Raw genomic sequence first — 57,671 nt, forward strand, 5'->3', positions numbered from 1 at the left:
CGCGGAGGCCATGCGCACGAGGCTGGTCTTGCCGGCGCCGTTGGGGCCGATGATGACCCATCGCTCGTCGAGTTCTACTTGCCAGTCAACTGGGCCCACCAGGGTATTGCCGCCACGTCGCAGTTCGACGCCGCGGAAGTCGATGAGCCAGTCTTCGTCAGTCTCTGGCTCGGGAGCTGGGTTCACTGGATTCACTGGGTTTGTTTGATTCACAGGTTCCATTGTGGCGGATATTTCTGTTGGCCGGTGAAAGTGACACAGCTGCATTAATCTTAAGGGCATGACTACACGCCTTGCTATCGATGACGTTCGCCCAAGCTTGTCCGGTTCTGTCCCCTCTAAAGCAGTGGTGGACGAGGTAATTCCAGTAACTGCGCTGGTGTGGCGGGAGGGCCACGACGCAGTCGCCGCAACGTTGTCGGTGTGGAACTCGGACTCCCCCGCGGTTTCTTCCGTGACGATGGACTTCGATTCCGTCAATCCCGACCGAGTGCATGGCGTGTTTACTCCGGCGACCCCCGGCCGCTGGTTCTTCCGTGTAGACGCGTGGTCAGATCCGATGGCGACGTGGCGTAACGCTATTACCAAGAAGATGGAGGCCGGCCAGTCAGCGCAGGAACTGTCCAATGACTTGCTCCACGGCACGGAGCTCTTCGAGCGTGCATCCCTTCAGTCCCCAACGGATAAGGCAGCGCTGCTTATCGACGCCGCCCGTGCGCTGAGCGACGAATCCTTGGACCCCGCCGAGCGAGTGCAACTGGCGCTGTCTGAAGAGACTACGAAGCTTTTGCACACCCACCCGCTGCGCGATCTCCTCGTAGAGGGCGAAATCCACGAGGTATTAGTTGAGCGTCGCGAAGCGTTATTCAACTCTTGGTACGAGCTGTTCCCTCGCTCCACGGGCGGTTGGGACGAGAACGGCCAGCCGGTGCATGGCACGTTCAAAACCACGCAGAAGGCTTTGGAACGCGTCGCGGATATGGGCTTCGATACCGTCTACTTCCCGCCGATTCACCCGATTGGCGAGGTACACCGCAAGGGTAAGAACAACTCCGTGGTAGCAGAGCCAGGCGACGTCGGCTCCCCGTGGGCTATTCAAGACCACTCCGCCACGCACCCGCAGCTGGGCACGATGGAAGACTTCAAGGAGCTGGTGGCCCGCGCAAAGGAGCTGGGTCTCGAGGTGGCCTTGGACTTGGCCCTTCAGGCTTCGCCGGATCACCCATGGGCGCAAACCAATCCGGAGTTTTTCACGGTGCTGCCGGACGGCACCATCGCCTACGCGGAAAACCCACCAAAGAAGTACCAGGACATCTACCCGCTCAACTTCGATAATGATCCTAACGGCATCTACAACGAAATTTTCCGCGTGGTCATGCTGTGGGTCGATGCGGGTGTGACCACCTTCCGCGTAGATAACCCGCACACGAAGCCAGCAAACTTCTGGAACTGGCTCATCTCCAAGGTCCACGTAACCCATCCTGAGGTCATCTTCTTGGCTGAGGCCTTCACCCGCGCACCGCGCCTGTTTGGGCTGGCCAAGGCAGGCTTTACTCAGTCTTATACCTACTTCACCTGGCAGACCTCCAAGTACGAGTTGACGGAGTTTGCCAAGATGCACGTCGAACAGGCTGATATCTGCCGCCCGAACTTGTTCGTGAATACCCCGGACATCCTGCACGAGTCCCTACAGACCGGCGGCCGCGCAATGTTCGCCATCCGCGCGGTTCTCGCGGCCACCTTGTCGCCGCTGTGGGGCGTCTACTCCGGCTATGAGCTCTACGAGCACGAGGCTGTTGCGCCGGGTAGTGAAGAGTACTTGGATTCCGAAAAGTACGAGCTGCGCCCGCGCGACTTCCAGGCAGCGCTGAAGAAGGGGGCGTCGCTTGAGGCTTACATCCGCCTGCTGAATCTGATTCGCCGCGAGAACCCGGCCCTGCAGCAGCTGCGCAACCTCAAGTTCCACAATGCGGATAACGAGAGCATCATCGCCTACTCAAAGGCGGACCCAGCCACCGGCAACGTAGTTCTCGCCGTGGTGAACCTAGACCCGCGCAATGCCCAGGAGGCCACCGTGACCGTGGACATGGAGGCCATCGGCCGCGCAGACGGCGACGTCTACACCGTGCACGATGCGATCACTGGCGCGGCTTATAACTGGTCCAACCGCAACTTCGTGCGCCTCGAACCGATGCGCGATGTGGCCCACGTGTTCGTCCTCCCACAGGCAGACTCCCATTCGTTGAACCGCCTTGCCTGGCGTGACGTTGACGATTACCGCGCATAACGCCTTTCATAACCAGCCCCGCACCCTCACACAGTTAGGTAACTTGGACACATGACCATTCCGGAACCAGACCTTTCCCGCCTTAATAATTGCCGTCACCACGCGCCGCATGCCTTTTATGGCTGGCATGAAGGTCTCGTCCGCACCCGCCGCCCTGGCGCTGAGGCAGTCCAGTTGGTTACCGCGGCCGGCGCTGTAGACATGTCCCCGGTGGGCCACGACTTGTGGGAAGCAACCCTGCCTCAGGAACAGGACTACCGCCTGCGCGTTACCTACCCGGGACAGACGCCTGTCGACGTCGCCGACGGCTATCACTTCCTGCCCACCTTGGGCACGCTGGACCTGCACCTGATTTCCGAGGGCCGCCACGAGCGCCTGTGGGATGTGTTGGGCGCGAACCTGAAGAGCTACGACACGGACCTGGGCACCGTCGACGGCGTGGCCTTTGCCGTGTGGGCGCCGAACGCTGAAGGCGTTGCGGTAATAGGCGACTTCTGTGGTTGGAATCCCACCCAGTACCCGATGCGCAGCTTGGGTTCAACTGGTGTTTGGGAGGTCTTCATCCCAGGCATTAGCGAGGGCGAGCACTACAAGTTCGCCATCCAGACCAGGGACGGCCGCCGTATCGATAAGGCGGACCCGCTAGCCAAGCGCACTATTGCCCCGCCGGAGACTGCCTCGGTGGTCTCCGCTAATCGCTACGAGTGGAACGACGCTGCGTGGTTAGAGCAGCGCAATGGTGACCTTAACGTGCCAATGAGCGTCTATGAGCTGCACGTGGGTTCCTGGAAGATTGGTTCCAATTACAACTCCCTGCGCGAAGAGCTCATCCCGTACCTGCAGGAGCATGGCTTCACTCATGTCGAGCTGCTCCCTGTTGCCGAGCACCCATTCGGCGGTTCCTGGGGCTACCAGGTGTCGGGCTACTATTCCCCTTCCGCGCGTTGGGGTACTCCGGACGACTTGCGCGCGCTTGTCGACGCCCTCCACGGCGCCGGCATCGGCGTCATCGTCGACTGGGTCCCGGCGCACTTCCCTAAGGATGACTTCGCCCTGGGACGTTTCGATGGCCAGGCTCTCTACGAGCACCCGGACCCGCGCCGCGGCGAGCAGTCCGACTGGGGCACCTACGTCTTCGACTTTGGCCGCAACGAGGTACGCAACTTCCTAGTGGCCAACGCTTTGTACTGGGCGGAGGAGTTCCACATTGACGGCCTGCGCGTCGACGCGGTGGCTTCTATGCTCTACCTGGACTACTCCCGCGACGAGTGGCTTCCCAACCAGTACGGTGGCCGCGAGTACCTGGAGGCGGTCCAGTTCCTGCAGGAGACCAACGCCACGCTGAATCGCGTCCATCCTGGTGTCTTGACCATCGCTGAGGAGTCCACCTCCTGGCCAGGCGTTACTGCACCGACGGATCAGGGCGGTCTGGGCTTCTCCCTGAAGTGGAACATGGGTTGGATGAATGACACCTTGGAGTACTTCAAGCACGAGCCCATCCACCGCCAGTACCACCATGGTGAGCTGACCTTCTCCATGATTTACGCCTACTCGGAGCGATACGTGCTGCCGTTTAGCCACGACGAAGTTGTCCACGGCAAGGGCTCGCTCTGGACCCGCATGCCGGGCGATGACTGGAACAAGGCCGCCGGCCTGCGCGCGCTCTATGGCTACATGTTCTCCCACCCTGGCAAGAACTTGCTTTTCATGGGCCAGGAGTTCGGCCAAACCACGGAGTGGAACGAGTCCAACTCGGTTGACTGGTCCAACCTGGAGGGCTGGGGCAACGAGTGGCACCACGGCATCAAGCGCTTGGTGCGCGATATCAATGCGGTGTACAAGGACACCCCGGCGCTGTGGTCGCAGGACTTTGCACCTGAAGGGTTCCAATGGGTCAAGTCTGACGACTCGAACAACAACATGTTGGGCTACGTCCGCTACGGCACGGATGGCTCCGCGCTGTTGGCGGTGTGCAACTTCTCAGGCAGCTCGGTGCCCAACTATAACCTGTGGCTGCCGCGCGACGGCGCGTGGGAGATGATCCTCAACACTGACGACGCCGTCTACCAAGGAGCAGGCAACGATCTGCCGCGCTGGATTCACTCGCAGGGCAACTACACGGAGCTCCACTTGCCGTCGAACTCCGTGCAGTGGTACCTGTTCAGGGGCTAAGCTCCCCCCCCCGAGGCAGGCCCGCGTTAAGCCTGCTTGTTGACTCTCGCGATGAGTTCCTGCACGCGGGAGTCGATGTCGTCGCGCAGCTCGTTCATGCGCTGGGTGCCCTCGACGCCGCGCAGGGACGGGTCTTCGATATCCCAGCGCTCAGCGGGACCGTCGTAGTCTGCGCCACCTACCACGATGACGTGCTCGACCTGTGAGGCGAGCTCAGGGTCCACAGGCTTCGGAGTGCCCTGCGCCATGTCGGCACCGACCGCGGCAAGCGATTCCGCTGCCTCGTGGTTAATGTCGCCGGCAATGCCTGGCTCTAACACCTGGACGCCTGCGGAATACACGTCCCACTCGGGCGCGTGCTGCTTGGCCAGAGCGGCAGCCATCTGGGACTTGCCGCGGTTGCTGTTGCAAAGAAAAAGTACGGAGGTCATGACTCCGTACTTTATCCGTGTTTTATGCCTCGCGTTGAGCTGTAGCGCTACTTCTTAGTAATGGCGTAGTAGACCGGCAGGGACTTCCAGCTAAACTCGACGTTATCGACGTTCTGCGACCAGCCACCAACAACATTCGGGTAGAACAGCGGGATGGCAGGCAGGTCGCGCAGCAGCAGCTCCTGGGCCTGGTTGTAGAGCTTGGCAGCCTCTTCAGAGCTCTTGGCGCCGTTGGCCTTCACGATGAGCTCGTCGAAATCTGGGTTGGAGTACTTAGCGTCGTTGGAGGCGACGTCGCTAGTGAAGTTCGGGCCGAGGAAGTTGCCCATGGATGGGTAGTCGGCCAGCCACGCAGTGCGGTAGGCGCCGTCCATGCGCTCCTTGCGATAAGCGTCGCGGAAGGACTTGAAGTCGGGGAACGGGCTTCCCACGGACTCGATGCCTAAGGTGTTGCTGATGTTGTTCGCTACGGCGTCGGCCCAATCCTTATTGTCGCCGTCGGTGTTGTAGTTGATCGGGAACTGACCTTCAAACTTGCCGTACTTCTCGTCGGCCTTCTTCCACAGCTGCTTCGCCTTTTCTGGGTTGTAGTCAAGGTTGGAGGAACCCGGCAAATCGTCGTCGTAGCCGTCCAAGACCGGCGAGGTGAAGTCGCGGGCCGGGGTGCGAGTGCCCTTGAAGATGGACTCGGCGATTTCAGCACGGTTGATGGACATGGAGATAGCCTGGCGGCGCAGAACACCCTCTTCACCCTTGAAGTGCGGGGTCTCTTCATTGATGGACATCTCGAGGTAGGTCGCCGCTGGCTTGGTCTCGCTGCGCTCAGCTAGGTCACTCGTAGTTGCCGAAGGCCGAGGAAGGAATCGCCTCGAGGACGTCCAGGTTGTTGGCCAACAGGTCCATGTACGCCGCATCGGTGTCGTTGTAGAAGGTGTATTGGATACCTTCGTTCTGCGGGGTGCGCTCGCCGCCGTACTCCGGGTTCGGCTCGACGATGAGGCTTTGGTTGTGGTCCCACGAGACAAACTTGTATGGGCCATTAGAGACGGGGTTCTCGCCGAAGCCTTCTGGGTCGTCGAGCCCGGCCTTGGGAAGCGGGAAGTAGGCGTTGTACCCCAGGCGAGTCGGGAAGTCGGACTCCGGCTGGGTCAGTTCGATGGTGAAGGTGCGATCGTCGATGACCTTGAGACCTTCCATCTCCTTGACGCCTGACTCATAGCCCTTAATGGAAGAAAAGAAGCTCTCGTTGAGTTGCTCGTTGGCCACGGCATAGTTCCAGGTGTCTACGAAGGTTGCGGAAGTAACCGGGGATCCGTCGGAGAACTTCAGGTCCGGCTTGAGGGTGACCTTGTAGGTCTTGTCCCCTTCTTGCTCGATGGACTCGGCCATCTCGTTGTGGACTTTGCCCTCTGCGTCGTAGTAGATAAGGCCGGAGTAAAGCATATCGACCACGCGGCCGCCGCCGTTCTCGTTGGTCATGGCCGGAATGAGTCCCTGCTGCGGCTCGGTGCCGAGCACGGTGACATAGTTGGCGTCGCTAGCCGCATCGCCTGCATCGCTGCCGCAGGCAACAAGACCAAAGGCGAGGGCGCCGGCAGCCAAAACGCCATAAAGCTTTCGCATATATTTCCTCCAGTGGAATATGAGATAGAACACTTGGAGAAAAACTAGCATGGCAGATCACTTTTAAAGCAAAAATGACCGGAAATATTCCGGTCATTTATTGAAGCTTAAGTGTTCGCACTACTGGAGCGCGCCAGAGCCCTTCTGGTAATTGTCGATATCGAGCTGCGGAGTTGGCTGCAGATGCGCGGTCGCCGGATTCTCCACGGTTGGGTTGGAGAGGTCAACATCAGCGTCGTCCGCGGTTTCCACGTAAGGAAGATTGCCATTGAGCACCTCGCGCACGCGTGGCATATCGATGGAGTTGGTCCAGCGGCCAACAAGAATGGTGGCGAGAGCGTTGCCCGCAAAGTTGGTCAGCGCACGAGCCTCAGACATGAAGCGGTCGATACCAACGATGACACCCACGCCGTCGAGAAGCTCAGAGCGGTGGGACTGCAGACCCGCAGCCAGCGTAGCCAGGCCAGCACCGGAGACTCCCGCGGCACCCTTGGAAGCGATGATCATGAAGACCAGCAGACCGATCTGCTCACCGAGCTGCATTGGCATATTCATGGCGTCAGAGATGAAGATGGACGCCATGGTCAGGTAGATAGCGGTGCCGTCCAGGTTGAAGGAGTAGCCCGTCGGAACGACGATGCCCACGGTTGGCTTGGCGACGCCCAGGTGCTCCATCTTGCGCATGAGGTTCGGCAGAGCAGACTCAGAGGACGAGGTCGCGACGATGAGAAGGAACTCACGCCCCAGGTACTTACACAGCTTCCACATGCTGATGCCACCGAGCAGGCGGGCAATTAGGCCGAGAACACCGAAAACGAAGAGGAAGCAGGTGATATAGAAGGCCAGCATGAGCACTGCCAGAGACTTGACTGCCTCGAAGCCCGTGGCGCCGACGACGCCAGCGATAGCGCCGAATGCACCAATCGGGGCAACCCAGAGGATCATGGTCAAGATCTTGAAGGTGACCTTCTGCAGGTTGGCCACGAAAGCCAGGATCGGCTCACCGGCCTTGCCCATTGACTGAACGGCGAAGCCGAAGAGCAGAGCAACAAAGAGAACCTGGAGGACGGAACCGGAGGTGAACGCCGAGAACAGGGTGTCCGGAACGATGGACTGCACGAAACCGGAAAGGCCGTGAGCGCCTTCCTCGGCCTGCTTGACGTACTTGTCAGCTTCGCCCGCGGTGGCCTGGATGTTTAGGCCCGCGCCTGGCTCGATGAAGTTGCCAACGATGAGGCCGATTGCGAGAGCAAACGTAGACATCGTGATGAAGTAGATGAGGGCAATGCCGCCGGCCTTGCCCACCGAGGCAGCAGCGCGAACGGATCCAATGCCAAGGACAATGGTGCAGAAAATGACCGGAGCGATGATCATCTTGACGAGGCTGACAAACATCGTGCCGACGATCTTCATGTTCGACGCAGAATCAGGCGCGATCAGGCCGAAGGCAATACCTCCGAGAACGGCAATGATAACCGCGATGTAGAGCCAGTGGGTGCGGTCCTTCTTCGGAGCCTTGGACTCCGCAATCTTTGGACCTTGTGGTGAGAGGGTGGACATGGACACTCCCTTCAGGGGGAACTAGAAACCTGCACTGAGAGTTGCTCGACAACTTTGCCCAACAAAGTGCTACGGCTCACTCAGCATTCTTAATGTAGGCGATATTAAACCGCACCTATTGGGATCTAGAAATTGGCCCTGCGCTGGGGGTATACGAAAAATGACCCCGGGCCATAGCCGGGGTTAATAGCCAGTCCCCCAAGTCCAGAAAAATGGGAGAATCGGACTTTTCAGAATGGGGGTAAGCAGGAGCGCTGTCTACCCCTTGCCCCTGCCTAGTACAGGGCGCTGGCGAGTTGGGTGCGCGCCTTAAGTACACGCGGGTCCGAAGACTCGAAGAGTCCAAACAGCTCCAGCAGACGGTCCTTGAGTGTTTGCTTCTCGTCACCCGCGGTACGTTTCATACCCTCAATCAGGCGGTCAAACGCCTTTTCGGGAGTGCCGGCGACTACCTCGGCGTCGGCTGCATCGAGCTGCTTGGCGACGTCCTGCGGTTCCGCGTCCGCTGCCGCCACTGGATCCTCACTGCGATTGGCAGGGTCGAGGCGCTTGAGCAGCACCGTGGTGTTGCGCGCCTGTTTGATCTCCACGTTGTCGGGTTCAGAAGCCAGGATTTCGTCATACTGGGCGATAGCGGCATCGAAGTCGCCGCGATTCAAGGCTTCCTCAGCGACGTGCAGGCGGGAATCCGGCGCCTCAGATTCCTCTTGTGCTTCCCCACCGCTTAAGCCGCGCAGCTGCGGGCCGAGCTTCTCAACGAGGGTGCCGGTCCACTGCTCAAGGGCATCCTTGGGCTGGGCTCCCTCGAAGTTGGTGACGGGCTGGCCCGCAGCGATGGCAACGGTGGTCGGCAGGTTCTGGATACCGAAGACCTGAGCCACCTGGGGCACCACGTCGGCGTTGATGTAGCCGACGATGAAGCTTAAGTTACCGGCCTCCGCCAGGGACTTGAGATCAGCTTTGAGCTGCTCGGAAGCAGGTGAGCGCGGGGAACCGATGAGTGCAATGACAGGCACCTCAGCGGAGCGGCGGATTAATTCTGCTTCGAAGTTCTCCTCGGTGACCTCGAAGAAAGCCGCGATGCCTGCGGGGGCATCGTTAGGCGCTTCTGCCTTCTGCTTCAAGGCACCCAGGTCGAGGGCACCGCCTACGTAAGGTCCGGTCACTTCTTTTCCTCCAGACGACGATTAACAGAGTCTACTTTTTGTGTGAGTTGCCCGGTCACGCCTTCGCGGATATCGGCCTTGATGACCAAGGACGTACGGGGAGAAACCTGGCGCACGGCGTCGGTTGCCTCCTTGATGACCGCGAAGACCTCGTCCCATTCTCCCTCCACGAGGGTGAACATGGCATTTGTTTCATTGGGGAGCCCGGAAGCGCGAACGACGCGCACTGCCTCGGCTACGGCCGCGGACATCTCTGCGGTTTCATCGCCAACGACGGTTGGCGCTACAGAAAATGCAACAATCATGCCCGCTATCCTACCTACGCTCCCAACAGTGCCGGTGCCAGTGCCTACGGTCCTCTTCCCTACCACCGGTATCGCGAGGCCAGGCCACGATATGAGCCACGCGTGGCGGGATGTTTTGATTACATCCCGGACAGATATAAAACTTCGTGGCGGCGGCGCTGCCAATGTGGCGCATAATGAAAGGTTCGCCGTGGGTCCATTTAGGGCCCTCGACTGTCTGGGAACCGAAGAAGGTGGATCCGTCCTTAGGAAGAGGACGCAGTTCAGGGCGATTACGGCGGTTGCGACGTGGCACTAGAACAACCGCAGTTCGTTCGATTCAATCCCGCGGAGGTCCTGGTAGTCCAGGATGACACAGCGGATACCGCGGTCTTCGGCGAGTGTGCGCGCCTGCGGCTTAATCTCTTGGGCGGCGAACACGCCCTGCACAGGAGCAAGAAGTTCATCGCGGTTGAGCAACTCAAGGTAGCGGGTGAGCTGTTCGACGCCGTCGATACCGCCGCGCCGCTTGACCTCGACGGCCACGAACTTGTTGTCTTGGTCCTTGGCCATGATGTCTACTGGGCCAATCGCGGTGGGATATTCGCGACGGACCAGCGAATAATTCTCACCGAGTGTGTCGATGTGCTCAGCAAGGAGCTCCTGCAGGTGAGCCTCGACTCCGTCTTTGACCAAGCCGGGGTCTTCGCCCAGCTCCACGGAGATGTCCTGATGAATCTCTGCGATTGTTATGCGCAGCTGCTCACCTTTGGGGTTTTCTACGAGCCACAGTTGCTCGCCGGTGTCCTCGCCGTCAATGTCGGTGATAGCGGACTCTTCGAGCGTGCAGGGTGGGGTCATCCAGTTGAGCGGCTTGTAGGCGCGGTCGTCGGCATGAATGGACACGGAGCCATCGGCCTTAACTAGCACAAGGCGGTCCGCCATGGGCAGGTGAGCATCCAAGCGGCCAACATAATCTACTGAGCAACGGGCGATGACTAAACGCATGCCCTCTACCCTATAGGTTGGCTACTGTTCTTTAGCAAAGCGGGTCGCCCGCTGCCGAAGCTGACGGTAATCCAGCCTCTCCTGACGCTTCGATGGGGCAGCCTCAATCCAAGCCGTAAGGCCCATTATGCCGTGCGAATCCGAGGCGATCTCATACTCCTGCCCGCCAAAGGAGAAATGCAGCACTGATTGCCCCTCAGACATGAAAGCGGCCTCGTCATCGTCCAATGGGCGCGTGCCAATTAGTTCGACGTCGAGGCGATTAAAGCGCAGGTCTGCTTGCAGTGAAACGGAGCGAAGCTTGAAGTATTCAACGTACTCGCCGTTGTAGCGCATCACACCATGGCGCCAAGTGTGGGAATCCTTAGCCGGCAAGGAACGCAGCAGTACTGAGGTCCCGCGCTCACGCAGCATAAAGAAACGGCGTGCGGCGAGAAACAAACAGGCCAGCACAATGAGCCCCACCGCAATAAGGAACAAACCAATTACTGATGAATTCATATTCAGGTGCTCCTTACTGCTAGGCAACCGTAGCTGATGAATGAATTCTAGCGCTTTAGTTGCATCAAATGCCACTAATCGAGCTAATGAATGGCGAGATCGAAAAAGCGCTCCGTCTCCTCGTGTGGAGGAAATGGAGCGCTTCGAGAGCGGAAGGGCTTTGCTGCCCGTTACTCTCCTAGCCCTTGTTGGCGCGGCGCACAGCACGCTGTGCGGCTGCACCGCGGTTGTGGACGAGAGCTTCGTCAGACTTCTGGTCTTCGGAAGCCTGTGCCTCATCAACTTCGGTGGACCAAGTGGCCCAGTTGGCGAGGACAGTGATCTTGTCCCTGGACACGGAGAGGAAGCCACCCTGGACAGCGGCGACGAGGCGCTCGCCGTCCACTGGGTGGATGGTCACGACGCCGTTCTCGGCCAGCTGGCCGACCAATGGCTCGTGACCAGGAAGCACGCCGATCTCACCCTCGGTGGTCTCAGCCGTAACCAGCGTGGCCTGTCCAGACCACAGCATGCGCTCGACGGATACCAATTCAGCGGTGATGTCAGCCATGTGCCACTCCCTACTTCTCGGTGAGCTTCTTGTACGCAGCCTCGACGTCGTCCAAGCCACCCAGGCCGTTGAAGGCCTGCTCTGGGTAGTGATCGAACTCGCCGTTGCAGATGCGCTCGAAAGCGTCGATGGTCTCGGTCAGCGGGACGTAGGAGCCTGGCAGGCCGGTGAACTTCTCTGCGACGAAGAAGTTCTGGCCCAGGAAGCGCTCAATACGACGTGCACGCTGAACGGTGACCTTGTCCTCCTCAGACAGCTCGTCCATACCAAGGATGGCGATGATGTCCTGGAGTTCCTTGTTCTTCTGCAGGATGTGAATAACACGCTGTGCAACTTCGTAGTGGTGCTCGCCCACGATGGACGGCTCCAGAATACGAGAGGTAGAAGTCAGCGGGTTCACAGCCGGGTAAATACCCTTGGAAGCAATACCACGGTCCAACTCGGTGGTTGCATCGAGGTGGGCGAAGGTGGTGGCCGGAGCCGGGTCGGTGTAGTCATCCGCAGGAACGTAAACGGCCTGCAGAGAGGTAATCGACTTGCCCTTCGTGGAGGTAATGCGCTCCTGCAGGACACCCATCTCGTCAGCCAGGGTTGGCTGGTAGCCAACGGCGGAAGGCATACGGCCCAGCAGGGTCGAAACCTCAGAACCTGCCTGGGTGAAACGGAAGATGTTGTCGATGAACAGCAGCACGTCCTGGTTCTGCACATCGCGGAAGTACTCCGCCATGGTCAGGCCGGACAGAGCCACGCGCATACGGACTCCTGGCGGCTCATCCATCTGGCCGAACACGAGGGCGGTGTCCTGGAGAACGCCCATCTCTTCCATTTCGAGGAAGAGGTCGGTGCCCTCACGGGTACGCTCGCCGACGCCGGCGAAGACGGAAGTACCGGAGAACTCGCGTGCGATACGAGTAATCATCTCCTGGATAAGAACGGTCTTACCAACACCTGCACCGCCGAAGAGGCCGATCTTGCCGCCCTTCACGTACGGGGTCAGGAGGTCGATAACCTTAATACCGGTCTCCAGGATTTCGGTCTTGCCCTCGAGCTGGTCGAATGCTGGCGGCTCGCGGTGGATGCCCCACTGCTCGCCGTCGCGGCCCAGACCAGGCTGGTCGAGGCAGTCGCCCAGTGCGTTGAAGACGTGGCCCTTGACCACATCGCCGACTGGAACGGAGATTGGCTTGCCAGTATCGGTCACGGTAGCGCCGCGGACGAGGCCGTCGGTCGGTGCCATGGAAACGGTACGGACGAGGTTGTCACCGAGGTGCTGAGCGACCTCGAGGGTGACGGTCTTTGCAACAGCCTCGAGAGTAATCTCGACGGTCAGTGCGTTGTACAGTGCCGGCAGTCCGCCACGCGGGAACTCCACGTCGACGACCGGACCGATGACGCGCACCACACGGCCGGCAACAGCCGACGACTGTGTGTTCTGCTCTTGCAGAGCTGAAGTCATAATCTAGTCACTTTCTGCGCTTTCGGCGAGCGCACCAGCGCCACCGACGATCTCTGTAATTTCCTGGGTAATCTGTGCCTGACGAGCCTGGTTGGCCACGCGCGAGAGGTTCTTGACCAGCTCGGTAGCGTTGTCAGTAGCAGACTTCATTGCGGTACGGCGAGCGGCGGACTCGGAAGCGGAAGCCTCCAAGAACATCGCGAAGAGGATGCGAGAGACATACTGCGGGAGCAGACTCTCCATCAACGTGTCCGCATCCGGCTCGAACTCGTAATCAGGGGTGACCTGATCAGCGGGCTCGGCGTCGGAAAGCGCGGACTCGCCGAGGTGGAATTCCTCGTCCTCGATGACCGGAACCACTGGCAGCAACTGCTGGGCACGCGCGGTCTGAGTCAGCATGGACTCAAACTCGGTATACACAACGTGGACCTGGTCGAAGCCACGGATGGCCTCGCCCTCGGTGTTGATGCCTTCGCGGTACTTAGCGGTCCCCTTCGAACCTGCAATGAATCCGTCAATCATGTGACGACGGACATCGTGGGTGGTTTCCCAGGACGGATCCTGGGAGAAACCAGCCCAGCTGCCTGCAACGTCAGCTTCACGGAACTTGTAGAAGCCAACGCCTTTATTACCCGTGACGTAGCGGACGGTCTCGTAGCCCTGCTTCTTGAGCAGTGCTTCAAGCTCGGCTGCCTTCTTGAAGATGTTGTTGTTGTAGCCACCGCACATACCGCGGTCAGAAGAGACCACGAGAATAGCGGCGACCTTGCCATCTTCACGTTCACGAAGCATGGGGTGATCCAGCGAGCTGGCCGCTGCGAGCCTGTTCATAACATTCGCAAGCTCGTGTGCGTAAGGCAGTGATGCCTCAACCCTTGCCTGTGCCTTGGTAATGCGCGAGGTAGCAATGAGCTCCTGTGCCTTGGTGATCTTCTTGGTGGAATTAACGGACCTGATGCGGTCACGCAGTTCACGAAGATTAGCCATGGTGTTCGCTCCTCCCTTCTTTTATCTAGACGGTTGATTCTTAGAGCTGTGCGGACTCTAGTTAGCCGTCTTGCGGGAGACGTTGAGCTCGGTCTTCTTCACCTCAGCCGCGTCGAGCGGCTCAACCGGTGCCTCGGAGCCAATGTTGTGGCCCTCGGAGGTACGGAAGGTTGGGGTGAATTCCTTTGCAGCCTTAACGAGCGCATCCTTGGACTCGTCGGACAGAGCCTGGCCACCAGCGATCTGCTCGAACACCTGTGGGGTGTTGGAGTGCAGGTACTCGTGAACTTCAGCTTCGAAGCGACGTACATCCTCGACGGGAACGACGTCGAAGATGCCCTGGTCTGCCAAGTAGATGGAAACCATCTGGAACTCGACAGGCTGCGGGGAGGACTCTGCCTGCTTGAGCAGCTCGACCAGACGCTCACCGCGCTCGAGCTGTGCCTTGGAGGCCGGGTCGAGGTCGGAAGCGAAGGCAGCGAATGCCTGCAGGTCACGGTAAGCAGCAAGCTCAAGACGCAGGTTACCGGCGACCTTCTTCATGCCCTTGGTCTGCGCAGCGCCACCCACACGGGAGACGGACACACCGACGTTAATTGCCGGACGGACGCCCTGGTTGAACAGGTCGGACTCCAGGAAGACCTGGCCGTCGGTAATGGAAATAACGTTGGTCGGGATGAATGCGGAAACGTCGTTTGCCTTGGTCTCGATGATCGGCAGTGCGGTCATAGAACCTGCGCCCATGTCGTCGGAGAGCTTTGCAGCACGCTCCAGCAGACGGGAGTGGAGGTAGAAAACGTCGCCCGGGTATGCCTCGCGGCCCGGCGGACGGCGCAGCAGAAGGGAAATCGCACGGTAGGCCTCAGCCTGCTTGGTGAGATCATCGTAAATAACCAGGACGTGGTTGCCCTGGTACATCCAGTGCTGACCCAGGGCCGCACCGGAGAACGGGGCGAGCCACTTGAAGCCGGCAGCGTCGGAAGCCGGAGCAGCCACGATGGTGGTGTACTCCAGTGCGCCGTGCTGCTCCAGGGTGTGGCGGACTCCAGCAATGGTGGAGCCCTTCTGGCCGATAGCGACGTAGATACAACGTACCTGCTTATCCTTGTCGCCAGACTCCCAATTAGCCTTCTGGTTCAGGATGGTGTCGATGCAGACTGCGGTCTTACCAGTCTTACGGTCACCAATGACCAACTGACGCTGACCACGACCAATCGGGGTCATTGCGTCAATAGCCTTGATGCCGGTCTGCATCGGCTCTTCAACCGGCTGACGCTGCAGCACGGACGGTGCCTGCAACTCGAGGACGCGGTCCTCTTCAGCGGCGATTGGGCCCAGGCCGTCGATCGGCTGGCCCAGTGGGTTGATAACGCGGCCGAGGAATTCCTCGCCCACGGGGATGGAAAGGACTTCGCCAGTCCTCTTGACCTCGTCGCCCTCGGTGAGGGACTCGAAGTTGCCCAGGACAACGACACCGATGGAGTTGGTGTCGAGGTTCTGTGCGACGCCGATAACGCCGCCTGGGAACTCGAGCAGCTCATTCGCCATAACGGATGGCAGGCCCGAAACCTGCGCAATACCGTCAGCTGCCGAAATGACCACGCCGACCTCCTCACGGGAGGCCTCCGCGGAGTAGCTCGAGGTGTAGTTCGCAATCGCGCTACGAATCTCATCGGAGGAGATCGTCAGCTCCGCCATGTTCTTCCTGCTCTCGGTAGTATCTTCCAGCAATTACTTAATCATTTCTGTCGTTTCGGCTAAGCCATCTTGGCACGCAGGCGGGCAATCTTGCCTGCCGTGGAACCGTCGATAACTTCATCGCCGACGCGGATGGCCATACCACCGAGGAGGCTGGTGTCAACCTCAGAGTGAATGGACATCGCACGACCATAAATTTTGCCCAGCTTCTCAGCGAGTGCTGCACGCTGGCTATCATTCAGCTCACCCGCGGTGGTGACGCGTGCAATGGTGCGACCCTGCAGCTGCGCTGCGTAGTCGGCCAGAGCGGCGACATCATCGATGGGGTTCTGCTCAGGGCGGCCGATGGCCTGGAGCGCAAGCGCCTCAGAGAACATCGTTACCTTGCCGTAGAGCACGCTTGCCAGCAATCCGCGCTTACGTGCGGACGTAGCAGTTCGATCGGAAAGCAACTGGGTCAGCTCTGCCTCGTTCTTCAGGATGCTGGACAGACGGAAGAGCTCGTCTTCCACCTGGCCCAACTGGCCCTGAGCCTCAGCACCACGCAGGAGTGCGCGGCGACCAAGGGATACGAGACCCTTGACCAAGTCACGAGTGGAGGACCACTGCTCGGCTGCAGCTGCTTCGATGACCTGAGCGGCGATCGGAGCAATCTTGGAGCCGAAGAGGTTCTGCACCAGAGACTTGCGGGTGTCGGCCGGAACGGCGGCGTCGGTTAGCGCAACGCGCAGTTCGCGGTCTGTATCAAGGACATCGACGACCTCGAAGAGGTCGAGACCTGCCTGTGCAGCGCTCGCAACAGCGTTGTCCGAAGCCAGAAACTGATCCAGCTTGAATTCAACGCTCGCGAGAGCTTCGCGGCTAGCTGCCTTCATAGTTGCCTACTTTCCGGCCGGTGCCACAGAATCGAGCTCGGACAGGAAGTTGTCAATCGTGGAGGACTGCTTGGTAGCGGACGAAAGCTCGCCGCCGAGCAGCTTCTCAGCCAAGTTGATGGAGTTCTGTCCGATTTCGGAACGCAGCTCGGAGATGACCTGTGCACGGGAAGCCTGCAGCTGCTTCTCGCCAGAGGCGACAATGCGGCGGGATTCTTCCTCGGCCTGGGTCTTAGCCTCAGCCTCGATCTGCTTGCCGCGCTCGCGCGCCTGCTCACGGATCTCTGCAGCTTCTGCACGTGCGTCAGCAAGCTGTGCGTTGTACTTCTCGAGAGCAGCCTTAGCTTCAGCCTGCTGAGCCTCAGCACGCTTCATGCCACCCTCGATTCGGTCCTCGCGCTCCTGGAGCATCTTGTTGTATGCCGGAAGAACGAACTTCCAGAACAGCCACAAGATGACAACGAAACAGATCAAAGACCAGAAAATGTCATAGTTCTTGGGCAGAAGGACGGAGAAGCTGCCGGAACCCGGGTTCTCCTCCCCCGCCGCAAGCGTATAAAAGACGTTGTTCATGTGGTCTCCAGTCTTAAAAGGTTGGTTTAGGAAAACGCGAACTTTTTAGAACAGGAAGCCTGCAACGAGGCCGATAAGTGCAAGAGCCTCGGTGAAGGCGATACCAAGGAACATGGTGGTACGCAGCTGGCCGGCCATTTCAGGCTGGCGAGCCATAGCCTCAACGGTCTTACCGGCAACGATGCCGATACCGATACCAGGGCCGATTGCGGCGAGGCCGTAGCCAACAGCCTTCAAGCTGTCGAGGTTAGCGGCAGCATCCTGTGCAAGAATGATTTCGTTCATGGTGAAAGTCGTTCCCTTTCGTATGTCCTGTCCGCATTCTTACGGACAGGGAGATAGTTTCTGTGAAGTTGAGATTTTTCTCGGTCGCGCTCGTCGACCTCGTCCTTAGTGCGAATCCGCGTGGAGGGACAGTTCGATGTACACCGCCGTCAGAAGGGCAAAGATGTAGGCCTGCAGGAAGATGACCAGGAGCTCGAACAAGCTGAATGCAAGTCCCAGAACAATGGTCAAACCAGACAGTGCCGTCCAACCGTTCAGCTGCCAGAAGAAGAAGTTCGAAGCAGAGAACAGGAGGACCAGAATGATGTGTCCAGCCAAGAAGTTCGCCATGAGACGAATGGCGAGGGTAACTGGTCGCAGAATGAAGGTCGAGAAGAACTCGATCGGCACAACGAGCAAGTGCAGGACCGGCGGAAGGTTAGGAATAACCACCGAGGACTTAACAAACTTGCCGAAACCGTAGCGCTTTGCACCGGCGTAAATCATTGCGATGTACGAAACCGCTGCAAGAACGATAGGCATACCGATACGACCATTCGGCGAGACGTTAAGTCCCGGGATGATGGTCGGTACGTTCATAAACAGGACTGCGAAGAAGATCGTCGCGATAACCGGGAGGAATCGCTTCGCCTCCTTCTTACCCAAGATGTCTTCGGCGATGTAGATGCGGACAAAATCGACCGCATGCTCGCCGACATTCTGCAGACCCTTTGGAACCAACTTGGGGTTCTTAAAGGCCAACATGAAAAGAACCACCAATACCAGCGTCATCAAGATGCGCACCAGCATTAGGCGATCAAGCGCGAACCATCCGTCGGCAAAGTCGCCGAAGAACAGATGGTCAGCATCTACTTGCCCCGGGAAGAATTCTTCACCCAGATCAGGCGCGTGGAAGTGCCCTTTCATGGCCAATGTTGTAACGCTCAGCGTTCTCTCCCGTGTTAGGGCCGCCGCAATTGGATATTGCGGACGGTGCGATGGACGTCTCAAGCTCTCTGTCACGACTTCGGACTCCGTCGCACATCTTCGAAGAAGTGACAGGGATTGACCGCGCGGGAGCCGAAATTTCAATGACCTCGCAGCTAGCAAGGAAAATATTTCGGTTCCGCGGTAACCCGCACGAAATAATATCAGTTCAGCGCGTTTGAGACGTGTAGCAGGGTGGAGCCGAAATGACACCACCCCGCCCCGCTTCGCTATTTCCCACTTTTAAGGCTTATGACTAGGCAAAAGATCTTTTATGGCCTTTGTCACACACAGGAAATATGCACCACCCCGGGGGTGGAATTTACACACTTTTCACACGTTCCCCCAAGGAAGGTACCTGCCCCACATTCGGGTTATATGGCGCAAAACATAAGCCACCCCGGGCAAGCAGACAACGAATGTCCACCCACCACGGGGTACAGGCCGATAAGTTCGGCAAAAATGGGTTAGCGCGAGAATTTAATGCACGTAAGATACGCGGGCACTGACTACGCCCCATGCCTCTGTGCCGAGAGTCGCCAAGAGCGCCAGGACTACGGTCACGAACATGGCCATCTTGTCGTAAAACTCAAGGTCGCGGATCACGGCCAAGATGATAATGAGGACCAAGATCTTCACCAGCCAGCTGCCCATCACCACGATGATGGTATTGGTCGGCGAAGTCTTGGATGCAGCGAGCACAGACACCACAGTCAGCAGTACGAAACCGCCGCCGATGCCGGCGCCAATTACGACGCCCCAAATGCCGGGTAGTCCGCGCATACTACCCCAGACAGCCAGGGACAAGATAGTTATCGCTACCAGTGCCATCGAGCCGAAGTTTAAGGCACGCTTGAGCGGCAAAACTGGATCATCAAAGTCTTCAACCTTGTTAATCGGCGCATCATTCGCGGCGTTGTTAGTCATAGGCAAAAAGCCTACATCACGCCCGCGTCTATGAAGGATCCGTATGGGCTACTACTGTGGCGCCAGGCTTGGCGCGTCCGAGCTTGCCCTGGCGAAGTGGGATGAGCGTGACGCCGAAGGCAAAGAGCAAAGCCAGCACCGTAATAGTCGTTGCGAGAACCGGCGGGACTATGGAAAAAGACACGGCCCCAAAAGCTACAGCGGATACCCACAAATAGAGGACGAGTACGGTTCGGCGGTGAGTATGACCCAAGGACAAGAGGCGGTGGTGGATGTGCGCTTTGTCCGCAGAGAAAGGCGAACGCCCCTGTGAGAGTCGGCGAATAACCGCCCAGACAAGGTCCAGGACTGGAATAAATACAGCAGCGGCCACGACGATGAACGGCGAAGCGAGAGCCACCATGTCGACAGTACCGTACAAGGACATATTGATCTTGCCCGAGGCAGACGTCGAAGCCGCCGCCAGCAGCAGGCCAATGAGCATCGATCCACTGTCCCCCATGAAGATACGAGAAGGCTCAAAGTTGTGGGGCAGGAATCCGGCACATATACCCACCAGCGCTGCCGCGATGATTGCGGGCGGATATGCGGAGACCGCACCACCTTGATCATGCAAGACGGTCAGGGAGAAGACCAGGATCGCGGCGCCTGCAATAAGGCCTAGGCCGGCGGCGAGACCGTCAAGGCCATCCACGAAGTTCATAGCGTTAATCAGCAGCACCGTAAAGAATGTAGTCAAGAGCGTGCCCTGGATTTGGTCGAGAAGAACCGTAGTTCCATCCCCCAGCGGGATGAAGAGCAACGTCCACGTCAGACCGAGGCCGCTCATGATTCCAGCGGCCAGTAATTGGCCCACTAGTTTGACTACCGCACTGAGCTCAACAAGATCGTCGATGACACCCACAAGCACTATGGCCAGCGCCGCCCATAAGACCGCGTTCATCTCCGGGGTAACGGGCATAAAGCCGCGAGTCAATGCTGGAAACTGACCCGCAATGAATACCGCGGCCGCAAACCCGGTAAACATCGCCACGCCGCCCATCTGCGGGGTGGGTTGAGAATGCGAATCTCGCAAGCGAATTTCTGCCACTCGGCCAGTGCGGACCAAAAAGCTCCGAACTAAGCCAGTGGCAAGATAGGTAAAGGTCGCTGCGACGAGAATAACGAGGGCTATCTCGCGCAGCGGTACTCCAGTTCCGCCCACACACTCTCCTTTTCGCTCGGGTTCTTGTCTTTGCTACTGCGCCTCAGCGCCTAGGCACTACTACGCCTCAGCGCCTAGGCGCCAGGACGGGTGCGCAGAGACTCTGCGGTCACACCAATAACCGCAGCGATTTCCTCCGCGGACAGCGCACCCTCGCGCAGCAGGTACGGACGCTCCCCGGAGAGGTCGATGATGGTGGAGGGCTTTCCAATTGCGGTCTCGCCGCCATCGAGGTAAACGGTCACGGCTTTACCCAGCTGTTGCTTTGCCTCAAGGGCGGTGGTCGGCGGGGTCTGACCGGAAATGTTTGCGGAAGACACAGCCATGGGGCCTACCTCGCGCAACAGTTCAATCGCGATCGGGTGCAGCGGCATACGCAGCATCACGGTGCCGCGGGTATCGCCGAGGTTCCAGGGCAGAGACGGCGCCTGTGGCACCACGATGGACAGGCCGCCCGGCCAGAAAGCCTCGACCAAGGTACGTGCGGTGTCGGTATAGCTGGAAACTAGGCCGCGGATTGTGTCCCACGATCCCACTAGTACTGGGACCGGCATGTCAGGACCGCGATGTTTGGTGGCCAGCAGGCTTGCCACGGCGTCGTTGTCGAACGCATCGCAGCCCAGGCCGTAAAGAGTGTCAGTTGGCATCACAACCAGACGGCCCGACTTCGCAGCCTTTACTGCGAGTGCCATTCCCTCTTCGCGCTCTGCTTGGTCGGCGCAGTTATAAATCTTTCCCTGCATGCTTTCCTCACTTCATGTTTACAGACCAACCTACTGTACTCCTGCGGAGTAGGCGCTTACACTTTGCGCGCCGTAACGAAACGGGCGATGCCTGTCAGATCCCGCAGCACGGCGATATCGGTGAACCGTCCATCAGCGTGGAGCACAGCCTGCACTGCAGCGCTGGTGGCGTCGTCGTGCTCGATGCCCACTCTCCCGCCGGGCTTGAGCAGCTCCGCGATGCGCGGGACGAGGCGGTTGATTATAGCCATACCGTCCTCCCCACCAAAGACTGCCATGTGTGGGTCGTGGTAGACCTCGGGCTCGAGATCTGGGGTTTCCGGCACATAGGGCGGGTTGGTGAGCACGAGGTCGACGCTGCCGTCGAGCTTGCGCAAGGTCGCAGGCGCAGTCGCGTCGCCCTGGACAAGCCGCAGCCCCTCGCCGGCCACGCGGGAGAGGTTGCGCTGCGCATAGGAAAACGCCTCATCGGAGAGCTCGACCGCGTACACCTCGGCTTCCGGCATTTCGTGCTTGACGTAGCCGGCCAGCGCGCCGCTACCGGTACACAGGTCGACGACACGCGGAGGCGACGCGGGAACTGTAAGAGCTGTAGGAGCTGTGTGCTTAGCGACGTCGCGAAGCATGCGCACTCCCCAATCCGCCAGGACTTCAGTCTCGGGGCGCGGGATGAACACGCCTGGTCCGACCTCGAGCTCAAGCGGGCCAAACCACGCAGTACCGAGGATGTGTTGCAGCGGCTCGCGCGCAGCACGGCGCGCCACCCAGCGCTCATACGCGATGTCGAAGCCCGGGATGGGAGCTGCGTCAAGGTCGATGTCCATGTGCCCGCAGCCGATGAGCTCGGCGGCCAACAAACGGGCATCCCACTCGGGGCTGGGAACTCCAGATGCGCGAAAGCGCTCCGCGGCGTCGCGAAGCGCTTCTGCGTAGGTGTGAAAAGCCACCTTTAGCCTTCCGCCTCCAAGCGCTCCGCTCGCTCTTGGGCCTGCAGGGCGGTGATGAGATCCTGCATGTCACCGTTGAGCACGGCATCCAGGTTGTTCGCCTTGTAGCCAATGCGGTGATCGGTAATGCGGTTCTCCGGCCAGTTGTAGGTGCGGATGCGCTCCGAGCGGTCCAGGGTACGGACCTGGGAGGCACGCTGCTCGCCGGCCTCAGCCTCGCGAGCTTCGCGCTCAATCTGATCCAGGCGGGCCTGCAGCACCTGCAGTGCACGGGCCTTGTTCTGAATCTGGGAACGCTCCTTCTGACAGGTCACCACCAAGCCGGTGGGAAGGTGCGTGATACGCACTGCGGAGTCGGTGGTGTTAACGCCCTGGCCGCCCTTACCGGAGGAACGGTAGACGTCAACGCGCAGGTCCTTCTCGTCGATGTTGACGGACTCGACCTCGTCCGGCTCTGGGTACACCAGCACGCCAGCGGCGGAGGTTTGGATGCGCCCCTGGGACTCGGTGACCGGGACGCGCTGCACGCGGTGCACGCCACCCTCGAACTTGAATACGGACCAAGCGCCGTCGCGGGACGGGGTCTTGGACTTGAAGGAGATGGACATGTCCTTCACGCCGCCGAGGTCGGACTCGTTGAGTCCCAAGACTTCCCACTGGAAGCCAGCCTTGTCGGCGAAGCGCTCGTACATACGGGCCAAGTCGCCTGCGAAAAGGGCTGCCTCTTCGCCACCGGCACCGGCCTTGATCTCCATGATGATGTCCTCGGAGTCGTGCTCATCGCGCGGCGCGAGCAGGTCGGCGAGCTTTTCTTCGAGCTCGACTACCAGCGGCTCAAGGCGATCGACCTCGTCCTGGAAGTCATGGTCCTCGTATGCCATTTCCTTGGCGTCCTCGAGGTCCTGACGTGCCTGGACCAGGTCGTTGTTGACGGCAACGATAGGACGCAGCTCCGCGTAGCGCTTGGAAAGCTTGCGGAAGAGCTTCTGATCGCCGGCGACCTCTGGGTCGCCCATCTGCATTTCGATGCCCTGGTACTCGGAGACGATGTCGTCAACGAGTGAAACTTGGCTTGCCATTAGATGTAATCCTCAGCTTCCTTGTCAGCAACCATCGGTGCAGAGCTTGCCACCTGCATGAGGAACTCGCCGTTGGAGCGGGTCTTCTTGAGCTGCTTGATGAGCAAGTCGATCGCGGCGAAGGAGTCTAGGCCGGACAGGATGCGGCGCAGCTTGGTCATGATGCGTGCCTCTTCCGGAACGAGCAGCAGCTCGTCCTTACGGGTGCCAGACGGGTTAACGTCGACAGCCGGGAAGATGCGGCGCTCGGAGATAGCGCGGTCGAGCTTGAGCTCGGCGTTACCGGTGCCCTTAAACTCCTCGAAGATGACGGTGTCACCGGTGGAGCCGGTCTCGACCATTGCGGTAGCGATGATAGTCAGGGAGCCGCCGTCTTCGATGTTGCGGGCAGCACCGAGGAAACGCTTCGGCGGGTAAAGGGCGTTGGAGTCCACACCGCCGGAGAGGATGCGGCCGGAAGCCGGCGAGGAGTTGTTGTATGCACGGCCCAGGCGGGTGATGGAGTCGAGCAGGACGACGACGTCCTTGCCCTGCTCCACGAGACGCTTTGCGCGCTCGATGGCGAGCTCGGCCACGGAGGTGTGCTCTGATGGCGGGCGGTCGAAGGTGGAGGCAATGACCTCGCCCTTGACGCTGCGCTGCATGTCGGTGACCTCTTCTGGGCGCTCGTCGACGAGGACGACCATGAGGTAGCACTCTGGGTTATTTGCGGAGATCGCGTTGGCGATGTTCTGCAGGATGGTGGTCTTACCGGCCTTAGGCGGGGAGACGATGAGCGCGCGCTGGCCCTTACCGATCGGCATGATGAGGTCGATGACGCGGGTGGTCAGGATCTTCGGATCGGTCTCCAGACGCAGGCGCTGGTTCGGGTACAGCGGGGTCAGCTTGGAGAAGTGCGGGCGGTTCTGCGCGGTCGAAGGATCCGCACCGTTAACCGTGTCAACCTGCACCAACTGGTTGTACTTACGGCGGTTGCGGCCATTGCCGTGGGTGTGCGTTGGGCCGGAGACCTTGACCTTACCGGTCAGGGCGTCGCCAGAGCGCAGGCCCAGGCGGCGAACGAGGTTGTTGTTCACGAAGACGTCGGAGCTTGCCGCGCGGTAACCGGTGGTGCGCAGGAAAGCTACGTTGTTGTCCACGACCTCGAGGATGCCGCCGACTGCCTGCACCTCATCACCCTCACGGATCTGCAGGTCATTGCCGCCGCCGTTATTGTCGTTGCCGCCACGGTTGCGGCGGTTACGACGGTTGCGGCGGTTACGACGTCCGCCGTTGTTGTCATCGTCATCATCGGTGTTGCGACGATTGTTGCGACCACCACGGTCATTGCGGTCATTGCGCTCGTTGCGATCGCCACGGTCGCCACGGTCGCCGCGGTCGTTGTTCTCGCGCTTGTCTTCGTTGCCCTGCTGCTCGCTGGAGGAATCTTGGGAACCCTCGTTCGCAGCGCCATTGCCAGCATCGTTGTCAGACTTGGTGTTCTCGGCGTTCTCGCGCTCTTGGCGGCGAGCACGGTTACGGCGGGCACGACGGGCCTGGGAACGGGACTCATAGCGCTGCTCGTCGCCCTTCTGCTCGCCTTTCTGCTCGCCCTTGTTCTCGTTCTGAGCCTCGGCGGCAGCGGCGTTTGCGGCGTTTGCGAAGTTCGCGGAATTGTCGTTGTCCGCGTGGTCGTTCGCTGCGTGGTCGTGTGCAGCACCAGCCTTGCGGGTAGCCTTACGAACCCGGCGCGGGTTTGCGCCAGCGTTCTTCGATTCAGCTGCATCGGCTGCAGATTCCTGCTTCGCCGCGGCGTCGCCAGGCGCAGCGTCCGCTACGGGCTTTGCGGCCTTGGCAGCTTTGGCGGCCTTGGCTGGAACCTGGCCAGTGGTCAGTGCAGTGATGAGGTCCCCCTTGCGCAAACCAGAGACGCCTCGAAGGCCGCGCTCTGCAGCAAGCTTGCGCAGTTCCGGCAGCTTCAGGGATGCGTAATCCTGTGCTGCGGCTTTGTCCGTATTGCTCACGGATATCCTTTCGTCGCTTCACCAGCATTGATTTGCGTAGCCTGAAATGTGGCCTACGCGCTGGAAGCCAATCTGTATTTTTATGGTGCATGCCGCCACGAGCGAAGCAAGTTCCGAAGTAACGAATTATTCGGGTTAACTGCGCGGGCGGTGAAATATCTAGGCCTCTCCCCTGGGAAAAGGAATGCCACGGAGGAGAATTAGTAGAAGGCGACTGCGAGCGAGAAAGTAACACGAGGTTGCATCCTCGGAATACTCGGTTGCGCGGCGACTCGGAAACACTTGTCAAGCCAATCCGCACCAGTCGCTGTCAACTATAACGCATTGTACGCGCAAGCTGGAAGTGACACCGCTAAAGTAGACAGCATGCTTTCCACCATGCAGGACATCCCGCTCTCCCTTACACGCATCCTGGAATACGGGTCCACCGTTCATGGGCAGACACAGGTGACCACGTGGCATAGCAACTCGGAACCGGAAAAGACCAGCTTCTCCGCCATCGGCGCACGAGCCGCAGCTTTCGCGCACGTGCTGCACGACGAACTTGGAGTTACCGGGGATCAGCGTGTCGCATCCTTCATGTGGAATTGTGCGGAACATCTCGAGGTGATGTTTGGCGTAGCCTGCAAGGGCGCTGTTTTCACTCCCTTGAACAAGCAGCTGATGAATGACCAAATCCGGCACATCATTAACCATGCTGAGGTGGAGGTCATCGTCGCTGACCCACGTCTGGCAGATCAGCTCGCCAAGGTTCTAGCCGGAGCAGAATCCGTGCGCGCCGTGCTGTTTATCGGGGCCAGCAATCCGCAGTCGCACGCAGGAAAGTTTGGACGGGGCGTCGAGGTGTACTCCTACGAGGCGCTGCTTGACGGACGTTCCACCGAATACAACTGGCCGGAGCTGGAAGAGCATACGGCGGCAGCCTTGTGTTACTCCACCGGCACCACCGGCGCACCGAAGGCCGTGCTCTACTCCCACCGCGCGCTCTACCTTGAGAGCATGCAGCTGCGCGCATCCGACTCACTGTGCGTGACCCACGGCGAGACCTTCCTGTGCTGCATCCCTATCTATCACGTGTTGAGCTGGGGTGTTCCGTTTGCGGCTTTCATGACGGGTACGCCGTTGGTGCTTCCCGACGCCGATGTTTCCGCACCGACGCTCGCCAGCATCATCGCGGCAACGTCGCCGCGCGTGGCGCATGGCGTGCCAACGATTTGGATTCAGCTCTTCGTTCACTACCTCAAGAACCCGCCAAGCCGCATGACGCTTACGGAAATCTTCGCAGGCGGCTCGCCGGTGCCGCCGCAACTGATCAAGATGTGGGAGGAGCGATACGGCGTTGATGTTGTCCACGTCTGGGGCATGGCCGAGACCACCACGGTGGGCACGGTTGCCCGTCCACCCCAGGGTGCCGATGGCGATACCCGCTGGGCCTACCGCGTCTCCCAAGGCCGTTTTCCTGCCTCGCTGCAATACCGCGTGGTCAACGACGGCGTGGTCGTGCCCAGTTCCGACCGCAACGCCGGCGAGATTCAGGTGCGCGGCAACCTGGTCACGGGCTCTTATTACCACTCACCCACCTCCGAGCCGGGCGGCTCAGCAGAAGAGTTCCGCGGCAAGCAGGTCGAGGATGCCGAATCCAAATTCACCGCGGATGGCTGGCTGCGCACTGGCGACGTCGGCTCCGTCACCGAAGATGGCTTCCTTACTGTGGAGGACCGCGCCCGCGACGTCATCCGCTCTGGTGGTGAGTGGATCTATTCCGTGCAGCTGGAGAACCTCATCATGGCCAACCCTGTCGTGGTGGAAGCCGCGGTCATCGGTTATCCGGATAAACAGTGGGTGGAACGCCCTCTCGCGGTAACGGTGTTGGCACCAGGGTTTTCTCCAACAATCGAAACCGCCGAGCGCATCCGTGAAGGCATGCGCAAGGAGCTTCCTTCCTGGATGCTTCCGGAGTACTGGACCTTCGTAAAGAACATCGACAAAACCTCGGTGGGCAAGTTCGATAAGAAGGACCTGCGCTCACACTTGGCCGAAGGCGAATACAACATCATTCGACTGAAAGGCCCTGGCGAGTCACAGCGCCTAGATGACTTGCCGCAGCATTTTCCGCCCCGTGATTAGCTCCCGGATTAAACTCGAATATTTCCGGGTTAATATGGATAAGACCACTCTGCCTATAGACTAGGACGACAATGACTTATCCGCTTCTAGACAAATACGGCCGCAGGGCCCGCGACCTGCGCGTTTCGCTTACTGATCGCTGCAATCTCCGCTGCACGTATTGCATGCCGGCTGAAGGTCTCGAGTGGTTTCCCACCACAGAAACCTTGAGCGATGAGGAAACGATCCGCCTAATCCGCATCGGCGTCGAAAAACTAGGTATCCGCCAGGTACGGTTCACCGGCGGCGAACCGCTCCTGCGCAAGTCTTTGGAGAAGATTGTCGCTGCCACTAAGCAATTGCGCACCGACGAAGGTAAATCACCGTCTACCGCACTGACCACGAACGGCTTGGGCCTCGACCGGCGTATCGATGGACTGGTGGAAGCAGGCCTCGACCGCGTGAACATCTCGCTCGATACCACCGACCGCGAGCTTTATGCCCGGCTAACCCGGCGCGACCGCATCCAGGATGTCTTCACAGCCATCGAAGCCGCTACCCGCGCCGGGCTGCACCCGGTCAAGGTCAATGCAGTGGTCATGCCGGGCGTGAACGAGGACTCCATCGTTCCGCTGGCCGAGTACTGCATCGAGGCGGGCGCGCAGCTGCGCTTCATCGAGCAGATGCCGTTGGGGCCACGTGATAAGTGGCGCCGCGAGAACATGGTGACGGCAGAAGATATCTTGGAGCGTCTGCGCGCTTCCTTTGAACTTGAACCAGCCAGTGAACCGCGCGGCTCCGCACCCGCGGCATTGTGGAACGCCTCCCGCGGCGGCGAACATGTGGGCAAGATCGGTGTCATCGCCTCAGTCACCCACTCCTTCTGCGGTTCCTGCGATCGCACACGTTTGACCACGGATGGTGCAGTGCGCAACTGCTTGTTTGGAAACTCTGAAACCTCGCTGCGTGACCTCATACGCGCGGGCGCCAGCGATGAAGAGCTCATGGAGGCATGGGCCGCCGAAATGTGGGCGAAGCTGCCCGGCCACGGCGTGAATGACGAGGGTTTCTTGCAGCCGGATCGCTTGATGGCAGCAATCGGTGGCTAAAGGCTAAGGATATAGTTTGAAAAGTATGCGCTCCCCACAAGAACACTTCGATGCGATAATGTCTCACGCCCGGCCGGTGCCGGTAGAGGTATTTCCGGAAGTCCAGCCGGTCAACGAGAAACTTTTGGGCCGCGTTATTGCAGAACACGTCACTGCGCGCCTAGCGGTGCCGCCGTTTAGCAACTCTGCGATGGATGGCTTTTTGGTACACGTAAAGGATCTGCTTGAGCTGCCTGCGCGTTTGCCCGTCGCAGGCGACGTTCCGGCGGGCCAGGCCCCCAAGGAGGTGCCAGCGGGCAAGGCGGTGCGCATCATGACCGGCGCGCCGGTTCCGGAGGACAACGATGACCTAGTTGTAGTCCCGGTGGAGTTGACCGATATTCCAGCCGGCCCACACGAGCTGCCGAGTGAGGTCACCATCAACGAGACATCCAGGCGCACGCACATCCGCCCGAAGGGAGAAAACGTTCGGGAGGGCGCGACCATCGCCAAGCCGGGCACCGTGGTCGATGCCGGCCTTATTGCCGCGCTGATTTCGGCTGGCATCACGCACGTTCGCGTCTACCGCCCCATTCTCGTAGGCGTGGTCTCCTCCGGCGACGAACTGGTCGAGGGCTCAAGCCTCGAGCCGGGCCAGCTACCCGATTCGAATGGGCCGATGATCGAGTCGCTGATTCGCTCCACTATCCCGCACGCGGTGGTAACGCACAAGCGCTCTTCCGACGCCCCGGAGCAGCTGCGCGAGACGATTGAGCAGCTGTTTCATTCCCACGAAGTAGTAATCACGACGGGCGGTGTTTCCGCCGGCGCCTTCGACGTTACGCAGACCGCGCTCCAGGCCGCAGAGGACTGTGAGGCTTGGTTTGGCGGGGTCAAGCAAAAGCCGGGCACGCCGCAAGGTTTTTCCCTCTATGGAGGTTTGCCGGTTATCTCCCTGCCGGGCAATCCCGTAGCGGCGTTTGTTTCCTATCACCTGTATGTTTCGCCTTTCCTCGAGGCCTTGAGCGGGCGCCCTGCCCGCACGAAGGTCTGCAGCGGGCGCACCATCGTCGCGCGCGCCGGGGAGGAGTTCCCCATGGCACACAAGCACGGCACGGCATTTGTGCCCACGCGCTTGGAGTTCGGCGAATTCGTCGTGGCGTACCCTTTTGCCAGCGGGTTGAGCAGCCACTTCGTGGCCTCGCTCCATGGCACGTGCGGCCTGGTTGAGGTGACCTCCGAAATTCAGGCTGGCGATGAGGTCCGCGTGGTTATCTATTAATTCTCGATTAGGCCTTAATTAGACTAGAACCCATGAAATTTACCCATCTCAATTCCTCCGGCTCCGCCTACATGGTGGATGTGACAGAAAAGCAGCCCACCGTCCGCTCCGCTACCGCGCAAGGCGAGGTTGCATGTTCTCGTGAGGTTCTTTCAGCGCTTCACGACGGCACGGTTCCCAAGGGCGACGTGCTAGCGGTCGCGCGCATCGCCGGCATCTCGGCGGCCAAGAAGGTTCCGGAACTGCTTCCTCTCGCCCACACCATCGGCGTGCATGGTTGCTCGGTCGATCTAGAAATCCGAGACGACCACGTCTTCATCGAGGCAACGGTGCGAACCGCCGATCGCACCGGTGTGGAGATGGAGGCGCTTACCGCGGTCAACGTCGCGGCGCTGTCCATCATCGATATGGTCAAAGGCGTCGACCGCTCCGCTTTTATCCGCCGCTGTGGGATCACCGCAAAATCCGGTGGCCGTTCCGGCGACTGGAGCCGCGAGCTTCCTAAAACCTAGGCAATGCTGAACTACAAACCGCACGAGCTAGGAGTCATCATCCTGGCAGGCGGCCGCGGCACCAGGATGGGCGGGCGCGATAAGGGGTCGGTGCGTGTGCGGGGCGAAAGGCTTGTCGACGTCGTGCGCAGACAGCTTCCTTATGGCGCGCCGGTCTGCGTGGTTTCCCCGTTTCCGCTGGGCCTGCCGCAGGTATGCGAAAATCCGCTTTTTGGTGGGCCTGCAGCTGGCATCGCGGCAGGCCTGAAGAACCTGGAAGCACGTAGTTTAGCGCCACTTCGCTATATCGCAGTGTTATCTGTGGATGCGCCGGATTCGCCCCAAATGCTGCCAAAGTTGTTGAAAAAACTCGCCGCCTGCGGAGCGCAAAGCTCGATTCCCTCGGTAGCGGCAGCTTTAAGCGGCGATTTTATTCAGCCGCTGTGCGCACTGTGGCACTACGACGGCCTGCGCCAAGCGGTAGATTCCTTCGACTGCCTGCACAACAAGTCAGCCCGCAGGCTGTTGCACGCAGTCCCCCGCCTCATCGCGGTGCCGGGTACAGGCGCGGAAATGGACTACGATACTTTGGCTGAACTCGCCGAGTGGGAGCGCCGCCGTGCTTAATAAGTAACCGCGCTTATCAGTTACCCTTCGCGTCCCGAAAAATATCCCCGAGCAAAGGGAGAACGACACCCAAGGTGTCAGCAACTGCGCCGCGGGAGGACGCGGAATTGATAATCAGCGAGCCACAGCCGCGGTCAGTCATGCCAATGACCCCGCGGGAAAGGCCAGCCTTGTGCGAACCCTCTAGGCCTTTGATCAGCACCTGGGTTTCCAGCCCGTGCAGGCGGGCAGCAATGAACTCTTCGGTTACTTCAGGTGTGTAGTTGGTGGGACCGATGCCAGTTCCTCCGATGACCACAATGACGTCGACGCCGGCCCGTACTTGCTCGCGCAGTGCTTCGGCCACGCGGGCGTAGCCTTCCGCAACGACATCGTGGCTCGCCACTTTGAGCCCCTGAGCCAACAAAAGCTCCTTGGCCAAGGCGCCTGCAGAATCAGGCTTTGCGCCGCTCAAAACGCGGTCAGCGGTGACGATTATGGCAGCGGTGGCAGGTTTCATGTGGGCGTCCTTTACCTCGGTTTAATGGTGTGACATTTTTAACAGAAACGGGTCATAAGCAGCAGTTTCCTACCCCTTGACGGGTTAACCAGCGAAAGGTCGGTATATGAAATATTTCCGCAACACTAATGTTCCCTAATTAAACTCGAAGAATTCCGTAGAAAATTCCTCTTTTTAGGATAATTGAAACTACATTAGAAAGAGAAAGTTTCTACGAGAATACCGAGGAATAATGACTGCACTTGATACGTCGGGCAAGACCATCCAAGGATGGAACCCCGAAGAAAAAGACCACTGGGATTCCAAGGTTGCGTGGCGAACCTTGTGGGTTTCCACCTTCGTGCTGATCATCGGTTTTGCAACGTGGTATCTCGTTTCCGCAATTGCACCGATGCTCAACCAGATCGGCTTCGATCTCAGCAAGAGTCAGCTGTACTGGCTGACCTCCATTGCAGGCCTCGCATGCGGCTTATTCCGCCTGCTGTTTATGTTCCTGCCACCTATCATCGGCACCCGCAAGCTGGTGTTCGTGTCCTCCCTGCTGTTCATCATCCCGATGCTCGGCTGGTTCTTCGCCGTGCAGGACACCTCCACCCCGTACTGGTGGCTTTTAACCTTGGCTTTCCTGTCCGGTATCGGCGGCGGCGTCTTTTCTGGCTTTATGCCTTCCACCGGCTATTTCTTCCCTAAGCGCATGTCCGGCACCGCCCTCGGCCTGCAGGCAGGCTTGGGCAACTTCGGTATTTCCTTCATTCAACTGGTTGCGCCGTGGCTGATGGGCTTTACCCTCCTGGGAATCGGCTTCGTGGCACCACAGCGCACAGATGATGGCGCAATCTTCGTGCACAACCCAGCAATCTTCTTGGTTCCATGGGCACTAGTTGGTGCTGTTCTCGCATGGATGCTGCTCAAGGACGTTCCAGTCAAGGCAAACTTCCGCCAGCAGATCGATATTTTCGGCAACAAGAACACGTGGATCTTGACCGTTGTCTACTTGATGACCTTCGGCGCTTTCTCTGGCTTCGCGGCTCAAATGGCGCTTCTTATCAACCAGACCTTCGGCGCCGATTCTCAGTTTGCTGGCCAGTTCGATGACCTGCCGCGCGGGGCTGCCTATGCCTTCCTCGGCCCGCTGATCGGCGCGCTGGTCCGCGCGCTGTGGGGCCCGCTGTGCGATAAGTTCGGCGGCGCTATCTGGACCTTCGTCGGTTGTGTAGGCATGACGGTGTTTACTGCCCTTTCTGCACTCTTCTTAAACCCCTCCGACCCGAGCGAGTTCAAGGGCTTTTTGACCTGCATGCTCATCATGTTCTTCTTCACCGGTCTGGGCAATGCCGGCACCTTCAAGCAGATGCCAATGGTTTTGCCGAAGCGTCAGGCAGGCGGCGTCATCGGTTGGACTGGTGCCATCGGCGCCTTCGGCCCGTTCGTCGTAGGCGTGCTGCTTTCCATGATGCCGGCCGCCACGTTCTTCTGGGGTTGCGTTGTGTATTTCGCAATCACCTCTGTCCTCGTGTGGATCTACTACGCCCGTCCACGCGCGCCTTTCCCCGGCTAAACCACGCCTTCCTAAAGGAGTAACCCACCCCCATGACTGAAAATAAATCCGGCCCCAGCTCCCTTTTCAAGCTCGGCGCCTATCTGCGCAAAGGCGAAGCCAGCGACTCTGGCCAACAGCTGTTTTTGAAGGGCGGCAGGCAGGCAGATGTCTTCTACCGTAACCGTTGGGCCTTCGACAAAATGGTTCGCTCTACACACGGCGTCAACTGCACGGGTTCTTGCTCGTGGAAAGTCTACGTCAAAGATGGCGTCATCACCTGGGAATCCCAGGCCGTGGACTACCCGACCACCGGCAATGACATGCCGGAATACGAGCCGCGCGGATGCCCTCGTGGTGCTTCTTTCTCCTGGTACACCTACTCGCCTACCCGCGTGCGTTATCCCTATGCGCGCGGCGTTCTGGTGGACATGTTCCGTGAGGAAAAAGCTAAAAACGGCGGCGACTCTGTCCTCGCATGGCGTGCCATCCAGGAAGATCCTGAAAAGCGCAAGGCTTACATCTCCCAGCGTGGCAAGGGCGGCCTGATTCGTATCAGCTACGAAGAGGCAATCGACATCGCTGCTGCGGCGCACGTTTACACCATTCGCAAGTACGGTCCGGACCGCATCTTCGGCTTTACAGTTATTCCTGCCATGTCGCAGGTCTCTTATGGCGCCGGCACCCGCTTCCTGCAGAGCATCGGCGGCGTCGCTCTGTCCTTCTATGACTGGTACGCCGACCTGCCGCCGGCATCCCCCCAGACCTTCGGTGATCAGACTGACGTGCCGGAATCCGGTGACTGGTACAACTCCTCCTATCTCATGATGTGGGGCTCCAACATCCCTGTTACCCGTACCCCGGATGCACACTTCATGGTGGAGTCACGCTACAAAGGCACCAAGGTCGTCGTGGTTTCGCCGGACTTCGCTGACAACACGAAGTTCGCCGACGAGTGGGCCCGCATCGAGCCGGGTTCTGATGCCGCTTTGGCTTTTGCCATGGGGCATGTCATTTTGAAGAAGTTCCACGTTGAGCGCCAAGAACCGTACTTCTTGAACTACATGCGCAAGTACACGGACTCGCCTTTCTTGGTCACCTTGGACGAGCGCGAGGACGGAACCTATACCCCAGGCAAGTTCCTCACGGCTTCCCAGGTCTCCGATGCGGAGCTGAATTCCTCGCCAAACGCCACCCACCGTGGCCTGGTCATGGAAGAAGACGGCAAGGTAGTCGATCCGGGCGGCACCGTCGCTGACCGCTGGGACAACAACTCGGCGAAGTGGAACCTCTCCCTCGACAACGCCGATCCTGTCATGTCCATCGCAGAGACCGATTCCTTCGAGACCGCCGAGGTACTCTTCCCGCGCTTCGACTTAGATGCGGATCCAGCCGACATCGGCACCGACAAGCCAGTTGGCACGGGCATTGTGCACCGCGGTGTGCCGGTTCGTCGCGTCGACGGCAAGCTCGTGACCACGGTCTTCGACGTCATGCTCGCGCACTACGGCGTCAATCGCGAAGAGCTTAACTTGCCAGGTTCCTGGCCGAAGGACTTCTACGATGCCTCCGAAGTGGGCACGCCAGCCTGGCAGGAGGGCCTCACCGGCGTGCCTGCCGATACCGCCATCCGCATCGGCCGTGAGTTCGCGCAGAACGCCGCAGATTCCAAGGGGCGCTCCCAGATCATCATGGGTGCCGGCGTCAACCACTACTTCCACGCAGATACCATCTACCGCACCTTCTTGGCGCTGACCTCGATGTGCGGTACCCAGGGTGTCAACGGTGGCGGCTGGGCTCACTACGTGGGCCAGGAGAAGCTGCGTCCTATCAACGGCTGGACCCAGTGGGCCATGGCCACCGACTGGCAGCGTCCTCCGCGCCACATGATTTCGACAGGCTTCTATTACTTCGCCACCGAGCAATACCGCTACGACAACTCCCGCGCCTCCCATCTGGGTTCGCCCCTGGCCAGCCACGGTGTCATCGGTGACAAGATGGTCTCCGACACCATGGCTGAGGCTATGCGTCGCGGCTGGATGCCGGCTTACCCGCAGTTCAACCGCAACAACCTATTGCTTGCGGCAGAGGCAAAGGAAAAAGGCGTCGACATCAATGACTACGTTGTAAGCCAGCTCAAAGATGGCGACCTCGAGTTCTCCTACGACAACCCTTCGGCAGAAGAAAACTGGCCGCGCATTCTTTTGAACTGGCGTACCAACCTGCTGGGTTCTTCTGCAAAGGGCACCGAGTTCTTCCTGCGTCACTTGCTCGGAATCGACTCCGATGCCACGGCCGAAGAGCTCGCTGCCGAGGATCGTCCACGCACCATCAAGTGGGTTGATGAGGCTCCTGAGGGCAAGCTCGACCTCATGATGACCACGGACTTCCGCAATACGTCGACGACCTTGGTCTCTGACATCGTGCTGCCAGCAGCTACCTGGTATGAAAAGCACGATATGTCCTCGACGGATATGCACCCATACCTGCACTCCTTCAACGCGGCCATCAACCCGCCGTGGGAGGCCCGCACCGACTTCGAGGTCTTCCGCGACCTCGCAGCTTCGCTTTCTGCCAAGTCCGCAAAGTGGCTCGGCGTGCAAACTGACATCATCACGCAACCGAGCCACCACGACTCCCCCGATGAGTTGAGCATGCCAAACGGCATTGTGCCCGACGTCGAAAAGCTCGGCTTGGTGCCAGGGGTTACCATGCCGAAGCTGCATGTGGTGGAGCGTGACTACACCAAGATCTATGAGAAGTGGACTCACTTGGGCCCGCTGCCGGCCAAGGCCGGGACTGTGGTGCATGGCACCAAGTTCAACGTGGAAAAGCAGGTCAAGGAGCTTGAGCTCATCTGTGGAACCTCGAAGACCTCAATGGGTGAGCTCATTGACCTGAGCAAAGACACAAAGGTCATCGACGCCATCTTGCACCTGTCCGGTGTATCCAACGGCGAGCTGGCAAAGCAAGGCTTCGAGTATCTGTCTTCGCGCACCGGCCGTGACATGACACCGCTTGCGGCCTCCGATGAGGACGTGCGCATCAGCTGGGATTCCATCAAGGAGCGCCCGACCGAGGTCCTCACCTCGCCGGAATGGACGGCTGACAAGCGCAATAAGCGCCGCTACACGGCGTTTAGCATCAACGTCGAGTTCGACAAGCCATGGCACACGCTGACCGGCCGCATGCACTACTACATCGACCACGATTGGTTCATGGACTACGGCGAGGCGCTGCCTATCTTCCGCCCGCCGCTTGATCATCTGCATATGCACGGCGAATTCGCGCCGGGCCAGACCTTGCAGAATGAGCGCGGCGAAGTCGAGGTCACCCTGCGTTATCTCACCACCCACAACAAGTGGTCGATTCACTCGCAATACTTCGACAACCTGCACGTGCTGTCTATTTCCCGCGGTGGCCAGGTGGTCTGGATGTCGGACAAGGACGCCGCAAAGATCGGTGTGAAGGACAACGAGTGGGTTGAGGTCTACAACCGCAACGGCATCGTTTCCGCCCGCGCCATCGTGTCCCACCGCATCCCGGAGGGCACAATGATCTGCAACCACGCCCAGGAACGCACCGTAGGTACCCCAATCAACGAGTTCACCGGCCGCCGCGGCGGCACGCACAACTCGCTGACCCGTATCTCTATCAAGCCGGTCCACATTGCCGGCGGCTACGGCCAGCTGACCTATCACTTCAATTACATCGGCCCAACCGGCAACAACCGCGACGAAGTCACCCGCGTGCGCCGTCGCTCCCAGGAGGTTTCTTACTAATGAAAGTCATGGCCCAAATCTCCATGATCATGAACCTGGACAAGTGCATCGGCTGCCACACCTGTTCAGTCACGTGTAAGCAGGCATGGACCAACCGCGAAGGCACCGAGTACATCTGGTTCAATAACGTTGAAACTCGTCCCGGCGTGGGCTACCCCCGCACCTGGGAGGACCAGGAAAAGTGGAAGGGCGGCTGGGAGCTTACCGGCTCTGGCAAGCTCAAACCCAAGGCCGGTGGACGCTTGAAGAAGCTGGCTACCCTGTTCCATAACCCGAACCTGCCGACCATCCAGGACTACTACGAGCCGTGGAGCTACCAGTACGAGGATCTGATGGGTGCCAAGGCTGGTCAAAAGACCCAGCCCACCGCAAAGCCGGTCTCTCAAATCGATGGCCGCGAAATAAACAAGATTGAGTGGTCTTCCAACTGGGATGACAACCTGGGTGGTTCTGTTGAGACCATGGACCAGGACCCTACCCTGCACCAGATGAATCTGCAGGTAAAGAAGGAGATCGAGGACTCCTTCATGTTCTACCTGCCACGCATCTGCGAGCATTGCATGAACCCCACCTGCGTGTCTTCGTGCCCTTCCGGCGCGATGTACAAGCGCGCTGAAGACGGCATCGTGCTCGTGGATCAGGACCAGTGCCGCGGCTGGCGCATGTGTGTCTCGGGCTGCCCTTATAAGAAGGTTTACTTCAATCACAAGACCGGCAAGGCCGAGAAATGTACGCTCTGCTACCCGCGCCTTGAGGTAGGCCAGCCCACGGTTTGCTCTGAAACCTGCGTGGGCCGCCTGCGCTACTTGGGCGTCATCTTCTACGATGCCGATCGCGTGGCCGAGGCTGCCTCGACGCCGAATGATCAGGACCTCTTTGAAGCGCAGAAGTCCATCATGCTGGACCCGCACGACCCTGCTGTCGTAGCTGCCGCACAGAAAGAAGGCATCCCGCACTCCTGGATCAATGCCGCGCAGAACTCGCCAATCTACGACCTCATCTTCAAGTACAACGTCGCGCTTCCGCTGCACCCTGAGTACCGCACGCTGCCGATGGTCTGGTACATCCCGCCACTTTCGCCCATCGTGGACCAGGTAAGCGCCACCGGCAATGACGGCGAGGACCACAAGATCCTCTTCTCCGCGCTGTCTAACATGCGTATTCCGCTGGAGTACCTCGCAGGTCTTTTCACCGCAGGCGATACTGTGCCAGTGGAAAAGTCGCTGCGCCGCCTCGTCGCTATGCGCTCCTACATGCGCGATATCAACTTGGGCAACGAGCCACAGGAGGAAATTGCACAGGCCGTCGGCATGACCGGAGAGGACATGGTGGCTATGTACCGCCTGCTTTCCATCGCCAAGTACGACGACCGCTACGTCATCCCGACTGCCTCCCCGGAGACCCCGCGTGGCATCGCTTCGCTGGATCCTTTCGGCGACGTCGACCCGGCACGCGCTTCCGAGGACGTCTTCCACGACTTGGGCATGGGCGCGCCGGAGGCCTGCACGCACGGCGCGGCAGCAGGTTCCGGCACGGTTTCCCTGCTGTCGTGGACTGGTGACCGCCCCGATTCGATGTTCCCAAACCGCGACTAGGGGGTAAGTCTGAAAGATGAATATCTTTGAAAAACTTGCCGCCCGTGCGGCTCAACCTCCGCAAGATGACGCCGTGGCAGGATTCGGCACCGTCAGCGGTGTGCCTGCCGGCATCGGCTCTTTGGGCGGAGCTGCCGATGTCAAGCGCACGGCACGCACGCACACCGGCCAGGTCCCCACTGACTTCGTGACACCGGTGGCGGTCGATGAGACCCAGCGGCGTATCGTCGCCATGGCGGCCAGCGTCTTGCTGCGCTACCCGGAGGAGGATTTTCTCTCCCATTTGGACGTGGTCCAGGACCAGCTCGACCAGCTACCAATGGCGCTGGCAACGGATTTCATGGGCTTTATCGACGCCGCCCGTACCGCGGGGCTGCGCGCACTGCAGGAGCACTACGTTGAGACCTTCGATCAGCGTCGCCGCTGCTCGCTGTTTTTGTCCTACTACGCCGTCGGCGATACCCGGCAGCGCGGAATGGCCATCTTGTCTTTCTCCCAACAGCTTGAGTCATTTGGTTTCCAGCTGGCAGAAAATGAATTGCCGGACCACCTCTGCGTGGTTCTGGAAGCGCTAGGACTCGCCGAGGGCAAAGACCATGCGCGCGCCGTTGAGATGCTGGCGAGCTATCGCGAGGGCATAGAGGTGCTGCGTGCTGCACTTTCACAACAGGATTCGCCTTATGTGCGCCTAATCGTCGCCGTGTGCAAGGCGCTGCCGGAGGTAGATGCCGAAACCGCTCAGAAATACGTCGATCTCATTCGTACCGGCCCTCCAGCTGAGATGGTGGGCATTGCTGATCTTCCTTTCCCCACTGCTCAACCTGATCTCGTTTAAGGAGCACTCATGGATTATTTCAACAACTTTTTATGGGGTGCCTTCCCGTGGCTGGCCATCGCCGCGTTTTTCGTCGGCATCTTCTGGCGCTGGCGCACCGACCAATTCGGTTGGACCACGCACTCTTCCCAGATCTATGAATCGAAGCTGCTGCGCCTTTCCTCCCCGCTGTTCCACTGGGGCATGGTCTTCGTGGTCATCGGCCATCTGATGGGCCTAGCTTTCCCAAAGTCGTGGACGCGTGCGGTAGGCATCAGTGACCACGCTTATCACCTGTTAGCGACGATCCCTGGCTCTATCGCGGCGGTCGCCGTGATTCTTGGCTTCCTGGGTCTGCTCTACCGCCGCATCGTTAATCGCTCAGTGTTCCTGTCCACCTCGAGCTCGGACAAGGTCATGTACTTCTTCCTGGCGCTAGCGCTGCTGTCTGGCACCATCGCGACGTTTAGCACCCAGGTCTTCGGCGGACCACAAGGCTATGACTACCGCGAGACCATCTCGCCGTGGCTGCGCCAGCTGCTGATCTTCAACATCCACCCGGAGTGGATGGCTGATGTTCCCTGGCAGTTCAAGGTCCACGTCTTGTGTGGTTTTACCATCATCGCCGTCTGGCCTTTTACTCGCCTGGTTCACGCTTTCTCAGCGCCGGTTGGCTACGTCACCCGTCCGTACGTGGTCTACCGTTCCCGCGACCAGCGCACTACGGATATGCGCTCGCACACTGCGTGGGAGCCGGTGCGTTCCCACCGCGCGCAGCTCGACGCCAACGAGACTCCTGCCCACGGTGCCTAAGCACTAGATCGATTAAAGGAGCGAGGAAGATTTCTTCCTCGCTCCTTTTGTCTAAGCGCTACTGCGTGACCACAATCTTTCCGTGCTGGCCCTTTTCGGCCGCGGTCATGATGTGATTGACAAAACTGTAGGTACCCGGCTCGTTAAACGTCATCTCCACGAAGCCGCCCTGCGCGGGAAGCAGATCCAGCGCCTGCGAACCCGAATCGCGACGGTCCTTAATGAGGTAGTCGCCCTCCTTATACGCGGTGTCGAACTGCTCGCCCACCACGTGGAAGGACAACGGCTGGTCTGGGCCCACGTTGAGCAGCCAGATGCGAACCTTATCGCCCACCTTGGCATGCAGCGGCTCAAGGTCGTACTGATTCGGATAGTAATTAAACGCCATCAGGTCGTACTCGCCGTTTGAGACGCGGTCGGCGTCGGCACCGTTCTCGTCGCCTAGGAAGATGTCAGAGGCAATCATTGCGTACTCCGCATCGGCGTCGCCAAGCTCTGGCGGATCGATGACCACCGCACCAGCCATACCGTTGGCAATGTGCAGGCTCATCGGCGCCGTGGAGCAGTGATACATCCAGATGCCCGCGCGGTTAGCGGTGAACTCGTAGGTTAGCGACTGGCCTGGGTCGATGGACTTCATGTTCTCATCCGGATTGACCTCACCGGCGTGGAAGTCGATGGAGTGGCCCATCGTTCCCTCATTCTTAATGGTGATCTTGAACTTGTCGCCTACCTTGCCGCGCAGGGTTGGCCCTGGGGCTTGGCCGTTGAATAGCCACCGCGTTTGTTTTACCCCGGGTGCGACCTCGACCTCTTCCTCGGTCATGGTCCAGGTCTCCTCGTGGGTGGTTCCTTCGGCCTTGGCCAAGCGGGCATCGAAAGCCTTGAAGTCGTCGCGCTTCTTGGTGCGCTCCGCTGCACTCGGTACGTCGGGGTGGCTCGCAGAGTGATGGTGCTCGTGCTGAGCATCGCCTGCTGTGCCTGCAGAGCCTGCGGTGCTGGCAGCTCCCGCGGCGTCGTCAGTCGTGTTTATCTGGAGCACCATACCCTGTGCTTTGTGCCCGGCGATGGTGCAATAGCCCTGGGTGGATTCATTGATGATGCCTGCGTCGAGCTCAACGGTCTTGCCTGGCTCCACACGGCCGGTCTCGTTGTCACCAATCTTTAGGTCGTGGACCTGGTCGCCGACGTTGGTGAAGTTGACCACCAGGTGGGCGCCCTGTGGCACGTCGATGGAGGCCGGGACGAAGGCCATGCCGGAGACTGAGACGTCGACAACGGTCGCTTCCACGCCCGCGCTTTCCGACGCCCTTTGCGCCTTGCCCGTGCTATTAAACACCGCGAGCGCGATAATCGCGGCAAGGGCAATGCCGATGAGCAACCAGGAAGCCCAATTGTTTTGAGCCGGCGGCTTCGGAGATTGATTCGAAGAAACGCTGAGCATTTAGTTCTCCAGTCTTTTCTGCTTGTAAACGGCCACTACGATGGCCAAGACGTTGGTGATGAGGCCAAGCCCCATCATGATAAGCCCGGCAACATCCGCGCCGAGTAAGCACAACACTGCGCCCAAGTTGATAAGCACCAAACGTGCATAACCGCCGCGGTCAGCGACTTTTCGCCCTAGTGTGACTTTCGCCGGACCGCCGCCCAACAGGGTGGGCAGGAGGTGATGGAGCACGCCGGTGACCAATTGCAACAGGCCAGCGCCGACGAAGGCGGGCATGAGCAACAACGTCACCGCGCGGGGGTAGACGCCGATTACGGCGCACACCGCGTCCGCAGCGCATAAGCTGAGCATCCACAACAGTCCGGCGACGACCGAGACCGTCGCCGTGGTCTGCTGCGGGTTTCCCGCCACCACCGTGGCCAGGATGGGCTGAATGATGTAAATTGCGGCGAGCACGACGAGCAACTGGGCCATGCCCGCTGCCCGAGTAAGCCCCACTGCGTAAAGCCCCACCGCGAGGGCGAGGCCTACGCAGTGCACTATAAGTGCCCGGGAACAGCGGGCGCGCGCTGCCGGGGCGATCTTGGTGCTCGACAGCGTGGGCAGCAGCGTGACCACTGTTCCGAGGATGGTCAGCCAGGCAAAGCCCCACACCATTCCGCGGGAGTGCGCGGCGACCAGCAGTGAGTAGTTGCCCACGCCGTTAGCCGCGAAAATGACCATCACGACTGAGGCCATCAAGAACACAGCGGCAGCAATGTAGAAAGGTACTGTCACGGCAAAAGAACCCGCGAGCGAACCTTTGAGCGCGCGGTAGATGTCCCACGCGTGCCAGAAGAAGGTGACGATGATGAGAAGCGAGGCGGCGTCGGAAAGCGGGCCCCAATCATAGCCCGCACGATCGACGAGCAGGAGGACCAAGCCCACCTGAATTAGCGCCACGCGCCAGGCCACCGACTTGTAGCCACGGGCCTGCATGCGGGTCAGTGCCTCAGTAAAGTGCGTGGAATACACGATGATCGCCGTGGTCATCGCGCCAATCGTGAACGGGTGAATGAGATCCCACCACACCACGTTGACACCGAGATTTCCTGCCACGTTGATGGCAACGCCCACCAACACCCAGAAGCCAATGACGCTCGCTGCGATCGTGTGCCAGCGTCCGCGGGCGGCTAAAGATACGTCAGCGATGTGCACGTCGTGCCTCCCGGATGGTCAAAACAAAGCCACTTAAAACGAACAGCAGCACCGCCACCACGTTAGTCATACCGCCTACCTGATACACCCCAGTGTGAGCAACGATATCCGCGCCGACGCGCACCATAAGGCCCGCGTGCAGTAGCACCACAGGCCCGTAGAGAACGGGGTTATAGGGCAGCTTCTTTCGAATGACAGACGTCAAGATGATCGGTGCGTGCGCAAAGATCATGGACATGACAAAGCCCAAGAAAATGGTGTGCACCGAAGCGTCGTAGCTAAAGCCGCTGACCTGCCCCATGCCTAGCCACGCCAGTCCAGCTAACGCCAGCCAGAAGTAACCGGCCAGCATGCAGGCTGCGGAATATCGGGGCAGCCCCTTAGCGCGCACGAGGTTCTTGGCCACGTCCACGCGGACAGTGGTCCAGGAGATGGCGAGCAAAAGCGCACCCATCAGGCGGTAGCCCACTGCGGGTACGAGGATGTAGATAACTCCCGCGGCTGCCAGGGCGAGGACCAATGCAGTGATGAGGTTTTCCGCGCGAGTGCCGGCCATGGTCACGCGGGCGAGCTCCATGCGTTCGCCGATGATGGTGGCAACGACGTAGAGGACACACAGCGGCATGGCCGTAGCAAAGGAGGGCGTCATCGCCCACAGTAAGGAAGCGGCGACTCCCCCAATCACGCCGGCAGCCTGGACGAGGACAGCGAGGGTGGGCTGGCGGCGATGGACCTCCAGATAGATAAAGCCCAGGACGAGGAAGCTCAGTGCAAAGCACACCGCGGGTACGGGTCGCGTTACCCCGGCGAGGAGCGTTAGCACTGCCAGCACGTGGAAGGCCGGGCCCGCCCAGGCCCACGTCTTCTTCACTGCGACGGCACGCTCCAAGCCGATGGCACCTCCCACGAAACCGAACACCATCAGTGGGCCATGGGCGTTGGTTACTGCGCTGGCTGGGGCGACGCCCAGCAGTGAGGCACCGGCGAAAAGGCCGACGAGCAACGCCGCGCCGGCGAATGCCAGAAACACGAAACGATGCGCACTATTTTTCACAACTTTTATCGTACTAATATTGGGTCTAAGGTGAAACTCGAAACGCTTTCGAGCACCTCCAACGAAAGGAATAACATGCAACTGCCCATCTCTGATGCGCACAAAGGCAACGACATCCCTACCCTGAACGCCTCTGAAATTCCGCACGCAGTCCGCCACGGCGCCATCCACGGCGCGCTCGGCACCCTCAACGTTGGCGAATCGATGATCCTCATCGCGCCGCACAACCCAGTGCCACTGCTCAAGGAGATTGAGGCACGCGAGGAGTCCTTCGACCTTGCCTACCTCAAGGAAGAACCACAAGATTTCCACATCAAGTTCACCCGCACCGCCTAGTGCTGGCGTAAGTTAGATAGCCATGAAGAAGATCCTTACCCCGCTCATTGCATCGGCGCTTGCGGCTTCGTCGCTGAGCGCCTGCGCCAGCGACCAAGCGGAACTCAACGTTTTTGCCGCGTCCTCGACGCGTGTGCTCAACGATGCCCTCACGGCCACCACCCCAGTGCTTTTCAACAACGGCGGATCAGCATCCCTCGTCGAGCAGATTCACCAAGGAGCACCGGCAGACCTCCTCATCACGGCCTCAGAAAAGACCATGGACAAAGCCGTGGACAACGGCGATGTGGACAAGCCCCGCGTGCTAGCCACCAACACCATGGTCATGGTGGTCCCACCCGGTAATCCGGCAGGGATTTCCTCGGTCCGAGACTTGCGCGAGGACGACTACTTCGTGCGCTGCGATCCGTCCGTGCCCTGCGGCGACATCGCGGACAAGATCATGGAGGACCTCCACCTCACCATCACTCCCGATTCGCAAGAAGGCCAGGTAGCTGACGTCGTGGGCAAGGTCGCCAGCGGCGAAGCCGACGCCGGCTTTGTCTACTCCACAGACGCCGCGGCCAACCCAGACCTCGAGGTCATCCCCATCGAGGGCGCTGAGAAGTACCGCAACAAGATTATGGGCGCCGTGGTCACGCACTCCGAGCGACGCGACGCTGCCGAGCAATTACTGGATACGCTCTCCGACGACTTTGATGAAACCTGGACGAAGTACGGCTTCCAACCCGCCGACTAAACTGCTCTGCATGGCTTCTCACGAAACCCCCACTCGCGCCCCGTGGCCCTTCGCCATCGTGGGCGCCGTGGCGGTTTTATACGTTGCTATTCCCGTCGTGGCACTAGCAACGCGCGTACCGTGGTCCCGTCTCGGGGCGGTCGTCGGTCAAGACTCCACCCACGACTTGCTGCGCGTGACTTTGAGTTCTGCAGTTTTGGCCACCGTCCTTGCCACGTTCCTGGGCGTCGGGCTCGCCATGTGGCTCCACGGCCTCAAACACATGGGCCAGGCTGTGCGCCTGCTGGTCTACCTTCCGCTGGCCATGCCGCCAGTGGTGGGCGGCCTAGCGCTAAGCGCGGCACTCGGGCGGCGCGGGCTCTTGGCCCCGCTTCTCGACGCCCTCCACTTGAAGTTCGCCTTTGCCTTTGCCGGTGTGGTCACAGCGCATACTTTCGTGGCGCTGCCCTTCGTGGTGGTGGCGGTGGACTCGGCATTACGCCACATTGACCAGGAGGTATCCACCTCAGCGCGCCGGGTGGGAATGTCACGGTGGGCGGTATGGCAGAAGATCACGCTGCCTACCATTGCGCCCTCCATCTTTACCGGCGCCGTTCTGGCCTGCGCGCGCAGCCTGGGCGAGTTTGGCACCACGATTACCTTCGCTGGTTCGGCGCCAGGTATTACGCGCACGATGTCAAGCGGCATCTACTTAGAACGCGAGGTCAGCACGGACAACGCCTATGCTCTCTCCGCCGTGCTCATCGGCCTGGCCGTGCTTTGTTTAGCACTCGCGGGCCTGCCCACGCTGCTGCGCAAGGAACCAGCGCCACGGGCACACGCGCAAGGCCCACTTGATATCGAAAAGCTCCGCGAGCTAAGTAAGCCGCAGCAAAGCCGCGAACTCACACCGTTCCGGCCCCATGCCACGACCGCCGTAGTGGGCGTTAACGGCGCTGGCAAGACAACGCTGCTGCGCCGCATCGCTGACTCCTCTGAAAGCGTCATGCTCACCCAGAAGCCCGCATTGCCGCCGCTGTCCACAGTGACCGAGGCGATCACCATGGTCACCGATGTCGAGGACGTTACCGCGCAGCTCATTTCCGCTGCAGGGTTGGATGAGATCGCCCACGTCAAGGTGCGGGACCTCTCCGGTGGACAAGCAGCACAAGCCGCCTTGGTGCGCGCTTTGGCCGCGCGGCCGGCAGTGCTGCTACTCGACGAACCCCTGGCTGCAGTGGACGCCGCTGCCGCCGCACAATGGCGCCGCCTGCTTGCTGCCGCGGCGCACGACCGCACCACGATCCTCGTCACCCACAATGTTCTCGATCTTCTCAGCCTGGCCGATGACATCGCGGTGGTGGAAAAAGGCGAAATTCTTGCCCACGCCCCTCGCCAGGACGTCGTCAATGCTCCGCCCAACCGCTTCGTGGCGCAGTTACTTGGCCGCAGCGTCATCCGCGGCAACAAGGTTGCAGGCGCGCTGCAGCCCGATCCGCAGGGCGACACAACGCTCATCCTAAGCAACAGCGACGTCGTGCTTTCCCCTTCCGGAAGCATCACTGCCACCGTGCTGGATTTGCGAGCTATCTCCTTGGACCGGGCCGTCGTTACCCTGGACCTGGGCGGGCAATCTGTAGACGCCGAAATCTCGGTCACCGAGGCAACAAAGCTCGTCGTCGGCGGGCAAGTCCACTGCTCTATCCTCACTAATTAGGGGGAAGTCGCTCCACGTAGTGGCATATATCGCACTCGCTAGTTTGTATTTTTTACGGGTTGTAGTTGTATCGTCGTTTTTAACAACTGATTACCCTAATAAATTCACGTCAAAAACTTTCACCGAGGTAAACACATGCCCACCCAAGCTCCGCGTTCTTCCACTGAACTTTTTCCCGAGGCGCTGCGCCTTTCCCCAAAGCAGCGCGAGGTTCTCAACGCGTTGCAGGAATATCCCCAGGGAGCTCGCGCAGCAGACATCGCCCAAGACATGGGCATGCATGTCAACACCGCGCGCGGCCATCTAGACGAGCTCGTACACGTGGGCGCCGTGCGCGTTATTACGGCCCCGGCCAAGGGCCGCGGACGTCCCTCGCTTATCTTCCAGGTACGCATCCCTGACAATCGCTCGGTGGCCGAGGAATACGTGACCTTGATCAGTGTCTTAGCAGAGATGCTCGCGGACAAAGACCAGCTTAATGACTTCGCCTCCGAACAAGCCCGGGAAATCGGCCGTAAGTGGGCCAACTCCACGCAGCAGGACCAGTACGCTTCCGCGAATGCGCTGACCCCGCTTTACCGCAAGATGCGTGACATGGGTTTCGACCCTACTGCCTCAAACGCCGACCTTGAGGAAAAGGGCCACACGGAAATGGAGCTGCACGCCTGCCCATTCGTGACCGCAGGCATCAAGCCTTCCCCATTCTTGTGTGCTATCCACGACGGCTTCCTCGAGCAATCAGCCGCAGACGCAGGAAACCGCCTCCAGCTTACGCTGCTTCCGAAGTCTGGCAACGGAACCTGCTGCGTGCACGTGAAGCGGTCTTCTTAAGCCTGAACGACCTTAACCTCGACCGGCCCCGCGACCTCCAAGGGGATAACGCGGAGGCCGGCCTCGCGCGCGTCGCGCAAGATGTTTTCGTCGATGGGCTCGGTGTGCAGCACCATGGCGGTAGGGCCGGCGCCCGAAAGATAGGCCGCGAAACCACGGTTGCGCAGACGGTTGACCCACTCGGAGGTCACCGGTAGGACGTCGGCACGGTAAGGCTGGTGCAAGCGGTCGCGCGTACCTTCCCAGAGCAGCTCCGGGTAGTTCTGAAGCGCTACGACCTGCACAGCGGTGCGCGAGACGTTGAACGTTGCGTCGCCGTGGGTGACGTGGGATGGCAGCACGCGGCGCACGGCTTGGGTCGATGCGTGGAAGTTAGGCACCAATGCCGTTGCCTTGATGTCCTTATGCACATCCACGGTGACCGCCTTGTACTCCGGCAGGGAATGGCCATCGACGGGAACCGTGGTCCACGAGACCACCGCGTTGCCCAGAACCGATGCCGCGGCATTATCTGGGTGCCCCTCGAAAGCCGAGGAAAGCTGCACTACTTGCTGCTCGGTAAGCGGGAATCCTGCAAGTCCGTTGCCGGCGGCAACGCCTGCTACGGCTGCCGACGCCGAGGAACCCAGGCCGCGGGACTGCGGAATGTTGTTGTTACAGACCACGCGCAGGCCGGGCGCGGAAACATCAGCAACGTTGAGGGCCGAACGGATTGCCTTGACTACCAGGTGGGAGCCGTCACGCGGCAGGTCCTCGGCGCCCTCGCCGAAGATCTCCACTTCAAGACCAGAGTTGGTGACCTCTACCTCGACGGTGTCGTACAGGCTCAGCGCAATTCCGAGCGTGTCGAAGCCTGGGCCCAAGTTGGCCGAGGAGGCTGGAACCGTGACGATGGCCTTGGTGCCGACCTCTAGCTCGATGCTCACAGGGCTTCACCGCCCAGGCGGATAACGGAGTGCACTGCCTTGACCTCGTCGAGAGTGCTCAGCTCGGAGACGATGGCCTCGAGCTCAGCCTCGGTGGCCGCATGGGTGACCACGATGAGACGTGCGGTGTCGTCGCCGTCCTCCTGGCGCACGGTGCGCAGGGAGACGTTGTGCTTGGCAAACAGCGCGGAAATCGCCGCCAGAACGCCGGTGCGGTCTGCGACCTCCATGTCGATGTGGTAACGGGTGGAAACCTCACCGAAGGGAGCAATCGGCAGGTTGGCGTAGGTGTTTTCCCCTGGTGCGCGGCCGCCGTGGACGATGTTGCGGGCGGCACCGACGACGTCGCCAAGCACTGCGGAAGCAGTAGGATTACCGCCTGCGCCGTTGCCGTAGAACATTAGAGAACCTGCTGCCTCTGCCTCGACGAAGATTGCGTTATAAGACTTGTTCACGGAAGCCAACGGATGATCCTTCGGGACGAGCGTCGGGTGGACGCGGGCGTTGACGGACTCGTTGCCATCTTCGTCGCGCAAGCGCTCACAGATGGCAAGCAGTTTGATGGAGTAACCCGCCTTCTTCGCAGCGGCGATGTCGTCAGCGGTGATGCTCGAGATACCCTCGCAGTAGACGTCATCAAAGGTGACGCGGGTGTAGAAGCCCAACGAAGCCAAGATCGCTGCCTTGGAAGCGGCATCATGGCCCTCGACGTCGGCGGTCGGGTCTGCCTCCGCGTAGCCCAGGCGGGTGGCCTCAGCCAGCGCATCTTCGTAGGAAGCGCCGGTGGTCTCCATCGCATCCAGGATGAAGTTGGTGGTGCCGTTGACGATACCGGAGATGCGCTGCACCTGGTCACCCGCCAGCGAGCGGCGCAGCATGCCTACCACCGGGATGGCGGCTGCGACGGCTGCCTCGAAGTAGAGGTCGACTCCCGCACGGTCGGCAGCCTCAGCCAGCTCGTCCGCGTGCGCGGCCACCAGAGCCTTGTTCGCGGTCACCACGGACTTACCCGCATTGAGCGCGGCCAGCAGCAGCTCGCGCGGGTAGTCAATACCGCCGATGACCTCGACGACCAAGTCGATATCGTCGCGCATGACTAGCGCCTTGGCGTCGTCAGTAAGTAGGTCCTTAGGAACGCCTGGGCGCAGCTTGTTCTTGTTTTGGACAGCTACGCCACGAATCTCTGCGGGACCACCAATGCGATGTGCAAAAGCATCAGCGTTCTCCCCCAGCAGGCGGAAGACCTCGGCGCCGACAGTGCCGAAACCGAGCAGTGCAATACCTACTGCTTCGCCCTCGCCCTTGCCGGTGCGAATCTTGGTCTGTGAAGTCATATCGTCCCTCATTCGTCGGTACTGAAATTGTTAACCACACTATACAGAACGAGCTGTCTAGTTTTGGGTTTAGGGATCCAAATCATGGCCCATATAGGAAGGCGGAGGGGCAAACCTTTTGGTCATGGCCCCACCGCCAGTGGATTTTAAGTGAATTTAATTGACTTCGAGAGCCAAAAGGTCATCGACAGTCTCGCGACGCAGCATCAGATTTGCCTGCCCATTGCGCACCGACACCACGGCCGGGCGCAGTGCGCCGTTGTAGCGCGACGCCATCATGTACTGATAGGCGCCAGTGGTTGCGAACGTGAGCAGGTCGCCGGTGGTGATGTCTCCCGGAAGCTTGCGTTCGTTGACCAAGATGTCGCCGGATTCGCAGTGGAAACCCACCACGCGGGAGTCCACGGGCTCACCGTCGGTGAAACGATTGGCTACACGCACGTCATACTCGGATTCGTAGAGCGCTGGGCGGATGTTGTCGGACATGCCGCCGTCGACGGAAAGATAACGGCGGATAGGCAGCTCGGCTTTGCCGGTCTCCACGTCCTTGACCGTACCCACGGAATAGACGGTGACTGCGCTTGCGCCCACGAGGGAGCGGCCCGGCTCGACGAGCACGAAGGGCGGCTCGATGTCGAGCTCGTGCGCGGTGCGCTCCACGGCTGCCAGGAGATCTTGTGCCAGCTTGGCGACGTCGAGTGCCTCCTCGTACTCCATGTACGGAATGCCGAAGCCGCCACCTAGGTCGAGTTCCTTAAGTGCTACACCCAGCTCGGTGTGGATACGCTTGTACAGCGAGAGCACGCGCTCTGCGGCGAGCTTAAAGCCTTCAGCGTTGAACACGGAGGAACCCACGTGGCAGTGCAGGCCCACGAGCTGAAGATTCTCGGACTCGAGGGCAGCCTTGGCGGCGTCGAAAGCCGCGCCCGTGGCCAAGGAGATGCCGAACTTCTGGTCCTCGTGCGAGGTGGCGATGAACTCATGCGTGTGGGCGTCGACACCCGGCTTGACCCGGATCATCACCGGCTGCACGCGGCCAGCGGCGCGCGCGATCTCGTTGAGCTGTGCCAGCTCGCCCTCGTTATCGAGGACGACGTGCGCGATCTCGTTGTCCACGCACAGCTCGAGGTACTCGGGCTCCTTGTTGTTGCCGTGGGCGGTCATGCGGGCCGGCGGGAAACCGGCGGCCAGCGCCACCTTGGCCTCGTTGAGGGAGGCGACGTCAAGGCACAGGCCTTCCTCGTTTACCCATTTCACGATGCGCTTGGTGATGAAAGCCTTGGAGGCATAGTGCACGTGCTCAGGGCCGCCGAAGGCGCGGGCCATGTCGCGACAACGGGAGCGGAAGTCATCCTCGTCGAAGACGTAGAGTGGCGTGCCGTATTCTTCGGCGAGTTCCGTCAGCGGGACGCCGGCTACGGTAACCACGCCGTCTTCTTCGCGGCGCGAGTTACGGGGCCAGACGTGCGCTGGCAGCTCGTTAAAATCCATTTACATTTTCTCCGGCGCGCTAACCCCCACCATGGTGAGGGCGTTGGCGAGGACCTGACGGGCGGCGTCGGCAAGCGCGAGGCGTGCGAGGTGGATTGGCTGCGTCTCCTCCCCTGCCTTCGGCAGCACCTGGCACTGGTCATAGAAGCGGTGGAACACAGCAGCAAGATCCTCAGCAAAACGGGCGATGCGGTGCGGCTCGCGCAAGGTCGCTGCGGTGGAGACAACCTCAGGGAACTCGCCCAAGGTGCGGATGAGATCGCCTTCCTTCTCGTGGGTGAGAAGCGCGAGATCTGCATCTGCCATAGCCGCGGCGTCAAGGCCCAGCTCTTGCGCCTTGCGCAGGATGGAGCAGATGCGCGCGTGGCCGTACTGAACGTAGTAAACAGGGTTATCGGAGGACTGGGAAGCCCACAGGCCCAGGTCGATGTCGATGGACTGATCCACGGAAGAACGCACCAGGGAGTAGCGTGCGCCATCGACGCCGATGGCCTCGACGAGGTCGTCGAGAGTGATGACGGTGCCAGCACGCTTGGACATGCGCACAGCCTTGCCGTCGCGCAGCAGGTTCACCATCTGACCGATGAGAACCTCGACCTGCTCTGGGTTATAGCCCATGGCGGCAGCGGCGGCGCGCAGGCGGGCGATGTAGCCATGGTGGTCCGCACCCAGCATGTAGATAGCGAGGTCGTGGCCACGGTCGAACTTGTCCGCAACGTAGGCGATGTCGCCAGCGATGTATGCGGCGTCGCCGTCAGACTTGATGACCACGCGGTCCTTGTCATCGCCGTAGTCGGTGGACTTGAGCCACCAGGCGCCGTCCTCGAAGTAGAGCTTCTCGTTGTCCTTAAGGTGCGCCACGGCCTTGTCAACGGCGCCGGACTCGAACAGGGAGTTCTCGTGGAAGTAGACGTCGAAGTCAACGCCAAACTCGTGCAGGGACTCCTTAATGTGGTCAAACATCATTTCCACACCAGCGGCGCGGAACTTCTCGCGGACCTCGTCCTCGGTGCCCTCGAGTACATCGGGGACCTGGTTTTGGACGTTGGCTGCGATCTCCTGGATGTACTCTCCGCCATAGCCGTCCTCCGGAGTCGGCTCGCCCTTGGCCGCAGCCACGAGCGAGTTGGAGAAGCGGTCGATCTGGCGGCCATGATCGTTGAAGTAGTACTCGCGGGTTACCTCAGCGCCGGAGGCTTCGAGCACGCGGCCGAGGGAATCGCCCACGGCTGCCCAACGGGTGCCGCCCAGGTGGATCGGACCGGTGGGGTTAGCGGAGACGAATTCGAGGTTAATCTTCTGGCCTTTGTAGGCATCGTTGTGGCCGTAGTTAGTGCCTGCTTGGCGGACCTGTTCCACGATGGCGCCCTGTGCGGCGGCAGCCAGGCGGATGTTCAGGAAGCCCGGGCCTGCGATCTCGGCGACGTCAATGGCGTCGTGCTTAGCCAACGCCTCGGCCAGCCAGGTGGCCAGCTCGCGCGGATTCACGCCGGCCTTCTTGGCTACCTGCAGGGCAAGGTTGGTGGCGTAGTCACCGTGCTCGGGATTACGCGGACGCTCCACGGTCACGATCTCAGGAAGGACGGCGGTGTCGAGCTCGTGTTCGCTCAATACAGCGACTGCGGTCTCTTTAATAAGCACAGAAAGATCTACGGGATTCATAGCGTCAAAGTCTATCGTCCCGCGCTGACATGAGCAGCATCAGGCACGCGTTGGGGTCTTTTATAACAGCAAGCAACTTGTGTGACATATGCCCTTTATTGCGAAACTTACGCGAAAAGGCTCGCTCAAGTTTTAGGCTTTAGAAAGACTGTGTATTAAATAAGACACTCGTTTTCCTTCTAGAGACTTGGGTAACTATGAACACTTTCCAAATATCAACGGATGCCATCGGCGGAAGCCTCGGCCTTTCCGCTGCCGTAGCGACACTTCCCCTCATCGCCTTCTTCATCATGTTGCTGGGCCTTAAGGCTCGCGCACATACCTCGGGCGCTGTGGCACTCATCGTGGCTCTCGCCATTGCTATCTTCGGCTTCGACATGCCCACGGGCATGGCGCTGTCCTCCGCCGCACGCGGTGGCCTCTTTGGCTTGTTGCCGATTGTCTGGGTGATCATCACCGCCATTTGGTTCTACGAGATCACCGTGGCCTCTGGGCGTTTTGAGGATCTTCGCAAGACTTTCGACCTGCTTGGCGACGGTGACATCCGCATCCAGGCCATCCTCATCGCGTTTTGCTTCGGCGGCCTGCTTGAGGCTCTCGCCGGCTTCGGCGCCCCTGTGGCGATTACCGCGACGATGATTCTGGCGCTGGGTGTCAAGCCACTCAAGGCTGCGACGACGGTACTCATCGCCAACACTGCACCGGTGGCCTTCGGCGCGGTGGGCATTCCAGTGACCACCGCCGGTGAAGTGGGCGGCCGCACCGCCGAGCAGACTGCTGATATCGCAGGTCTTATTTCCTTGCAGGTGCTGCTGATTGCAGCGGCAGTCCCCTTCTTCATCCTGTTCATCTTGGACGGAGTCCGCGGCCTCAAGGAAGCCGCCCCGGCTGCTGGCGTCATTGGCGTTTCTTTTGCCATCGCGCAGTGGGCTGCGGCCAACTTCTTTGCCTACCAGCTCACCAACGTTGTGGCCTGCATCGTCTCGCTGGGCTGCGCGTTCGTATTCCTGCGCATGTGGAAGCCAAAGGGCGTTGCTGAGCTGCGTAAGCGCATGGGCATTCCGGCGCAGGAGGCAGTCACCGACTTGTCCGGCAGCCGCATCTGGATGGCGCTGCTGCCCTACGCAGTCGTGACCGCAGTCTTCGCGGTAGCTACCGCAGCTCCGAAGCTCTTTGGGTTCTGGAAGATTAAGTTCGCCTGGCCGGGCCTGGATGGCACAGTCCTTGACTCTGCTGGCAAGGTAATGGACACCTCGTTTAGCTTCAATGTCTTTGGCAACCCGGGCACGCTGTTGCTCATCTCCGGACTCATCGTGGCCATCATCTTCTGGATCTTCAACGAGAACGGCCACTACCACCTGCCGAAGTCTGCCCCACTGACAAAGTTCGGCGAGGTTTGCTCCCGCATGAAGTTCTCTGCGTTGACCATCATCTTGGTCCTCGCTTTGGCCTACACCATGAATTACTCCGGCCAGACCATCTCCATCGGTGAATTCGTGGCTTCCGCGGGCGGCATCTTCGCGCTCTTCGCGCCGGTGCTGGGCTGGATCGGCACTGCAGTTACCGGTTCGGATACCTCGGCCAACGCCCTCTTTGCCAACCTCCAGGTCACCGCTGCAGAACGCATCGGCGTCAACCCGGACCTCATGCTGGCGGCGAATACCGCCGGTGGTGTTGTGGGCAAGATGATCTCCCCGCAGTCGCTGGCCATCGCCGCAACGGCAGTTCAGATGGAGGGCGAGGAGTCCCGCATCCTCAAGGCAGTCGTGGGCTACTCGCTCGTCTTCCTGGCCGTCGTGTGTGTCATTGTGTTCCTCATGACCAACGCGTTGGGCTTCCTGGTTCCTTAAAACTTCTGCCCCTAAAGAAAGTCTCCGCATCCGCTGCAATTACAGCCGCGCGATGGGGAGACTTTTGTCTACCCCCAAAAGGTATATTGCCTTAAAGTGACGCATCACTCATCAGAAACCACAAGTTCCCCACGAGACGCACGGCGGTAGCGGTTTGCGCACGTAATAAATTTCGCAACATTAGTGTTGCAGAATAACCGCAGCTAGACGGCATTTTCACTATGAAATTCTGCGTTTTTATCGGTATTATTTAAGGCACACCCATAAAAATTAGCCCACCCAAGTACGCGCTGACTTCCATGGCACATACTGGGCAGTTAAAGGAGCGCAAGCATGCGAATTGCACTTTTTTCTACGTGCATTGGTGACGCCCTCTTCCCGGACGCTCACAAGGCAACCGCACTAATCCTCTCCCGTTTGGGCCACGAAGTGGTCTTCCCGGAAGAGCAAACTTGTTGCGGCCAGATGCACATCAATACTGGTTACCAGAAGGAAACACTGGGCATGATCCGCAGCTACGCGGACGCGTTCGCAGATCCTTCCATCGATTACGTGGTTTCCGCCTCCGGCTCGTGTGTTGGCGCAGTTCGTGAGCAGCACGTCAAGATTGCTGACCGGTTCGGCTCCTCCGCTGACGTGGATGGCGCTAAAAAGGCCTCCCAGAAGACCTTGGACCTGCCCGAATTCCTCGTGGACATCGAGCAGCGCACCGATCTCGGCGCTTTCTTCCCGCACAAGGTCACCTACCATGCTTCCTGCCACGGCTTGCGCTTCCTGAAGCTCGGTGACCGCCCGTACCAGCTGCTGAGCAAGGTCGAGGGAATCGACCTCGTGCCGCTCGAAAACGTCGAAGAGTGCTGTGGATTCGGCGGCACCTTCTCACTTAAGAACCCAGAGGTCTCCCAGGCCATGGTTTCTGACAAAACCCGCCACGTGAAGGACACCGAAGCCGAGTACCTCACCGGCGGTGACTCTTCCTGCCTTATGAACATCGGCGGCGCACTAGCGCGCCAGCGCAGCGGCGTTCGCGTGCTGCACATGGCTGAAATCTTGGCCTCCACCAAGGAACACCCTTGGACCCCTGAGACGGCCGCTTACTCCAAGGAGAAGATGCTCTAATGACTTCCTTCCTCGACACCACCCCGCCTCGCGCGCCGGAGGGCTACGGCAACCTCCGCGGCGAGAAGGCATTCGTTCCACTCGCCCACGTTGGCCTCAACAACGCGACCCAGCGTCGTAACCTGCACCACGCCACCACCACCATTCGTAATAAGCGTGCCAACGCCGTCGAAGAGCTGCCGGACTGGCAGAAGCTGCGCGACGCCGGCTCCGCAATCAAAGAAGACGTTGCTGCCCGCATGCCGGAACTTCTCGAGCAGTTCGAGGAGCAGGTAACCAAGCGCGGCGGCATCGTCCATTGGGCACGCGACGCTAAGGAAGCCAACGAAATCATCGAGGGCCTTATCCGCGAGACCGGCGAGACCGACATCGTCAAGGTCAAGTCCATGGCAACCCAGGAAATCGGCCTGAACGAGCACCTCGAGTCCGTAGGGATCAATGCCCGCGAAACCGACCTGGCTGAGCTCATCGTTCAGCTGGGCGAGGATAAGCCCTCCCACATCCTGGTTCCGGCCATCCACCGCAACCGTGCCGAAATCCGTGACATCTTCGTCAACAAAATGCCGCACACGGATGAATCCCTAAAGGCTGAGCCAGCCGAACTCGCGGAGGCTTCTCGTACCTTCCTGCGCGAACAGTTCATGAAGGCCAAGGTTGCCATCTCCGGCGCTAACTTCGGCGTTGCCGAGACCGGCACCATCAACATTGTGGAGTCCGAGGGCAATGGCCGTATGTGTCTGACCCTGCCGGAGACCCTGATTACCGTGATGGGCATCGAAAAGCTCGTGCCAACTTTCCAGGACCTTGAGGTCTTCCTGCAGCTGCTGCCGCGTTCTTCCACAGCAGAGCGCATGAACCCATACACCTCCATGTGGGCGGGCGTAACTGAAAACGACGGCCCGAAGAACTTCCACCTGATTCTTTTGGACAACGGTCGTACCGCTGCCCTGTCCAGCCCGATTGGCCACCAGGCTCTCAAATGCATCCGTTGCTCGGCTTGCCTTAACGTTTGCCCGGTCTACGAGCGCGCCGGCGGCCACGCATACGGCTCCGTTTACCCTGGCCCGATTGGCATCTCCCTGACCCCACAGCTGACCGGTATGAAGGACCACCACGATCCTTCCGCCAGCCTGCCTTATGCATGCTCCCTGTGTGGACGCTGCGACGAGGTTTGCCCGGTGAAGATTCCGCTTTCTGAGGTCATCCTGGAGAACCGCCACCAAAAGGTCACCCACGCTACCCCACCAGTCGAGTCCAAGCTCTTCAGCGTGGTTCAGCTGGTCTGGGGTCACCCGAAGATCTGGAACCAGGTCACGCACATGGTTGCGCTGGGCCGCGTTCTCGGCGGATTCAACGGAGTGATGGACAAGCTCCCGTTGTTCCTGTCCGGGTGGTCCGATGCCCGCGATACTGCTGTTCCACCAAAGAAGTCTTTCCGTCAGTGGTTCGACTCCGATGAAGCTAAAGAACTGCTCGCCCAGGCCAAGAAGGAGGGCATCAAGTGAGTACCGCCAAAGAAGAGATCCTGAAGCGCATTCGCACCGCGCAGAAACAGGCAGGCTTGTCCGATCACGTGGAGGCACCGCGTGAGTACGACACCGAGGGCATGCTCAATGCCGACGAGCTGCGTGACATGCTTGTGGAACGCCTCGAGGATTACAAGGCCGAAGTCCACGTGACCACCGAGGCTGAGCTGGCAGAGACCATTTCCCAGATTTTCACTAACAAGGAATGCTCCAAGGTCACCTACGCTCAGGGAATGGACGCAGCGCTTATCGACGCCATCACGTCCAACGCCACCTTCACCCCTGACGATCCAACTTCGGATCCGCGCGAACTCGACACCGTTGATGCTGTGCTGACCGAGTCCCACGTCACCTCGGCACAGACTGGCACCATCGTGCTAGAAGCCGGCCCACTGTGTGGTCGCCGCGCCCTAACTTTGGTTCCGGATCGTCACGTCTGCATCGTGCGCAAGGACCAGATCGTCTACGGAGTTCCGGAGATGGTCTCTCGCATTAACCCGGACT

50 protein-coding genes and 1 pseudogene (2 of these 51 running past the window's edge) are annotated in these 57,671 nt (G+C 59.9%); 20 read left to right on the forward strand and 31 right to left on the reverse strand.

The window, feature by feature from the left end:
* Window positions 1-222: the 5' portion of an ABC transporter ATP-binding protein gene (locus I6I72_RS01365; RefSeq protein ID WP_049063752.1), read on the reverse strand. Its footprint begins 630 nt before the window's first position; only the first 222 of its 852 coding nucleotides appear in the window; its start codon is at window positions 220-222; its stop codon lies off the left edge, out of view.
* A gap of 58 nt (window positions 223-280) precedes the next feature.
* Between I6I72_RS01365 and I6I72_RS01370 the strand changes: the two genes are divergently transcribed.
* On the forward strand, window positions 281-2,287 hold the full coding sequence (locus I6I72_RS01370) for a maltotransferase domain-containing protein (protein WP_201807319.1): 2,007 nt from the start codon (window positions 281-283) through the stop codon (window positions 2,285-2,287).
* A 51-nt stretch (window positions 2,288-2,338) separates the two neighbouring features.
* Window positions 2,339-4,459, forward strand: coding sequence for a 1,4-alpha-glucan branching protein GlgB (glgB, locus tag I6I72_RS01375; protein ID WP_049063755.1), 2,121 nt, complete (start codon window positions 2,339-2,341; stop codon window positions 4,457-4,459).
* A gap of 26 nt (window positions 4,460-4,485) precedes the next feature.
* On the opposite strand, the gene I6I72_RS01380 is transcribed toward glgB, so the two are convergent.
* The 22 genes and pseudogenes from I6I72_RS01380 to rho form a co-directional block, all read right to left on the reverse strand.
* Window positions 4,486-4,890: an arsenate-mycothiol transferase ArsC gene (locus tag I6I72_RS01380; RefSeq protein WP_049063757.1), complete on the reverse strand. Its 405-nt coding sequence runs from the start codon at window positions 4,888-4,890 to the stop codon at window positions 4,486-4,488.
* Between the two features lie 47 nt (window positions 4,891-4,937).
* Window positions 4,938-6,513: pseudogene (locus I6I72_RS01385) on the reverse strand (peptide ABC transporter substrate-binding protein).
* 120 nt (window positions 6,514-6,633) lie between these two features.
* Complete coding sequence (locus tag I6I72_RS01390) at window positions 6,634-8,073, reverse strand: cation:dicarboxylate symporter family transporter (protein ID WP_201807322.1); 1,440 nt, start codon at window positions 8,071-8,073, stop codon at window positions 6,634-6,636.
* A 275-nt stretch (window positions 8,074-8,348) separates the two neighbouring features.
* Complete coding sequence (locus I6I72_RS01395; RefSeq protein ID WP_201807324.1) at window positions 8,349-9,239, reverse strand: tetratricopeptide repeat protein; 891 nt, start codon at window positions 9,237-9,239, stop codon at window positions 8,349-8,351.
* Window positions 9,236-9,544, reverse strand: a complete 309-nt coding sequence (locus I6I72_RS01400) for an MTH1187 family thiamine-binding protein (protein ID WP_046645543.1) — start codon at window positions 9,542-9,544, stop codon at window positions 9,236-9,238. Before I6I72_RS01400 ends, I6I72_RS01395 begins: the two co-directional genes overlap by 4 nt.
* Window positions 9,545-9,554: 10 nt before the next feature.
* On the reverse strand, window positions 9,555-9,839 hold the full coding sequence (locus I6I72_RS13570; protein ID WP_080970039.1) for a hypothetical protein: 285 nt from the start codon (window positions 9,837-9,839) through the stop codon (window positions 9,555-9,557).
* Complete coding sequence (nucS, locus tag I6I72_RS01405) at window positions 9,839-10,531, reverse strand: endonuclease NucS (protein ID WP_046645542.1); 693 nt, start codon at window positions 10,529-10,531, stop codon at window positions 9,839-9,841. The genes I6I72_RS13570 and nucS overlap by 1 nt, the downstream gene beginning before the upstream one ends.
* Window positions 10,532-10,552: 21 nt before the next feature.
* Complete coding sequence (locus I6I72_RS01410) at window positions 10,553-11,032, reverse strand: DUF2550 domain-containing protein (RefSeq protein ID WP_201807327.1); 480 nt, start codon at window positions 11,030-11,032, stop codon at window positions 10,553-10,555.
* A gap of 178 nt (window positions 11,033-11,210) precedes the next feature.
* Complete coding sequence (locus I6I72_RS01415; RefSeq protein WP_005532062.1) at window positions 11,211-11,582, reverse strand: F0F1 ATP synthase subunit epsilon; 372 nt, start codon at window positions 11,580-11,582, stop codon at window positions 11,211-11,213.
* A 10-nt stretch (window positions 11,583-11,592) separates the two neighbouring features.
* Window positions 11,593-13,038 (reverse strand): F0F1 ATP synthase subunit beta, encoded by a 1,446-nt coding sequence (atpD, locus tag I6I72_RS01420; protein ID WP_005532061.1) that lies wholly within the window; start codon window positions 13,036-13,038, stop codon window positions 11,593-11,595.
* Between the two features lie 3 nt (window positions 13,039-13,041).
* Window positions 13,042-14,025, reverse strand: a complete 984-nt coding sequence (locus I6I72_RS01425; RefSeq protein ID WP_049062706.1) for a F0F1 ATP synthase subunit gamma — start codon at window positions 14,023-14,025, stop codon at window positions 13,042-13,044.
* A gap of 57 nt (window positions 14,026-14,082) precedes the next feature.
* On the reverse strand, window positions 14,083-15,723 hold the full coding sequence (atpA, locus tag I6I72_RS01430) for a F0F1 ATP synthase subunit alpha (protein WP_046645538.1): 1,641 nt from the start codon (window positions 15,721-15,723) through the stop codon (window positions 14,083-14,085).
* Between the two features lie 59 nt (window positions 15,724-15,782).
* The gene (locus tag I6I72_RS01435; protein WP_005532054.1) at window positions 15,783-16,598 is read right to left on the reverse strand and encodes a F0F1 ATP synthase subunit delta; all 816 of its coding nucleotides are present in this window, start codon (window positions 16,596-16,598) and stop codon (window positions 15,783-15,785) included.
* Between the two features lie 6 nt (window positions 16,599-16,604).
* Window positions 16,605-17,171, reverse strand: a complete 567-nt coding sequence (locus I6I72_RS01440) for a F0F1 ATP synthase subunit B (protein ID WP_049062704.1) — start codon at window positions 17,169-17,171, stop codon at window positions 16,605-16,607.
* A 45-nt stretch (window positions 17,172-17,216) separates the two neighbouring features.
* Window positions 17,217-17,456, reverse strand: coding sequence for an ATP synthase F0 subunit C (locus I6I72_RS01445; protein ID WP_005532052.1), 240 nt, complete (start codon window positions 17,454-17,456; stop codon window positions 17,217-17,219).
* A gap of 105 nt (window positions 17,457-17,561) precedes the next feature.
* Window positions 17,562-18,362, reverse strand: a complete 801-nt coding sequence (gene atpB, locus I6I72_RS01450; RefSeq protein ID WP_005532051.1) for a F0F1 ATP synthase subunit A — start codon at window positions 18,360-18,362, stop codon at window positions 17,562-17,564.
* A 540-nt stretch (window positions 18,363-18,902) separates the two neighbouring features.
* The gene (locus I6I72_RS01455; protein WP_049062703.1) at window positions 18,903-19,349 is read right to left on the reverse strand and encodes a hypothetical protein; all 447 of its coding nucleotides are present in this window, start codon (window positions 19,347-19,349) and stop codon (window positions 18,903-18,905) included.
* Between the two features lie 28 nt (window positions 19,350-19,377).
* Window positions 19,378-20,553: an MraY family glycosyltransferase gene (locus I6I72_RS01460; RefSeq protein ID WP_034657597.1), complete on the reverse strand. Its 1,176-nt coding sequence runs from the start codon at window positions 20,551-20,553 to the stop codon at window positions 19,378-19,380.
* 74 nt (window positions 20,554-20,627) lie between these two features.
* Window positions 20,628-21,296 carry an L-threonylcarbamoyladenylate synthase gene (locus I6I72_RS01465; RefSeq protein WP_049062702.1) on the reverse strand — a complete coding sequence of 223 codons (669 nt, stop codon included), beginning with the start codon at window positions 21,294-21,296 and terminating at the stop codon, window positions 20,628-20,630.
* Window positions 21,297-21,352: 56 nt separating this feature from the next.
* Window positions 21,353-22,243, reverse strand: coding sequence for a peptide chain release factor N(5)-glutamine methyltransferase (prmC, locus tag I6I72_RS01470; RefSeq protein ID WP_049146398.1), 891 nt, complete (start codon window positions 22,241-22,243; stop codon window positions 21,353-21,355).
* 2 nt (window positions 22,244-22,245) lie between these two features.
* Window positions 22,246-23,322 carry a peptide chain release factor 1 gene (prfA, locus tag I6I72_RS01475; protein WP_005532046.1) on the reverse strand — a complete coding sequence of 359 codons (1,077 nt, stop codon included), beginning with the start codon at window positions 23,320-23,322 and terminating at the stop codon, window positions 22,246-22,248.
* Window positions 23,322-25,325, reverse strand: a complete 2,004-nt coding sequence (gene rho, locus I6I72_RS01480) for a transcription termination factor Rho (protein WP_005532045.1) — start codon at window positions 25,323-25,325, stop codon at window positions 23,322-23,324. The genes prfA and rho overlap by 1 nt, the downstream gene beginning before the upstream one ends.
* A 366-nt stretch (window positions 25,326-25,691) precedes the next feature.
* Between rho and I6I72_RS01485 the strand changes: the two genes are divergently transcribed.
* From I6I72_RS01485 to I6I72_RS01505, 5 genes are all read left to right on the forward strand, one after another.
* A complete protein-coding gene (locus I6I72_RS01485; RefSeq protein ID WP_005532044.1) occupies window positions 25,692-27,452 on the forward strand; it encodes a long-chain fatty-acid--CoA ligase in 1,761 nt (586 codons plus the stop codon).
* Between the two features lie 71 nt (window positions 27,453-27,523).
* Window positions 27,524-28,540, forward strand: coding sequence for a GTP 3',8-cyclase MoaA (gene moaA, locus I6I72_RS01490; RefSeq protein WP_049062595.1), 1,017 nt, complete (start codon window positions 27,524-27,526; stop codon window positions 28,538-28,540).
* Window positions 28,541-28,565: 25 nt separating this feature from the next.
* On the forward strand, window positions 28,566-29,801 hold the full coding sequence (locus tag I6I72_RS01495) for a molybdopterin molybdotransferase MoeA (RefSeq protein ID WP_049062596.1): 1,236 nt from the start codon (window positions 28,566-28,568) through the stop codon (window positions 29,799-29,801).
* A gap of 32 nt (window positions 29,802-29,833) precedes the next feature.
* The gene (gene moaC / locus I6I72_RS01500) at window positions 29,834-30,313 is read left to right on the forward strand and encodes a cyclic pyranopterin monophosphate synthase MoaC (RefSeq protein WP_005532038.1); all 480 of its coding nucleotides are present in this window, start codon (window positions 29,834-29,836) and stop codon (window positions 30,311-30,313) included.
* Between the two features lie 3 nt (window positions 30,314-30,316).
* A complete protein-coding gene (locus I6I72_RS01505; RefSeq protein ID WP_005532036.1) occupies window positions 30,317-30,919 on the forward strand; it encodes an NTP transferase domain-containing protein in 603 nt (200 codons plus the stop codon).
* Window positions 30,920-30,935: 16 nt separating this feature from the next.
* Here the strand turns inward: I6I72_RS01505 and I6I72_RS01510 are convergent, their stop codons facing one another.
* Window positions 30,936-31,418 carry a molybdopterin-binding protein gene (locus tag I6I72_RS01510; protein ID WP_049062597.1) on the reverse strand — a complete coding sequence of 161 codons (483 nt, stop codon included), beginning with the start codon at window positions 31,416-31,418 and terminating at the stop codon, window positions 30,936-30,938.
* A 232-nt stretch (window positions 31,419-31,650) separates the two neighbouring features.
* Between I6I72_RS01510 and I6I72_RS01515 the strand changes: the two genes are divergently transcribed.
* The 5 genes from I6I72_RS01515 to narI are packed head-to-tail and all read left to right on the forward strand — an operon-like array spanning window position 31,651 to window position 39,959.
* Window positions 31,651-32,976, forward strand: coding sequence for a nitrate/nitrite transporter (locus tag I6I72_RS01515; protein ID WP_201807329.1), 1,326 nt, complete (start codon window positions 31,651-31,653; stop codon window positions 32,974-32,976).
* Window positions 32,977-33,008: 32 nt separating this feature from the next.
* Window positions 33,009-36,737: a nitrate reductase subunit alpha gene (locus tag I6I72_RS01520; RefSeq protein WP_005532030.1), complete on the forward strand. Its 3,729-nt coding sequence runs from the start codon at window positions 33,009-33,011 to the stop codon at window positions 36,735-36,737.
* Window positions 36,737-38,332 (forward strand): nitrate reductase subunit beta, encoded by a 1,596-nt coding sequence (gene narH / locus I6I72_RS01525; protein ID WP_049062598.1) that lies wholly within the window; start codon window positions 36,737-36,739, stop codon window positions 38,330-38,332. Before I6I72_RS01520 ends, narH begins: the two co-directional genes overlap by 1 nt.
* A 16-nt stretch (window positions 38,333-38,348) precedes the next feature.
* Window positions 38,349-39,167: a nitrate reductase molybdenum cofactor assembly chaperone gene (gene narJ, locus I6I72_RS01530; RefSeq protein WP_005532027.1), complete on the forward strand. Its 819-nt coding sequence runs from the start codon at window positions 38,349-38,351 to the stop codon at window positions 39,165-39,167.
* 9 nt (window positions 39,168-39,176) lie between these two features.
* On the forward strand, window positions 39,177-39,959 hold the full coding sequence (gene narI / locus I6I72_RS01535; protein WP_005532026.1) for a respiratory nitrate reductase subunit gamma: 783 nt from the start codon (window positions 39,177-39,179) through the stop codon (window positions 39,957-39,959).
* 58 nt (window positions 39,960-40,017) lie between these two features.
* Here narI and I6I72_RS01540 read toward each other — a convergent pair whose 3' ends face one another.
* Genes I6I72_RS01540 through I6I72_RS01550 form a run of 3 tightly spaced genes read right to left on the reverse strand, consistent with a single transcriptional unit; the run spans window position 40,018 to window position 43,633 of the window.
* On the reverse strand, window positions 40,018-41,403 hold the full coding sequence (locus tag I6I72_RS01540) for a multicopper oxidase domain-containing protein (RefSeq protein ID WP_049062600.1): 1,386 nt from the start codon (window positions 41,401-41,403) through the stop codon (window positions 40,018-40,020).
* The gene (locus I6I72_RS01545) at window positions 41,404-42,603 is read right to left on the reverse strand and encodes a hypothetical protein (protein WP_049062601.1); all 1,200 of its coding nucleotides are present in this window, start codon (window positions 42,601-42,603) and stop codon (window positions 41,404-41,406) included. It abuts the gene before it with no gap.
* Entirely contained in the window at window positions 42,590-43,633 is a 1,044-nt protein-coding gene (locus I6I72_RS01550) for a hypothetical protein (protein WP_080972038.1), read from the reverse strand. The genes I6I72_RS01545 and I6I72_RS01550 overlap by 14 nt, the downstream gene beginning before the upstream one ends.
* Window positions 43,634-43,732: 99 nt before the next feature.
* Between I6I72_RS01550 and I6I72_RS01555 the strand changes: the two genes are divergently transcribed.
* The 4 genes from I6I72_RS01555 to I6I72_RS01570 all read left to right on the forward strand — a co-directional run bounded on the left by I6I72_RS01555 (window position 43,733) and on the right by I6I72_RS01570 (window position 47,259).
* Window positions 43,733-43,993 (forward strand): DUF2249 domain-containing protein, encoded by a 261-nt coding sequence (locus tag I6I72_RS01555; RefSeq protein WP_034657596.1) that lies wholly within the window; start codon window positions 43,733-43,735, stop codon window positions 43,991-43,993.
* A 22-nt stretch (window positions 43,994-44,015) separates the two neighbouring features.
* Window positions 44,016-44,732, forward strand: a complete 717-nt coding sequence (gene modA / locus I6I72_RS01560; protein WP_005532017.1) for a molybdate ABC transporter substrate-binding protein — start codon at window positions 44,016-44,018, stop codon at window positions 44,730-44,732.
* Window positions 44,733-44,742: 10 nt separating this feature from the next.
* The gene (locus I6I72_RS01565) at window positions 44,743-46,428 is read left to right on the forward strand and encodes an ATP-binding cassette domain-containing protein (protein WP_005532015.1); all 1,686 of its coding nucleotides are present in this window, start codon (window positions 44,743-44,745) and stop codon (window positions 46,426-46,428) included.
* A 135-nt stretch (window positions 46,429-46,563) separates the two neighbouring features.
* Window positions 46,564-47,259, forward strand: a complete 696-nt coding sequence (locus I6I72_RS01570; protein WP_005532012.1) for a helix-turn-helix transcriptional regulator — start codon at window positions 46,564-46,566, stop codon at window positions 47,257-47,259.
* Here I6I72_RS01570 and thrB read toward each other — a convergent pair.
* From thrB to argS, 4 genes are all read right to left on the reverse strand, one after another.
* A complete protein-coding gene (thrB, locus tag I6I72_RS01575; protein ID WP_005532011.1) occupies window positions 47,256-48,185 on the reverse strand; it encodes a homoserine kinase in 930 nt (309 codons plus the stop codon). The two genes, I6I72_RS01570 and thrB, sit on opposite strands and share 4 nt — an antisense overlap.
* A complete protein-coding gene (locus I6I72_RS01580; protein WP_034657595.1) occupies window positions 48,182-49,519 on the reverse strand; it encodes a homoserine dehydrogenase in 1,338 nt (445 codons plus the stop codon). Before I6I72_RS01580 ends, thrB begins: the two co-directional genes overlap by 4 nt.
* A gap of 156 nt (window positions 49,520-49,675) precedes the next feature.
* Entirely contained in the window at window positions 49,676-51,010 is a 1,335-nt protein-coding gene (gene lysA, locus I6I72_RS01585; protein WP_046645518.1) for a diaminopimelate decarboxylase, read from the reverse strand.
* Complete coding sequence (argS, locus tag I6I72_RS01590; RefSeq protein ID WP_201807331.1) at window positions 51,011-52,672, reverse strand: arginine--tRNA ligase; 1,662 nt, start codon at window positions 52,670-52,672, stop codon at window positions 51,011-51,013.
* Window positions 52,673-52,869: 197 nt separating this feature from the next.
* Here argS and I6I72_RS01595 point away from each other — a divergent pair, with 197 nt between their 5' ends.
* From I6I72_RS01595 to I6I72_RS01610, 4 genes are all read left to right on the forward strand, one after another.
* Entirely contained in the window at window positions 52,870-54,522 is a 1,653-nt protein-coding gene (locus I6I72_RS01595; protein ID WP_049151594.1) for an L-lactate permease, read from the forward strand.
* Between the two features lie 333 nt (window positions 54,523-54,855).
* Window positions 54,856-55,641, forward strand: a complete 786-nt coding sequence (locus tag I6I72_RS01600; RefSeq protein WP_046645516.1) for a (Fe-S)-binding protein — start codon at window positions 54,856-54,858, stop codon at window positions 55,639-55,641.
* Window positions 55,641-57,146 (forward strand): LutB/LldF family L-lactate oxidation iron-sulfur protein, encoded by a 1,506-nt coding sequence (locus I6I72_RS01605; protein ID WP_005531999.1) that lies wholly within the window; start codon window positions 55,641-55,643, stop codon window positions 57,144-57,146. The genes I6I72_RS01600 and I6I72_RS01605 overlap by 1 nt, the downstream gene beginning before the upstream one ends.
* Window positions 57,143-57,671, forward strand: partial view of a LutC/YkgG family protein gene (locus I6I72_RS01610; RefSeq protein ID WP_201807339.1) — the 5' portion only. 107 nt of this gene lie beyond the right edge of the window; 529 of the gene's 636 nt are visible here — the first part of the coding sequence; it begins with the start codon at window positions 57,143-57,145; the stop codon falls past the right edge of the window. The genes I6I72_RS01605 and I6I72_RS01610 overlap by 4 nt, the downstream gene beginning before the upstream one ends.

Origin of the sequence: Corynebacterium striatum (assembly GCF_016728105.1) — a bacterium.
Taxonomy (GTDB): Bacteria; Actinomycetota; Actinomycetes; order Mycobacteriales; family Mycobacteriaceae; genus Corynebacterium; species Corynebacterium striatum.

Bases quoted from the DNA above. Each gene is read 5' to 3' on its own strand.
- I6I72_RS01410 (WP_201807327.1), bottom strand. From the start codon at position 11,032: ATGAATTCATCAGTAATTGGTTTGTTCCTTATTGCGGTGGGGCTCATT.
- I6I72_RS01565 (WP_005532015.1), top strand. From the start codon at position 44,743: ATGGCTTCTCACGAAACCCCCACTCGCGCCCCGTGGCCCTTCGCCATC.
- I6I72_RS01445 (WP_005532052.1), bottom strand. From the start codon at position 17,456: ATGAACGAAATCATTCTTGCACAGGATGCTGCCGCTAACCTCGACAGC.
- I6I72_RS01595 (WP_049151594.1), top strand. From the start codon at position 52,870: ATGAACACTTTCCAAATATCAACGGATGCCATCGGCGGAAGCCTCGGC.
- argS (WP_201807331.1), bottom strand. From the start codon at position 52,672: ATGAATCCCGTAGATCTTTCTGTGCTTATTAAAGAGACCGCAGTCGCT.
- I6I72_RS01415 (WP_005532062.1), bottom strand. From the start codon at position 11,582: ATGGCTGACATCACCGCTGAATTGGTATCCGTCGAGCGCATGCTGTGG.
- narH (WP_049062598.1), top strand. From the start codon at position 36,737: ATGAAAGTCATGGCCCAAATCTCCATGATCATGAACCTGGACAAGTGC.
- I6I72_RS01515 (WP_201807329.1), top strand. From the start codon at position 31,651: ATGACTGCACTTGATACGTCGGGCAAGACCATCCAAGGATGGAACCCC.
- I6I72_RS01440 (WP_049062704.1), bottom strand. From the start codon at position 17,171: ATGAACAACGTCTTTTATACGCTTGCGGCGGGGGAGGAGAACCCGGGT.
- I6I72_RS01600 (WP_046645516.1), top strand. From the start codon at position 54,856: ATGCGAATTGCACTTTTTTCTACGTGCATTGGTGACGCCCTCTTCCCG.
- I6I72_RS01570 (WP_005532012.1), top strand. From the start codon at position 46,564: ATGCCCACCCAAGCTCCGCGTTCTTCCACTGAACTTTTTCCCGAGGCG.
- atpD (WP_005532061.1), bottom strand. From the start codon at position 13,038: ATGACTTCAGCTCTGCAAGAGCAGAACACACAGTCGTCGGCTGTTGCC.
- I6I72_RS01605 (WP_005531999.1), top strand. From the start codon at position 55,641: ATGACTTCCTTCCTCGACACCACCCCGCCTCGCGCGCCGGAGGGCTAC.
- I6I72_RS01510 (WP_049062597.1), bottom strand. From the start codon at position 31,418: ATGAAACCTGCCACCGCTGCCATAATCGTCACCGCTGACCGCGTTTTG.
- lysA (WP_046645518.1), bottom strand. From the start codon at position 51,010: ATGGATTTTAACGAGCTGCCAGCGCACGTCTGGCCCCGTAACTCGCGC.
- I6I72_RS01380 (WP_049063757.1), bottom strand. From the start codon at position 4,890: ATGACCTCCGTACTTTTTCTTTGCAACAGCAACCGCGGCAAGTCCCAG.
- atpB (WP_005532051.1), bottom strand. From the start codon at position 18,362: ATGAAAGGGCACTTCCACGCGCCTGATCTGGGTGAAGAATTCTTCCCG.
- glgB (WP_049063755.1), top strand. From the start codon at position 2,339: ATGACCATTCCGGAACCAGACCTTTCCCGCCTTAATAATTGCCGTCAC.
- I6I72_RS01520 (WP_005532030.1), top strand. From the start codon at position 33,009: ATGACTGAAAATAAATCCGGCCCCAGCTCCCTTTTCAAGCTCGGCGCC.
- I6I72_RS01505 (WP_005532036.1), top strand. From the start codon at position 30,317: ATGCTGAACTACAAACCGCACGAGCTAGGAGTCATCATCCTGGCAGGC.
- atpA (WP_046645538.1), bottom strand. From the start codon at position 15,723: ATGGCGGAGCTGACGATCTCCTCCGATGAGATTCGTAGCGCGATTGCG.
- modA (WP_005532017.1), top strand. From the start codon at position 44,016: ATGAAGAAGATCCTTACCCCGCTCATTGCATCGGCGCTTGCGGCTTCG.
- moaC (WP_005532038.1), top strand. From the start codon at position 29,834: ATGAAATTTACCCATCTCAATTCCTCCGGCTCCGCCTACATGGTGGAT.
- I6I72_RS01435 (WP_005532054.1), bottom strand. From the start codon at position 16,598: ATGAAGGCAGCTAGCCGCGAAGCTCTCGCGAGCGTTGAATTCAAGCTG.
- I6I72_RS01465 (WP_049062702.1), bottom strand. From the start codon at position 21,296: ATGCAGGGAAAGATTTATAACTGCGCCGACCAAGCAGAGCGCGAAGAG.
- I6I72_RS01370 (WP_201807319.1), top strand. From the start codon at position 281: ATGACTACACGCCTTGCTATCGATGACGTTCGCCCAAGCTTGTCCGGT.
- I6I72_RS01555 (WP_034657596.1), top strand. From the start codon at position 43,733: ATGCAACTGCCCATCTCTGATGCGCACAAAGGCAACGACATCCCTACC.
- prfA (WP_005532046.1), bottom strand. From the start codon at position 23,322: ATGGCAAGCCAAGTTTCACTCGTTGACGACATCGTCTCCGAGTACCAG.
- I6I72_RS01540 (WP_049062600.1), bottom strand. From the start codon at position 41,403: ATGCTCAGCGTTTCTTCGAATCAATCTCCGAAGCCGCCGGCTCAAAAC.
- I6I72_RS01425 (WP_049062706.1), bottom strand. From the start codon at position 14,025: ATGGCTAATCTTCGTGAACTGCGTGACCGCATCAGGTCCGTTAATTCC.
- narJ (WP_005532027.1), top strand. From the start codon at position 38,349: ATGAATATCTTTGAAAAACTTGCCGCCCGTGCGGCTCAACCTCCGCAA.
- I6I72_RS01495 (WP_049062596.1), top strand. From the start codon at position 28,566: ATGCGCTCCCCACAAGAACACTTCGATGCGATAATGTCTCACGCCCGG.
- I6I72_RS01390 (WP_201807322.1), bottom strand. From the start codon at position 8,073: ATGTCCACCCTCTCACCACAAGGTCCAAAGATTGCGGAGTCCAAGGCT.
- nucS (WP_046645542.1), bottom strand. From the start codon at position 10,531: ATGCGTTTAGTCATCGCCCGTTGCTCAGTAGATTATGTTGGCCGCTTG.
- I6I72_RS01485 (WP_005532044.1), top strand. From the start codon at position 25,692: ATGCTTTCCACCATGCAGGACATCCCGCTCTCCCTTACACGCATCCTG.
- I6I72_RS01580 (WP_034657595.1), bottom strand. From the start codon at position 49,519: ATGACTTCACAGACCAAGATTCGCACCGGCAAGGGCGAGGGCGAAGCA.
- moaA (WP_049062595.1), top strand. From the start codon at position 27,524: ATGACTTATCCGCTTCTAGACAAATACGGCCGCAGGGCCCGCGACCTG.
- I6I72_RS01400 (WP_046645543.1), bottom strand. From the start codon at position 9,544: ATGATTGTTGCATTTTCTGTAGCGCCAACCGTCGTTGGCGATGAAACC.
- I6I72_RS01455 (WP_049062703.1), bottom strand. From the start codon at position 19,349: ATGACTAACAACGCCGCGAATGATGCGCCGATTAACAAGGTTGAAGAC.
- narI (WP_005532026.1), top strand. From the start codon at position 39,177: ATGGATTATTTCAACAACTTTTTATGGGGTGCCTTCCCGTGGCTGGCC.